This is a genomic window from Acidovorax carolinensis, from assembly GCF_002157145.1.
GTDB classification, from domain to species: Bacteria; Pseudomonadota; Gammaproteobacteria; order Burkholderiales; family Burkholderiaceae_C; genus Acidovorax; species Acidovorax carolinensis.
Window position 1 is genome coordinate 3,415,181 of sequence record NZ_CP021361.1, and the last position, 56,927, is coordinate 3,472,107.

Annotated in this window: 51 protein-coding genes and 3 pseudogenes (2 of these 54 running past the window's edge); 13 read left to right on the top strand and 41 right to left on the bottom strand. The window is 62.3% G+C overall.

What is annotated here, in order from left to right; translation table 11 throughout:
* From CBP34_RS20130 to CBP34_RS16065, 6 genes and pseudogenes are all read left to right on the top strand, one after another.
* Nucleotides 1-687 (top strand): annotated as a pseudogene (locus CBP34_RS20130) (TackOD1 domain-containing metal-binding protein); its annotated part reaches 110 nt to the left of the window's first position; the annotation flags it as partial.
* A 204-nt stretch (nt 688-891) separates the two neighbouring features.
* The gene (locus tag CBP34_RS20135; protein WP_236748593.1) at nt 892-1,242 is read left to right on the top strand and encodes a hypothetical protein; all 351 of its coding nucleotides are present in this window, start codon (nt 892-894) and stop codon (nt 1,240-1,242) included.
* Nucleotides 1,243-1,246: 4 nt separating this feature from the next.
* Entirely contained in the window at nt 1,247-2,572 is a 1,326-nt protein-coding gene (locus tag CBP34_RS16050) for a glycosyltransferase family 2 protein (RefSeq protein ID WP_094098609.1), read from the top strand.
* A 1-nt stretch (nt 2,573) separates the two neighbouring features.
* Nucleotides 2,574-3,914 (top strand): TolC family protein, encoded by a 1,341-nt coding sequence (locus tag CBP34_RS16055; RefSeq protein WP_157896497.1) that lies wholly within the window; start codon nt 2,574-2,576, stop codon nt 3,912-3,914.
* 107 nt (nt 3,915-4,021) lie between these two features.
* A complete protein-coding gene (locus CBP34_RS16060) occupies nt 4,022-4,702 on the top strand; it encodes a hypothetical protein (RefSeq protein ID WP_094098611.1) in 681 nt (226 codons plus the stop codon).
* Nucleotides 4,699-5,766, top strand: coding sequence for an HlyD family secretion protein (locus CBP34_RS16065; RefSeq protein ID WP_094098612.1), 1,068 nt, complete (start codon nt 4,699-4,701; stop codon nt 5,764-5,766). The genes CBP34_RS16060 and CBP34_RS16065 overlap by 4 nt, the downstream gene beginning before the upstream one ends.
* Before the next feature lie 82 nt (nt 5,767-5,848).
* On the opposite strand, the gene CBP34_RS16070 is transcribed toward CBP34_RS16065, so the two are convergent.
* The 27 genes from CBP34_RS16070 to aroB all read right to left on the bottom strand — a co-directional run bounded on the left by CBP34_RS16070 (nt 5,849) and on the right by aroB (nt 33,732).
* Complete coding sequence (locus CBP34_RS16070) at nt 5,849-6,727, bottom strand: D-hexose-6-phosphate mutarotase (protein WP_094098613.1); 879 nt, start codon at nt 6,725-6,727, stop codon at nt 5,849-5,851.
* Nucleotides 6,717-7,463 (bottom strand): 1-(5-phosphoribosyl)-5-[(5-phosphoribosylamino)methylideneamino]imidazole-4-carboxamide isomerase, encoded by a 747-nt coding sequence (gene hisA / locus CBP34_RS16075; protein ID WP_094098614.1) that lies wholly within the window; start codon nt 7,461-7,463, stop codon nt 6,717-6,719. Before hisA ends, CBP34_RS16070 begins: the two co-directional genes overlap by 11 nt.
* Nucleotides 7,464-7,524: 61 nt before the next feature.
* Nucleotides 7,525-8,214, bottom strand: coding sequence for an imidazole glycerol phosphate synthase subunit HisH (gene hisH / locus CBP34_RS16080; RefSeq protein ID WP_094098615.1), 690 nt, complete (start codon nt 8,212-8,214; stop codon nt 7,525-7,527).
* Between the two features lie 52 nt (nt 8,215-8,266).
* Nucleotides 8,267-8,902 (bottom strand): imidazoleglycerol-phosphate dehydratase HisB, encoded by a 636-nt coding sequence (gene hisB / locus CBP34_RS16085; protein WP_094098616.1) that lies wholly within the window; start codon nt 8,900-8,902, stop codon nt 8,267-8,269.
* Nucleotides 8,899-10,035: a pyridoxal phosphate-dependent aminotransferase gene (locus CBP34_RS16090; RefSeq protein WP_094098617.1), complete on the bottom strand. Its 1,137-nt coding sequence runs from the start codon at nt 10,033-10,035 to the stop codon at nt 8,899-8,901. Before CBP34_RS16090 ends, hisB begins: the two co-directional genes overlap by 4 nt.
* 87 nt (nt 10,036-10,122) lie before the next feature.
* On the bottom strand, nt 10,123-11,463 hold the full coding sequence (hisD, locus tag CBP34_RS16095; RefSeq protein ID WP_094098618.1) for a histidinol dehydrogenase: 1,341 nt from the start codon (nt 11,461-11,463) through the stop codon (nt 10,123-10,125).
* Nucleotides 11,464-11,483: 20 nt separating this feature from the next.
* On the bottom strand, nt 11,484-12,131 hold the full coding sequence (gene hisG, locus CBP34_RS16100) for an ATP phosphoribosyltransferase (RefSeq protein ID WP_094099218.1): 648 nt from the start codon (nt 12,129-12,131) through the stop codon (nt 11,484-11,486).
* A gap of 11 nt (nt 12,132-12,142) precedes the next feature.
* Nucleotides 12,143-13,417 (bottom strand): UDP-N-acetylglucosamine 1-carboxyvinyltransferase, encoded by a 1,275-nt coding sequence (gene murA, locus CBP34_RS16105; RefSeq protein WP_094098619.1) that lies wholly within the window; start codon nt 13,415-13,417, stop codon nt 12,143-12,145.
* A gap of 93 nt (nt 13,418-13,510) precedes the next feature.
* Nucleotides 13,511-13,753: a BolA family protein gene (locus tag CBP34_RS16110; protein ID WP_094098620.1), complete on the bottom strand. Its 243-nt coding sequence runs from the start codon at nt 13,751-13,753 to the stop codon at nt 13,511-13,513.
* A 1-nt stretch (nt 13,754) separates the two neighbouring features.
* Nucleotides 13,755-14,510 (bottom strand): ABC transporter permease, encoded by a 756-nt coding sequence (locus tag CBP34_RS16115; protein ID WP_086913289.1) that lies wholly within the window; start codon nt 14,508-14,510, stop codon nt 13,755-13,757.
* A complete protein-coding gene (locus tag CBP34_RS16120) occupies nt 14,507-15,445 on the bottom strand; it encodes an ABC transporter ATP-binding protein (RefSeq protein WP_094099219.1) in 939 nt (312 codons plus the stop codon). Before CBP34_RS16120 ends, CBP34_RS16115 begins: the two co-directional genes overlap by 4 nt.
* 104 nt (nt 15,446-15,549) lie before the next feature.
* The gene (locus CBP34_RS16125; protein ID WP_094099221.1) at nt 15,550-15,822 is read right to left on the bottom strand and encodes an STAS domain-containing protein; all 273 of its coding nucleotides are present in this window, start codon (nt 15,820-15,822) and stop codon (nt 15,550-15,552) included.
* Between the two features lie 16 nt (nt 15,823-15,838).
* Complete coding sequence (locus tag CBP34_RS16130; protein WP_094099220.1) at nt 15,839-16,483, bottom strand: MlaC/ttg2D family ABC transporter substrate-binding protein; 645 nt, start codon at nt 16,481-16,483, stop codon at nt 15,839-15,841.
* Nucleotides 16,484-16,612: 129 nt separating this feature from the next.
* Nucleotides 16,613-17,398 (bottom strand): MlaA family lipoprotein, encoded by a 786-nt coding sequence (locus CBP34_RS16135; RefSeq protein ID WP_094099222.1) that lies wholly within the window; start codon nt 17,396-17,398, stop codon nt 16,613-16,615.
* Between the two features lie 8 nt (nt 17,399-17,406).
* The gene (gene mlaD / locus CBP34_RS16140; RefSeq protein ID WP_086913291.1) at nt 17,407-17,895 is read right to left on the bottom strand and encodes an outer membrane lipid asymmetry maintenance protein MlaD; all 489 of its coding nucleotides are present in this window, start codon (nt 17,893-17,895) and stop codon (nt 17,407-17,409) included.
* Nucleotides 17,896-17,928: 33 nt separating this feature from the next.
* The gene (gene mlaE, locus CBP34_RS16145; protein ID WP_094098621.1) at nt 17,929-18,711 is read right to left on the bottom strand and encodes a lipid asymmetry maintenance ABC transporter permease subunit MlaE; all 783 of its coding nucleotides are present in this window, start codon (nt 18,709-18,711) and stop codon (nt 17,929-17,931) included.
* On the bottom strand, nt 18,708-19,541 hold the full coding sequence (locus tag CBP34_RS16150) for an ABC transporter ATP-binding protein (protein ID WP_094098622.1): 834 nt from the start codon (nt 19,539-19,541) through the stop codon (nt 18,708-18,710). The genes mlaE and CBP34_RS16150 overlap by 4 nt, the downstream gene beginning before the upstream one ends.
* A 322-nt stretch (nt 19,542-19,863) precedes the next feature.
* Nucleotides 19,864-20,616, bottom strand: coding sequence for an amino acid ABC transporter ATP-binding protein (locus CBP34_RS16155; protein ID WP_208616403.1), 753 nt, complete (start codon nt 20,614-20,616; stop codon nt 19,864-19,866).
* Between the two features lie 19 nt (nt 20,617-20,635).
* Entirely contained in the window at nt 20,636-21,289 is a 654-nt protein-coding gene (locus CBP34_RS16160) for an amino acid ABC transporter permease (RefSeq protein ID WP_094098624.1), read from the bottom strand.
* Nucleotides 21,290-21,469: 180 nt separating this feature from the next.
* Nucleotides 21,470-22,264 carry an amino acid ABC transporter substrate-binding protein gene (locus CBP34_RS16165; RefSeq protein ID WP_094098625.1) on the bottom strand — a complete coding sequence of 265 codons (795 nt, stop codon included), beginning with the start codon at nt 22,262-22,264 and terminating at the stop codon, nt 21,470-21,472.
* 278 nt (nt 22,265-22,542) lie between these two features.
* Nucleotides 22,543-24,021: a glutamate synthase subunit beta gene (locus CBP34_RS16170; RefSeq protein ID WP_086928074.1), complete on the bottom strand. Its 1,479-nt coding sequence runs from the start codon at nt 24,019-24,021 to the stop codon at nt 22,543-22,545.
* Nucleotides 24,022-24,069: 48 nt separating this feature from the next.
* Entirely contained in the window at nt 24,070-28,803 is a 4,734-nt protein-coding gene (locus tag CBP34_RS16175) for a glutamate synthase-related protein (RefSeq protein ID WP_094098626.1), read from the bottom strand.
* 176 nt (nt 28,804-28,979) lie between these two features.
* A complete protein-coding gene (locus tag CBP34_RS16180; RefSeq protein WP_094098627.1) occupies nt 28,980-29,684 on the bottom strand; it encodes a transposase in 705 nt (234 codons plus the stop codon).
* 53 nt (nt 29,685-29,737) lie between these two features.
* Nucleotides 29,738-30,673, bottom strand: coding sequence for a class I SAM-dependent methyltransferase (locus CBP34_RS16185; protein WP_094098628.1), 936 nt, complete (start codon nt 30,671-30,673; stop codon nt 29,738-29,740).
* On the bottom strand, nt 30,670-31,299 hold the full coding sequence (locus CBP34_RS16190) for a DUF1415 domain-containing protein (protein WP_094098629.1): 630 nt from the start codon (nt 31,297-31,299) through the stop codon (nt 30,670-30,672). Before CBP34_RS16190 ends, CBP34_RS16185 begins: the two co-directional genes overlap by 4 nt.
* A gap of 81 nt (nt 31,300-31,380) precedes the next feature.
* Nucleotides 31,381-32,550, bottom strand: a complete 1,170-nt coding sequence (locus tag CBP34_RS16195; protein ID WP_094099223.1) for a deoxyguanosinetriphosphate triphosphohydrolase — start codon at nt 32,548-32,550, stop codon at nt 31,381-31,383.
* Nucleotides 32,551-32,637: 87 nt separating this feature from the next.
* Nucleotides 32,638-33,732: a 3-dehydroquinate synthase gene (aroB, locus tag CBP34_RS16200; protein ID WP_236748440.1), complete on the bottom strand. Its 1,095-nt coding sequence runs from the start codon at nt 33,730-33,732 to the stop codon at nt 32,638-32,640.
* A gap of 469 nt (nt 33,733-34,201) precedes the next feature.
* Between aroB and CBP34_RS16205 the strand changes: the two genes are divergently transcribed.
* Entirely contained in the window at nt 34,202-35,467 is a 1,266-nt protein-coding gene (locus CBP34_RS16205) for an IS256 family transposase (RefSeq protein WP_094097898.1), read from the top strand.
* A 91-nt stretch (nt 35,468-35,558) separates the two neighbouring features.
* On the opposite strand, the gene CBP34_RS19520 is transcribed toward CBP34_RS16205, so the two are convergent.
* Genes CBP34_RS19520 through CBP34_RS16235 form a run of 6 tightly spaced genes read right to left on the bottom strand, consistent with a single transcriptional unit; the run spans nt 35,559 to nt 42,214 of the window.
* Nucleotides 35,559-37,121, bottom strand: a complete 1,563-nt coding sequence (locus CBP34_RS19520) for an Ig-like domain-containing protein (RefSeq protein WP_157896498.1) — start codon at nt 37,119-37,121, stop codon at nt 35,559-35,561.
* 50 nt (nt 37,122-37,171) lie between these two features.
* Nucleotides 37,172-39,289, bottom strand: coding sequence for a type IV pilus secretin PilQ (gene pilQ / locus CBP34_RS16215; RefSeq protein ID WP_418134727.1), 2,118 nt, complete (start codon nt 39,287-39,289; stop codon nt 37,172-37,174).
* 17 nt (nt 39,290-39,306) lie between these two features.
* Nucleotides 39,307-39,849 (bottom strand): pilus assembly protein PilP, encoded by a 543-nt coding sequence (locus CBP34_RS16220; RefSeq protein WP_094098633.1) that lies wholly within the window; start codon nt 39,847-39,849, stop codon nt 39,307-39,309.
* Nucleotides 39,846-40,514 (bottom strand): type IV pilus inner membrane component PilO, encoded by a 669-nt coding sequence (locus CBP34_RS16225; protein WP_094098634.1) that lies wholly within the window; start codon nt 40,512-40,514, stop codon nt 39,846-39,848. The genes CBP34_RS16220 and CBP34_RS16225 overlap by 4 nt, the downstream gene beginning before the upstream one ends.
* A 3-nt stretch (nt 40,515-40,517) precedes the next feature.
* Nucleotides 40,518-41,138 carry a PilN domain-containing protein gene (locus CBP34_RS16230; RefSeq protein ID WP_086914189.1) on the bottom strand — a complete coding sequence of 207 codons (621 nt, stop codon included), beginning with the start codon at nt 41,136-41,138 and terminating at the stop codon, nt 40,518-40,520.
* Nucleotides 41,135-42,214, bottom strand: a complete 1,080-nt coding sequence (locus CBP34_RS16235; RefSeq protein ID WP_094098635.1) for a pilus assembly protein PilM — start codon at nt 42,212-42,214, stop codon at nt 41,135-41,137. The genes CBP34_RS16230 and CBP34_RS16235 overlap by 4 nt, the downstream gene beginning before the upstream one ends.
* Before the next feature lie 269 nt (nt 42,215-42,483).
* On the opposite strand from CBP34_RS16235, the gene CBP34_RS16240 reads away from it, so the two are divergent.
* Entirely contained in the window at nt 42,484-44,883 is a 2,400-nt protein-coding gene (locus CBP34_RS16240) for a penicillin-binding protein 1A (protein WP_094098636.1), read from the top strand.
* Between the two features lie 140 nt (nt 44,884-45,023).
* Here CBP34_RS16240 and cyaY read toward each other — a convergent pair whose 3' ends face one another.
* Nucleotides 45,024-45,353 (bottom strand): iron donor protein CyaY, encoded by a 330-nt coding sequence (gene cyaY / locus CBP34_RS16245; protein WP_086913308.1) that lies wholly within the window; start codon nt 45,351-45,353, stop codon nt 45,024-45,026.
* Between the two features lie 12 nt (nt 45,354-45,365).
* Here cyaY and lptM point away from each other — a divergent pair, with 12 nt between their 5' ends.
* Both lptM and CBP34_RS16255 read left to right on the top strand, forming a co-directional pair.
* Nucleotides 45,366-45,572 (top strand): LPS translocon maturation chaperone LptM, encoded by a 207-nt coding sequence (gene lptM / locus CBP34_RS16250; RefSeq protein ID WP_086928082.1) that lies wholly within the window; start codon nt 45,366-45,368, stop codon nt 45,570-45,572.
* A 125-nt stretch (nt 45,573-45,697) separates the two neighbouring features.
* Nucleotides 45,698-46,525 (top strand): oxygen-binding di-iron domain-containing protein, encoded by an 828-nt coding sequence (locus tag CBP34_RS16255; RefSeq protein WP_094098637.1) that lies wholly within the window; start codon nt 45,698-45,700, stop codon nt 46,523-46,525.
* 72 nt (nt 46,526-46,597) lie between these two features.
* Here CBP34_RS16255 and CBP34_RS16260 read toward each other — a convergent pair whose 3' ends face one another.
* From CBP34_RS16260 to CBP34_RS16280, 5 genes and pseudogenes are all read right to left on the bottom strand, one after another.
* Nucleotides 46,598-47,239 (bottom strand): protein-methionine-sulfoxide reductase heme-binding subunit MsrQ, encoded by a 642-nt coding sequence (locus CBP34_RS16260; RefSeq protein WP_094098638.1) that lies wholly within the window; start codon nt 47,237-47,239, stop codon nt 46,598-46,600.
* 50 nt (nt 47,240-47,289) lie between these two features.
* Nucleotides 47,290-48,288 (bottom strand): protein-methionine-sulfoxide reductase catalytic subunit MsrP, encoded by a 999-nt coding sequence (gene msrP / locus CBP34_RS16265; protein WP_094098639.1) that lies wholly within the window; start codon nt 48,286-48,288, stop codon nt 47,290-47,292.
* 144 nt (nt 48,289-48,432) lie between these two features.
* On the bottom strand, nt 48,433-49,770 hold the full coding sequence (ccsB, locus tag CBP34_RS16270; RefSeq protein ID WP_094098640.1) for a c-type cytochrome biogenesis protein CcsB: 1,338 nt from the start codon (nt 49,768-49,770) through the stop codon (nt 48,433-48,435).
* A gap of 8 nt (nt 49,771-49,778) precedes the next feature.
* A pseudogene (locus tag CBP34_RS16275) lies at nt 49,779-51,922 on the bottom strand (cytochrome c biogenesis protein ResB).
* 133 nt (nt 51,923-52,055) lie between these two features.
* Nucleotides 52,056-52,697: a c-type cytochrome gene (locus tag CBP34_RS16280; RefSeq protein WP_086913315.1), complete on the bottom strand. Its 642-nt coding sequence runs from the start codon at nt 52,695-52,697 to the stop codon at nt 52,056-52,058.
* Between the two features lie 72 nt (nt 52,698-52,769).
* Between CBP34_RS16280 and yihA the strand changes: the two genes are divergently transcribed.
* Both yihA and CBP34_RS16290 read left to right on the top strand, forming a co-directional pair.
* Complete coding sequence (gene yihA, locus CBP34_RS16285) at nt 52,770-53,513, top strand: ribosome biogenesis GTP-binding protein YihA/YsxC (protein WP_094098642.1); 744 nt, start codon at nt 52,770-52,772, stop codon at nt 53,511-53,513.
* A 50-nt stretch (nt 53,514-53,563) separates the two neighbouring features.
* Nucleotides 53,564-54,471, top strand: a pseudogene (locus CBP34_RS16290) (alpha/beta fold hydrolase).
* Nucleotides 54,472-54,520: 49 nt separating this feature from the next.
* Here the strand turns inward: CBP34_RS16290 and CBP34_RS16295 are convergent.
* Complete coding sequence (locus CBP34_RS16295) at nt 54,521-55,390, bottom strand: lysophospholipid acyltransferase family protein (protein ID WP_094098643.1); 870 nt, start codon at nt 55,388-55,390, stop codon at nt 54,521-54,523.
* Nucleotides 55,387-56,235 (bottom strand): lysophospholipid acyltransferase family protein, encoded by an 849-nt coding sequence (locus CBP34_RS16300; protein WP_094098644.1) that lies wholly within the window; start codon nt 56,233-56,235, stop codon nt 55,387-55,389. Before CBP34_RS16300 ends, CBP34_RS16295 begins: the two co-directional genes overlap by 4 nt.
* Before the next feature lie 132 nt (nt 56,236-56,367).
* Here CBP34_RS16300 and metK point away from each other — a divergent pair, with 132 nt between their 5' ends.
* Nucleotides 56,368-56,927, top strand: partial view of a methionine adenosyltransferase gene (gene metK, locus CBP34_RS16305; protein WP_094098645.1) — the 5' portion only. The gene runs 631 nt beyond the window's last position; 560 of the gene's 1,191 nt are visible here — the first part of the coding sequence; its start codon is at nt 56,368-56,370; the stop codon falls past the right edge of the window.

Below are 56,927 nucleotides of genomic sequence, written 5' to 3' on the forward strand. Positions count from 1 at the left end.
CCTGGATGGGTGGCCGCCACAGGGACAAGCCGACCTGGCCGAAAAAGTGCGCGCCAGCGCCTGGTGGGACCGCCCCGTCCTAGTGGCCGCCGGTACTAACACCGTGCCCCCGCTGGCCGACGCCACCGGCACCTACAGCCAGGCGCTCAGTTTCAGCGAACGCTCCCTGGCGGTGCGCCGCAGCCTCAGGCGGGATACCGCCAGCCTGTATTTCGATGAGCGCGTACTGTTCTTCCTGTACCTGCGCGACAACGCCGAATTGCAGCCCGTGTGCGACCGAAGCAGCCACCAGCTGTACCGCTATCCGATGGTGGAGGCGCTGGCCCGAGAGGGGGAAGACGCTGCGGATTGCCTGGCCACGCTCACGCGCCGCCGGCTCCTCGAACCTGCATTGCTGGTTGACCGCACCCGCCACTGTCGCTCGTGCGGCGGTGCACACCTGCACTATCTGGATGTGTGCCCGCATTGCTCCAGCATCCACATCGGCAAAGCCGCTTCGCTGCATTGTTTTTCCTGTGGGCAGGTGGGCCCGAAAGGGATTTCCACGACAACGGTGCCCTGGTGTGCCCGAAATGCAGCGCGTCACTGCGGCATATCGGCGTGGACTATGACCGCCCTCTCACACAGTACGCGTGCGGCAGTTGCCACCACGTTTTCATGGAAACCAGTGTCATCGCGCGCTGCCTTGACTGCAACGCCAAAGCCGACCCCGACAAGCTGGATGTGCGCGAAATTGCCACGCTGCGGCTCGCCCCCCAAGGGCGCGCAGCCCTGCGTGCAGGGCAAATTCAGGAGTCTTTTGCGGCGCTGGACACCGCCAACTATGTGGATCCCCCATTCTTTAGACGCCTGCTCGACTGGACACTGGCCACGCATGCGCGCCATCCGGAAATGCGCTTTGCACTGATCCTGGTGGAATTCCAGAACGCGACCGAAGTGATCGAGCAACAAGGCGCAGCACGCGTTTTCCTCATGCTGGATGAGTTTGCGCGCCGCCTGCACGAGTTGCTGAGAACGTCGGACATCACCACGCGCACCCAGGAAGAGCGGCTGTGGCTGCTGCTTCCTTTCTCCTCGCCGGAGGGATTGGCGGCGCGGCTCGAAAAAGCGCTGGCTGCGCAATCTTCAGGGGGCGAGGCTTCACCCCTACGGGCACGCATCCGGCACCTGCAGGTGCCCGATGATCTGCGTGCCGGAGAGGGCGCTGCACAGTGGATGAGCCGCCTGCAAGACGGAGTCTGAGCGCATGTGGGAGCAGGTGGTTTTCTCATTCCAGACGCTGTTTGCCAGCTCAGGCTCGCAAACCTTGGTGGAACTGGCACTGAAATTTTTTCCGTTTGTGGTGCTTCTGGAGGCGCCATTTTTCATTTTGGTCACAGCGGGCATGGCGCGCTACGGTCTGCGCGAAGTTCGGCCTGACCGGCAACGGGAACGCTACCCCAGGGTCTCCTGCCTGATTACCTGCTACTCGGAAGGCGAAGATGTGCGCAAGACCATTGAGTCGCTGGCACAGCAGCTGTATCCGGGACACATCGAAATCATCGCCGTCATCGACGGCGCCATACAGAACCGTCCCACGCTGGAGGCCGCGCGCAATGCGCGCGCGCTGCTGCACAACACGCCCCGGCGCCAACTGCTGGTCCTGCCCAAATGGCAGCGGGGAGGCCGCGTATCGTCGCTGAACGCGGGGCTATCCATTGCCACCGGCGAAATCGTGATGGCCCTGGACGGCGACACCTCTTTCGACAACGACATGGTGCGCAACGCCACGCGCCACTTCGATGACCCTGGAGTCGTCGGTGTCGCGGGCAATTTGCGCGTGCGCAATGCCAAACGATCCCTGGTGACGCGCCTGCAGGCGCTGGAATACCTGGTCTCCATAGCGGCCGGAAAAACGGGCCTGTCCGAGTTCAATCTCGTCAACAACATCTCCGGTGCCTTCGGCGTGTTTCGCACGGCGTTCATACGCAACCTGGGTGGCTGGGATGCCGGCACGGCCGAAGACCTGGACATGACCACGCGCATCAAGCAGTATTTTGGCCGCCACTCCAAGCTGCGCATCGTGTTCGATCCGCATGCGGTGGGGCACACCGATGCACCCGACACCTGGCGTGTTTTCTTCCGCCAGCGACTGCGCTGGGACGGCGATATGTTTTATATCTTCATCCGCAAGTTCCGCTTCAACCTGCGGCCGCGGTTGCTGGGGTGGCGCAACTTTCTTTTCGTGGTCGTCAACGGGCTGCTGATGCAGCTTGTCATGCCGTTCATGATCGTGGGATACACGGGCATGATGCTGTTCACGCTGCCCGTCGGCGCGGTGCTCGGCGTGCTTGCGTTCATCTATCTGGCCTATCTGGCATCGCTGCTTTTCTATTTCATGCTGTATCTCGTGGCGGTGTCGGAACGCCCCGGGGACGACGCGGTTTATCTGGCCTTTTTGCCGCTCTTTCCACTGTTCGCATTTGTCAATCGTGTGCATTGCTCGTTCTCCGTCCTCCAGGAAATCTTCACGCGATCGCACCTTGACTCCTCCATGGCTCCCTGGTGGGTGCTGCGCAAAACCAAGTTCTGAGATGGCGAAACAATCCGTGAGAAACGCGTTCGGGGATTTGGCCCTGCTGCTCTGGCTTGCACTCCTGTGCTCGGGCGCCATGGCGTCCGCTACCCCTGACCTGCCCAATGCCGGCACCTCCCTGGCCGAACTGGAAAACCTGGCGCTTGTGGCAGCCCCGTCGGTCCAGCTGGCCCAAGCTGAACAAGACGTGGCAGCGCACCGCAACAGCACGGCCCGCGCCAGCCAGGGAGCACGGATTTTTGGTGGCACCGGTATCAGCACCGCGCGCGAAGCCGTGACCGACACCCTCAGCCGCGACTACCAGCGCTTCAACGTCCAGCTTGGTGTGCGCTGGCCTCTGCTCGGGAGCCGCGATGCGCAGTTGCGCAGCGTGCGCGAGGCCGAACTCGCGGTGGCGCAAGGGCAGGTGCGACTGCGCCTGGCGCGACAGGAAGCCGTGCAGGCCGTGCGACGGGCCTATGCGCGGCACTTGCGCACCGCACAGCGCGTTGGTATTGCGCAGGCCTTTCTGGGTATGCGTGCCCAGGCACGGGCCCAACTGGAATCCCGCCGGGCGTCCGGCGTGTTGCTGGAGGCAGAAAAACTGAAATTGCTGGGTCTGTTCGACATGGTGCAGGCGAGCAGTGACAACCAGCGCGCACAGCAAACGCTGAACCTCGGTGAACTGGCACGCCTGACCAATCTGCCCCAGCCCACCATCCAGACCCTGCCCATGATCTGGCCTGAATCTTGTCTCAACACGGACACGCTGCGGGCGGGGGCCGACCAGCACCCTCCCCTTGCACTGACCCAGCTGGAACTCCACACATGGGACCAGATCGCCGCAACCCTGCAGCGCACAGGGCTGGAGGCGAGCGTGTCGGTGGCACAAGGCGTTACCCGCGACATCGGCGGACCGAACGGTCGCAACACCTCGGTAGGGGTGGACTTCTCCATGCCCCTGCAATGGCGCGCCCAACGCGATGCCAGTTTGGGCCAGATCCAGAGCGAGCGCACCCGGCTGGAAAGTCTGCTGCATGTTCGCCGCAGCGAATACCACGCCCTGGTCGAACAGGCGCAGATCCAATGGCGCCAGCGCCAAAACGAAATGGCCGCTCTGCAAAACAGGCTGCAGGCGGCCCAGGAGGCCTCGCGCATTGCCTCACTGCGCCTGGAGGCATTTGACGGCGATGGCTATGCCACGCTGCTGAACGCGCGACATGAGCTGTACTTGGCAGCCGTGCAGGTCGTCGATGGAGCAGAACGTCGCGACCTGGCACAACTGGAGCTTGTGGGACTGGTGGCAACTGACTGCGGCCCGCCAGCCCTGCCATCCAGGATGACGCCTCGCTCGCGCTGACCGCCTTGCCCCGCGCGATTGACACTGCCGCACAGGCCACCCCGGCCTCCAGAACTCTTGGCTGGTATGTATGGAATGGCCAAGCCCTGCTGGACCACCCCGCCCGCATGACAGCCTTGCCCAAGGGCAGCGAACGCATCCTGATTTCATTCACTGCGCCCCAGCTACGGGCACTGACGCGACCCGCCGGGCAAAAGCGGCTGGAGCAACTGATTGCGCAAGCGCATGCGCAGGGCTTGCGCGTGGAACTGCTGCTCGGCGAGGCCACCTGGGTTCTCCCGGGGCGCCGCCAAGCCTTGCTCGATCTGCTCGCACCGCTGCGCAACCTGGCCTTTGACGGACTGCACCTTGATCTGGAGCGCAGCCAGTTACCGCCCGCACAACAGCCATCCTGGGACGAGGCCGTGGTGGACACACTGCGTGCCGTACGTGCAGCCATCGACTGGCCTCTGGCCCTGACCACCCATTACCGTGAATTGCAGGCCCCCGACTTCGCCCGCCGCATCCAGGACACAGGTGTCACGGAACTGGTTGCCATGGTGTATGTCAGCAACCCGGTTCGCGCAGCCGAGATTGCCCGACCCCTGCTGCAAGGCCCGCCAGGCCTGCGGCTGGCGGTGGCGCAGAGCATCGAGCGCAGCTTGCCGCCGGATGAAAGCAACTATCTTCTGGGCCAGACCCAGGCCCTGCGCCGCTGGCACCAGTTGTCGCAAGCGCTGGAGACGTTGCCCGGATTCAGCGGCATCGTGGTGCAGTCGTGGGACGAATTCAAAAAGGCACGCCCGTGAAAATCCAGTTTGATAAACCGCCGGGCTCCGCCCAGGAAACCAACGGTCTCTCCGTTCGCTACGCCGCCTCCAAGCGCAAGGTGCCGCGCTGGCGCTGGTATTTGCTGCTGGCCATGGTGCTGACGCCACCAGGTTACCTGCTGACCCGTTTCATGGTGGCGTACTGGTGGGAAACCGCCCCTGCCGTGGTCATCACGGAGCAGGTGGTCGTGCGTGCGCGCGAGGCGGGGCGAGTGACGCAGATCGCCGACATCGGCGCACTGGTGCGCGCCGGGCAGCCAGTGATCGCCCTGGACACCACAACGGGCGCCACGCGGACACCGTCGTCCGCAGCCACACCAAGGCCCGCAAGCGACCCTTCGCAAACCACCCTCGAGACGTTTGCGAGCCGCCAGACCACCCTCGACGAGGCCCTGCGCCTGGCGCACAGCCAGCTGGCATTGCAGCAAGAACGCGTGCGCACCATGCAAGCGCTGCGGGCGGAGGGCGCGGCAACACGCCAGGAGCTGGACAACGCACGTTTTCAGGAACTACAGGCCCGGGCCGACGCCAATCGCGCACAAGCCGATGTCAGCGAAAACAGACACTTGCTCGCACGGGCGCAGTCAAGACCACCTGCGGTGCCGCCAGGCACAGACGGGCAACTGCCGGGCATGGCAGCGGCAACCGACGATGCGGACGTCAAGGCCCCCTTCGATGCCCAGGTGGTGCGCCAGTTCGCGCACCTGGGTGAATGGGTGGAAAGGGGTGCCGATGTGGCGGTGCTGCAGGGGCCAGCGCCCGCAATGGTCCACACCTATCTGCCGCCCGACCAGGCACGCTATGCACAGGTGGGGCGCCTGGCCACGCTGCGCTTCATGGACGGCGGGCGCATCCGCGCCGAGGTCGTGGATGTGGTCGCAGAAGCCGAGCGCACACCTGCCGAGCGCACCTCGCCGCTGACGCCGCGCATGCCCTCCATCGTGGCCCGCCTGCGTCCCGTCGAACCCTTGCCACCGGCCTACCGGATCCACCAGCTGCCGCTGGATGTGCGCTTCGACTGGGTCTGGTCCTGGCCGCTATGAGGCGTACGCGCACCTGCAGCCGCAGCGATGGCCCGGTCGCGCGCATCGCCCAACACCACCACGCCGCCATGCGGCGGTGGCATCACCGCGCCGGCAGCACCCGGAGTTCCTGCCAGCCCTGCCACTGCTGCCCCGGTGCCAGAGTGGTGGGGCGATCGATCTGGGCCGCTTCCACACACAACATGGAGCGGTAGCCGTCGGTCGGGAGGTCTGCCAGTCGGGCGCACAAGGCGCCCCCGGGGTTCCACACCACCGTGTTCGAGAGACTGGCGCTCTGGGTTATCTGCAGGCCGAGGGCACCATCGTGCAGGTGGATGGCCCCAGCAGGCGCACTGAACACGCGGTCGTATTCGCCCAAAAACATGACAGGGCCTTGCTGAACGCCGCGCGCATCGGCCAGCGCATCCCAGCGCGCGCAGCCATCGAGCCCACCGAGCCGGGCGCGCCCGACATCCTCCACGCGCAGGTAGGTATGCAACGCGGTGGTGAAATCCCAGGCACCGTCGTCCGTATTGCCGGTGTTGTGCACCACCAGCTGCACGCGCAGGCTGCCCGCGCCCAGCACCACCGTCAGCTGCGCGGTAAAGCGTGCAGGCCACCACGCGCGTGTGGTGTCGCTGTCGGTCAGCTCCAGGCACACGGATGACTGCCTGTCGCCCTCCTTGCTTGCAGGGGCGGGCCGCCAGCCCAGATTGCGCGCAAAGCCATGTTTAGGCAGGGGCCCGCGCTGGTTGAACTGGGGAAAACACAGCGGAATGCCGCCACGGATGGCCGATCGGCCATCGAACACGGCCTTCGGACTCAGGTACAGGCGCTCACGTCCGCCTGCCACCCAGGACAACACCTGGGCGCCATGCAAGGCCACCAGCGCGCTGTCACCCTGGGCGGTGGTCAGGCGGATGCAGGGCTGGCCCTGCAGGGACTCCAGGCAGCGGGTCGCAACCGCAGGGTCAGGCCGCATGGCCCAGCACGTCGGCCCGTGCCTGGGCAGCAGCAAAATCGAGGTCGCCGCTGTAGATGGCACGGCCGCAGATCACGCCTTCGACGCCTTCGTGCTCCACGGCGCACAGCTGCTCGATGTCGGCCATGTTCGACAGGCCGCCCGAGGCGATGACCGGAATGGAAAGCGCCTGCGCCAGTTTCACCGTGGCGTCGATGTTGATGCCCGAGAGCATGCCGTCGCGGCCGATGTCGGTGTAGATGATGGATTCGACGCCCCAGTCCTCGAACTTCTTGGCCAGGTCCACCACCTCGTGGCCGGTGAGCTTGCTCCAGCCGTCGGTGGCCACCTTGCCGTCCTTGGCGTCCAGGCCCACGATGATGTGGCCGCCAAAGGCGCTGCAGGCATCTTTGAGGAAGCCGGGGTTCTTGACCGCTGCCGTGCCAATGATCACGTAGCGCAGACCGCCGTCGATGTATTTCTCGATGGTGTCAAGGTCACGGATACCGCCGCCCAGCTGCACCGGGATCTCGTCGCCCACCTCTTTGAGGATGGATTTGATGGCGGCGTAGTTCTTGGGCACGCCTGCAAAGGCGCCGTTCAGGTCCACCAGGTGCAGTCGGCGCGCGCCCTGCCCCACCCATTTGCGGGCCATGGCGGCGGGGTCTTCGCCAAAGGTGGTGGATTGGTCCATGTCGCCTTGCTTGAGGCGAACGCAGTGGCCGTCCTTGAGATCGATGGCGGGGATGAGCAGCATGGTGGTGAGGTTCGGGAGAAAAAGGGCGAGTCACAACTCGGCCCGAACGGGGTGAAAAATATCAGGGATTCCAGTGCAGAAAATTGCGGTACAGGGCCAATCCGTGCTCCGCGCTTTTTTCGGGGTGAAACTGCGTGGCAAAAATATTATCGCGCGCAATGGCGGCTGCGAACCAGCCGCCGTAGTCAGCTTGCCCTGCACAGTGGGCCGCATCTTGCGGCACGGCATAAAAACTGTGCACGAAATAAAAGTAGCTGTTGTCGGGCACGCCCGCCCAAACCGGGTGCACGGCACCACCTGCATGGTGGGCGTGCGGCACCTGGCGCACCTGGTTCCAGCCCATCTGGGGCACCTTGAAACGGCTGCCGTCGGGCTGGGTTTTGCCCGCCAGGTCGAACTTGAGCACATCGCCCGGGATGAGGCCCAGACCCGGCACACCCTCGGCAGGGCCCTCGGCGCTGTGGTCCAGCAGCATCTGCATGCCTACGCATACGCCAAACAACGGTTTGGTGGCGGCGGCTTCGAGCACCGACTCCTGCAGGCCCGACTCGCGCAATTCGCGCATGCAGTCGGGCATGGCGCCCTGGCCCGGCAGCACAATGCGCTGCGCAGCGCGCACGTCTTCCGGACGAGAAGTGACCACCACGGTCCAGCCCGTGTCGTGGGCGGCGGCCTGCACAGCCTGCGACACCGAGCGCAGGTTGCCCATGCCGTAATCGACCACCGCAACGGTTTTTGCTTCTATATTCATAGCTGCCAGCGCTTATCCATTAAGGGCTAGAGCCCGATTTGACCTAAAAAACTCACAAAGAACCCTTGGTGGAGGGGATGACACCCGCCGAGCGGGGATCGCGCTCCAGCGCCGCGCGCAGCGTGCGCCCGAACGCCTTGAAGATCGTTTCGCACTGGTGGTGTGCGTTGATGCCCTTGAGGTTGTCGATGTGCAGCGTGACGCCCGCGTGGTTCACAAAGCCCTGGAAGAACTCGTACACCAGCTGCGTATCAAGCTGGCCGATGCTGCCCGCCGTGAACTTTACGTCGATGTGCAGCCCCGGGCGACCCGAAAAATCCACCACCACGCGCGAAAGCGCTTCGTCGAGCGGCACATAGGCGTGGCCATAGCGGCGGATGCCCTTCTTGTCGCCCACCGCCCGCGCAAACGCCTGGCCCAGGGTGATGCCCACGTCTTCCACCGTGTGGTGGCCGTCGATGTGCAGGTCGCCAGCGCAGTCGATCTCCAGGTCGATCAGCCCATGGCGGGCGATCTGGTCGAGCATGTGGTCAAAAAAACCGATTCCCGTGTGCAGCTTGGCCTGGCCGGTGCCGTCGAGGTTGACGCGCACGCTGATGCGGGTTTCCGCGGTGTTGCGGCTGACCTCGGCAATGCGGTCGGCCAGGGAATCAGGGGCGGTAGAGGTGACGAGTGCGGAGGAAGTCATAAGGAAGCCTGGAGTGCAGCGAGCATCTGTGCGTTGTCTTCGGCCGTGCCCACCGTGAGGCGCAGGCAGTTGGCCAGCAATGGGTGCATTGTAGAAACGTTCTTGACCAGCACCTTGCGCGCCTTCATGCCCTCATACGCCCGTGCGGAATCGGCCACGCGCACCAGCACCATGTTGGCCTCGCTGTCCCAGCATTTTTCAATGCCGGGCATCTGGCGCAGCGCGTTCACCAGCACCGTGCGCTGGGCGCGCAATTCGGCCGCCTGCGCGGCAAACACATCAGCATGTTCCAGCGCGAACAGCGCGGCTTCGCCATTGAGCACGCTCACGTTGTAGGGCGGGCGCACCTTGTCGATCTCGGCCACCAGCGCGGCCGTGCCGATCAGGTAACCCAGGCGCACACCGGCCAGACCGAACTTGCTGAGCGTGCGCATCAGCAGCACATGGGCATTGCGCGCGGGCTCGGCACGCATGCGGTCGAGAAAGGTGCGGCTGGCAAAGGGCTGGTAGGCCTCGTCCACCACCACGATGCCGCCCTGGGCACCGGCGGCGTCGATGATGCGCTGCACCGCACCCTCGTCCCACAGCGTGGCCGTGGGGTTGTTGGGGTAGGCGATGTAGGTGATGGCGGGCTGATGCTGCGCAATGGCGGCCAGCATGGCCGGCTCATCGAGCGCGAAATCGGCCGTGAGCGGCACGCCCACAAAGTCCAGGCCCTGCAGCTGTGCGCTCATGGCATACATCACGAAACCCGGCACGGGCGCCAGCGCCACCGGTCGCTTGCCACCGCAGGCCTCGGCCGGCAGCGCGCAGGCCAGCGAGACGAGGCTGATGAGCTCGTCCGAGCCATTGCCCAGCACGATGGCGCAGCCCTCGGGCATGCCAGCGTGGCGCGCCAGCGCGGCCTGCAGTTCGCCCACACGCTCGCCCGGATAGCGGTTTAGCGCCAGCGCGCCCAGGCGCTGTCCCAGCGCGGCCTGCAGATGGGCGGGCAGGCGAAACGGATTTTCCATCGCGTCCATCTTGAGCATGCCGGTGGCGGGCTGCACCACATAGGAATGCATGGCGCGCACATCAGGACGGATGCGGGCCAGGGCCTTCAAAGGGGTGGATGGAGCGGCGGGGGAGTTCATTCGGCAGTGTCCAGTGCGTTGGGGGCCACAAGAAAGGGGCTGGTCATGGGCACGGCATCCATCCGGACATCGTGCATAAAGGCCTCGTCAGCCTTGCGCTTGCTTTGGCGACGGCTTGAGCCGCATCTCCGCCGCCCGCGCGTGGGCTTGCAGGCCTTCGCCATGGGCCAGCACGCTGGCGATCTGGCCCAGCGTCTGCGCACCGGCTTCGCTCACCTCGATCAGGCTGCTGCGCTTTTGAAAGTCATACACGCCCAGTGGCGAACTGAACCGCGCCGTGCCGCTGGTGGGCAGCACATGGTTGGGGCCTGCGCAGTAGTCGCCCAGGCTCTCGGACGTGTAGGCACCCAGAAAAATGGCGCCTGCGTGGCGCAGCAGTGGTTCCCAGCGGTGCGGGTCGTTGCTGCTCACTTCCAGGTGCTCGGGCGCGATGCGGTTGCTGATGGCGCAGGCCTCTTCCATGTCTTTCGTGAGGATCAGTGCGCCACGGCCCGTGAGGCTTTTGGCAATGATCTCGGCGCGCGGCATGGTGGGCAGCAGGCGGTCGATGGCCTCTTGCACGGCATCGATATAGGCGGCATCGGGGCACAGCAGAATGCTTTGCGCCAGCTCGTCGTGTTCGGCCTGACTGAACAGGTCCATGGCCACCCAGTCGGGTGGCGTGCTACCGTCTGCCAGCACCAGGATTTCGCTGGGGCCCGCGATCATGTCGATGCCCACGGTGCCGAACACGCGCTTTTTCGCGCTGGCCACATAGGCGTTGCCGGGGCCGGTGATCTTGTCCACCTTCGGAATCGTGGCCGTGCCGTAGGCCAGCGCGGCCACGGCCTGCGCGCCGCCGATGGTGAAGGCGCGCGTGACGCCCGCCACGTAGGCGGCGGCCAGCACCAGGAGATTTTTGGCGCCTTGCGGTGTGGGCACCACCATGATGATCTCGCCCACACCCGCCACATGGGCGGGGATGGCGTTCATGAGCACGCTGCTCGGGTAGGCGGCCTTGCCGCCGGGCACATAGATGCCCACGCGGTCGAGCGGCGTGACCTTTTGGCCCAGCAGGGTGCCGTCATCGTCGCGGTAGCTCCAGCTCTCGCCCGAAGCCTTTTTCTGCGCCTCGTGGTAGCGGCGCACGCGGGCGGCGGCGGCCTGCAATGCCTCGCGCTGCACGGCGGGAATGGCGTCGAACGCGGCTTTCAACTCGGCCTGCGTCAGCTCCAGCGTCTCCATGCCCAGCGCAGTGAGGCCGTCAAAGCGCTGGGTGGCTTCCAGCACCGCCGCATCGCCGCGCTGGCGCACGTCGGCCAGGATGTCGGCCACGCGCTGCTCGATGGCCGCGTCGGTGTCGGCAGACCAATGCAGGCGGGCTGCAAAATCAGCCTCAAAAGTGGCCGCAGCGGTTGACAGACGGACGGGAGCAGCTACCAAAGTCATAGTGTGATTCGGTGGGGTTTTCAGTTGTTTTCGGGGGGAATGGCAGAGGCAAACGCATCGATGATGCGGCGCAGCGGCGCCTGCTTGAGCTTGAGCGCCGCCTGGTTGACCACCAGATGCGAGCTGATGTCCATGATGCGCTCCACCTCGACGAGGTGGTTGGCCTTCAGCGTGTTGCCGGTGGACACCAGATCGACGATGGCATCGGCCAGACCGGTCAGCGGCGCCAGCTCCATGCTGCCGTAGAGCTTGACCATGTCCACATGCACGCCCTTGGTCGCAAAGAAGTCGCGGGCGATGCTGGTGTATTTGGTGGCCACCTTCAGGCGCGAGCCCTTCTTGACGGCCTGGGCATAGTCGAAATCGTTGCGCACGGCCACGCTCACGCGGCACTTGGCGATTTGCAGATCGAGCGGCTGGTACAGGCCCTGGCCGCCATGCTCGATGAGGGTGTCCTTGCCCGTCACGCCGATGTCGGCGCCGCCATATTCGACATAGGTGGGCACGTCGGTGGCGCGCACCAGCACCACGCGCACATTGGGCTGGTTGGTGGGCAGGATGAGCTTGCGCGACTTCTCGGGGTCTTCCAGCACCTCGATGCCGGCCGCAGCCAGCAGCGGCAGGGTTTCGTCAAAGATGCGTCCCTTGGAAAGCGCCAGGGTGATCATGTTGCTGCTGCTCATGCTTTTACCCGTTCGATGTCAGCGCCGATGCCGCGCAGCTTGGCTTCCATGCAGTCGTAGCCACGGTCGAGATGGTAGAGGCGGTCCACCGCCGTCTCGCCATCGGCCACCAGGCCCGCAATGACCAGGCTGGCCGAGGCGCGCAGATCGGTGGCCATCACGGTGGCGCCCGACAGGCGCGGCACCCCTTCGATCACTGCCACCTTGCCATCGACCTGGATCTTGGCGCCCAGGCGCAGCATCTCGTTGACGTGCATGAAGCGGTTTTCAAAAATCGTCTCGGTTACCGTGGCCGTGCCCTGGGCGATGCAGTTGAGCGCCATGAACTGCGCCTGCATGTCGGTGGGGAAACCGGGGTATTCGGTGGTGCGAAAGCCCTGGGCCTTGAGCGTGGCGCCGCCCGCGCTTTGCACGCGAATGCCGCCGTCCACGACCTGCACGGTGGCACCGGCTTCGCGCAGTTTTTCGATGACCGCGTCCAGGTGGTCGGCGCGGCCATGGCGCAGCAGCACATCGCCGCCCGTGGCCGCCACGGCGCACAAAAAGGTGCCGGCCTCGATGCGGTCGGCCACCACGCGGTGCGTGCAGCCGTGCAGCTTGTCCACGCCCTGAATGCGGATGCGGCTGGTGCCGTGGCCTTCAATCCTTGCGCCCATGGCGATCAGCATCTCGGCCAGGTCGGAAATCTCGGGCTCTTGCGCGGCGTTTTCGAGCACCGTCTCGCCCTCGGCCAGCGCGGCGGCCATGAGGAAGTTCTCGGTGCCCGTCACGGTCACCATGTCGGTGGTGATGCGGGCGCCCTTCAGGCGCGTGCGCCCTGCGGGCAGCTTGGCGATCATGTAACCGTGTTCGACCACGATCTCGGCGCCCATGGCGGCCATGCCCTTGATGTGCTGGTCCACCGGGCGCGAGCCAATGGCGCAGCCACCGGGCAGCGACACCGTGGCCTCGCCAAAGCGGGCCAGCAGCGGGCCCAGCGCCAGCACCGAGGCGCGCATGGTCTTGACCAGTTCGTAGGGGGCCTCGGGCGTATTGAGCGCACCGGCGTCAATGCGCACGGTGCCGTCGTCTGAACGCTCGGCCACCACGCCCATGTTGCGGATGAGCTTGAGCATGGTGCTCACATCCTGCAACTGGGGCACATTGAGCAGCGTCACGGGCTCGGCCGTGAGCAGGGCGGCGCACAACTCCGGCAAGGCGGCGTTCTTGGCGCCGGAAACCAGCACCTCGCCATTCAGGGGGCGTCCACCGCGGATCAGGAGTTTGTCCATCTCGAAAAACCAGAAATATGAATGAAAATGGCCTCTAGCGCTTATTCAACGAGCGCCATAAGCTATCAATAAATGAGCTATCGGGCTGGCGCGTCAGTGCGCCTGCGCCGCCCATTCTGCGGGGGTGAAGGTCTTCATCGACAGCGCATGCACTTCGTCGGTCTGCATTCGGTTGCCCAGGGTGGCGTACACGCTGCGCTGACGTTGCAAGGTGCGCTGGCCCTCGAACTCGGCCGAGACGATGGTGGCATACCAGTGGCGGCCATCGCCTTCGAGCGTGATGTGTTCGCAGGCCAGGCCGGCGCTGATGATGTCTTTGAGTTGGTCTGCAGTCATTTCAGTTTCTGATTTTGTAGCCCGTGCGCAGCAGGTGCACCGCCAGCGCGCTCACGGCCAGCCAGGCAAGGCCCACGATACCCAGGCTGAGCCAGGGAGATGTGTCGCTCTGGCCGAAGAAGCCATAGCGAAAGCCGTCGATCATGTAGAAAAACGGGTTCAGGTGGCTCACGGTCTGCCAGAACGGCGGCAGCGACTGGATCGAATAGAAAACGCCCGAGAGAAAGGTCATGGGCACGATGACAAAGTTCTGGAACGCGGCCATCTGGTCGAACTTGTCAGCCCACAGACCGGCAATCAGCCCCAGCGTGGCCAGCAGCGCCGCGCCCAGCAAGGCAAACACCACAATCCACAGCGGCGCGGCAAACTCAGGCCGCGCAAACGCCAGCGTAACGATGAACACCCCCAGCCCCACCACCAGACCGCGCACCACGGACGAGCCCACATAGGCTACGAACCATGCCCAATGCGACAGCGGCGTGAGCAGCAAAAACACCAGGCTGCCCATGATCTTGCTCTGCACCAGGCTCGATGAGCTGTTGGCAAAGGCGTTCTGCAGCACGCTCATCATCACAAGGCCTGGCACCAAGAAGGCGGTGTAGCTGATGCGGTCATACACCCGCACATGGTCTTCGAGCACATGGCCGAAGATCAGCAGGTAGAGCACGGCGGTAAGCACCGGCGCGGCCACGGTCTGGAAGCTCACTTTCCAAAAGCGCAGCACTTCCTTGTAGAACAGGGTTTGCCAGCCGGTCACAGTGCCACCTCCGACAGAGGAATGTTGGACGCCGAAGTGCCCGACATGACCTGCAAAAACACGTCTTCCAGGTCCGGCCGGCGGATCTCCATGTCCTGCACCTCCACGCCCGCCACGCGCAGGGTGGCCAGGTGGTTTTCGATTTCTGCCGCATCGTTGGCAGGCAACTGCACGATGCGGCCCGTCACCCGCGCCAGATGGGCCAGTGCGGGCGGCAGCAACGTGTCGGTCTTGAACTGCAGCACGCTGCCCGAGGCCGCCTTGAGCAGCTCGGAGGTAGCGTTCAGCGCAACCACCTGCCCCGCCTTGAGCATGGCGATGCGGCCACACAGGGCCTCGGCTTCTTCGAGGTAATGGGTGGTGAGCAGCACGGTGTGGCCCTCCTTGTTCAGGCGGGCGATGAAATGCCACAGCGTCTGGCGCAGCTCCACGTCCACACCGGCCGTGGGCTCGTCGAGCACGATGATGGGCGGCTTGTGCACCAGCGCCTGCGCCACCAGCACGCGGCGCTTCATGCCGCCGGACAGCTGGCGCATGTTGGCGTTCGCCTTGTCGGCCAAGCCCAAGTTCTCCAGCAGCTCGTCGATCCAGGCGTCGTTGTTCTTTACGCCGAAGTAGCCCGACTGAAAGCGCAGCGCCTCGTGCACGTTGAAGAACGGATCAAACACCAGCTCTTGCGGCACCACGCCCAGCTTGCGCCGGGCCTCGGCGTAGTTGAGCTGCACATCGCTGCCCTGCACCAGTACCCGCCCTTGCGTAGCGCGCGCCAGGCCGGCCAGGATGCTGATGAGGGTGGTTTTGCCGGCACCGTTGGGACCCAGGAGCCCGAAGAACTCGCCCTCCTCGATGTCCAGACTGACCTGGTTCAGTGCTTGGAAGGGGCCTTTGGCGGTAGCAAAGGTCTTGGAGATGGCTTGGAAGGAGACTGCGGGCATGAAGCCTTTGATTTTAAGGCCTTGGCCTGCATACCGCACCACGGCGGCAACGACACCCGGCGCCCGATGGTGTCAAAGCGGGCCCGGCCGACCGGCGCACCCGTTCAGTCGGCCACCTGCAGCAAGCCATCCACGCCATACAGACCGGCCATGCCGACCAGCGCTGCGGGCAGGCCCTTCACCACAAACGCTTTGCGGTCCGACAGCACCTCGCGTCGGCATTCGAGCAGCACCGCCAGCGCGGAGCTGTCGAACACGGTCAGCGCGCTGGCATCCACCACCACCTCGGGTCCCTTGAGGACCTTCAGCCCCTGCACCAGCATGCGCAGGCAGGCGCTGGCCTGTTCGTGGGTGAGTTCGGAAGGTAGTACCAGCATGCGCGGGATCTCGCTGTCAGCCCTTGGCGGCATTCGTCTTGTTGCGGGATACCAGCGCTTCAATCAGGCCATCCACGCCGCGCGCATTGATCTCGGTGGCAAACTGGCTGCGGTAGGTTTCGACCAGCCACACACCCATCACGTTCAGGTTGTAGATCTTCCAGCCGACGCCTTGACCGGGGGTTTTTTCGAGCCGGTAGTCGAGCTGGATCGGGTCACCACGGCCCGTGATCTCGGTGCGCACCAGCACATCCTTGTCGTCGGCCGCAGCACGCATGGGCTTGATGGTGATGGTCTGGTCGCTCACCTGGGCGAGAGCGCCCGCATAGGTGCGAACCAGCAGAACCTTGAACTCTTCCTGCAGGCGCTTTTGCTGCTCGGGGCTGGCCTGGCGCCAGCCCGGGCCCACAGCAGCCGCCGTCATGCGCCGGAAATTCACGTTGGGCATGACCACCTTGTCCACCAGGGCGATCACCTTGTTGAGATCGCCCGCCTGGATGGCCTTGTCGCCCCGAACAGTGCCGATCACTTCCGTGGACAGGCGCTTGATCAGCGCGTCGGGCGCCTCGTCGGCAGCCAAGGCGGCCCATGGCACCGCCACGGAGCAGGCCACGGCCAGTGTTGCGGCCAGGCGGCCCAAAGTGCGTCGGTTCATCGTCATGTCAGTTCTTTCCATCGGGCGACTGCGTCGCCTGTCAAATCATTGTGGTTGAGCGGGATGTACGCCATGCATCGGTGTGTTGCGCTTGCGCAAGCAGTTGCAAGCACATGCAACAGCGACCGGCGCCCCTCAATAGTCGGATTCTTGCGGCAGCACACCGCCGTTGTCGTCGCCACCGTTGGCATCCGCGGCACCGGGGCGCCCTGCGCGCTGTGCGCGCACCTGCAGGTACACGTCCCGCGTGAAACTGTATTTGTCCAAGGCGGCGCCTTCCAGCACAGCCCCGGCCCCCAGCAGGCTGGCCCGGGTGTCCACCGCCCGCAAGCCATAAAGCGAATTGCGCACAGCAGTCGAATCAAACTGGCCCACCAGGTTTCCCTGCATGTCCACGGGCAATGCCGCCGTGTCGCGCACCGTGGACGGCCCCAGCAGGGGCAGCACCAGATAAGGCCCCGTGGGCACGCCCCAGCGCCCCAGCGTGAGCCCGAAATCCTGCCGGTTGCGGTCCACCCCCATCTCCGAGGCAATGTCGAGCAGCCCGCCCAGGCCAAATACCGTATTGACGTTGAAGCGCACCAGGCTGGAGAGCGCCTCTTCGGGGCGCAACTGCAGGACGCTATTCACAAACGACCAGACATCGCCCAGGTTGCCGAAAAAGTTGTTCACGCCGGTGCGCACGGTCGACGGCACAACGTCCTTGTAGGCCGTCGCCACAGGCTTGAGCACTGCCTCATCCACGCCGTCGTTGAACCGGGTCATGCTGCGGTTGTAGGGCTCCAGCGGATCGTTGGAATTGGCGCCCGGTCCGCTGGCACAGCCGGCCAGCAGCAAGGCACCCAACACCAGTGCGCACCAGCGCAGCCCCGCGCGAGAGACCCCAGACTGTCCATCAGGGCGGGCAAAACCCGCAGTCATCCATGTCATCATTTTTTTCTACCTGCGTCCGATGGCTTGCCGCCCTCTTCCGCCTTGCTGTAAAGAAACTGCCCGATCAGGTTTTCCAGCACCACGGCGGACTGGGTGGCAGTGAGGGTGTCACCTGCCACCAGATTGTTTTCGTCGGCGCCGGGCTCAATGCCGATGTATTGCTCGCCCAGCAGACCACTGGTCAGGATCTTCAGGGAGCTGTCCTTGGGAAAAGCGTACTGCTTTTCCAGTTCCAGCGTCACGCGCGCCTGAAAGGTCTTGTCGTCAAAGGTGATCGACGCGACACGCCCGACCACCACCCCCGCGCTGCGCACTGCCGCCTTGGGCTTGAGCCCGCCAATGTTGTCAAAACGCGCGGTCACCCGGTAGCCGGTCTGGAAGTTCAGGTGCAGCAGGTTGGCCGACTGCAGCGCCAGAAACACCAGCGCAGCGGCTCCGAGCATGACAAACAGGCCTACCCAGAGATCGTTTTTGGATTGTTGCATCGTGCTTTCCTTGTCACGCCGGCTGTGCCCGCGTCAGATACTGAACATCATGGCCGTGAGGACGAAGTCCAGCGCCAGCACTGCCAGCGAGGCCATCACCACGGTGCGCGTAGTGGCGCGCGAAACCCCTTCCGGCGTCGGCTTGGCTGTGTAGCCCTGCAGCAGCGCCACGAAGGTCACGGTGAAACCAAACACCAGGCTCTTGATGACGCTGTTGCCCAGGTCACTGAAAATATCCACGCCGCCCTGCATCTGGCTCCAGAAGGCCCCGCCATCCAGGCCAATCATGGGCACGGCCACCACCCAGCCGCCAATGACACCTACCGCGTTGAACACCAGCGACAGCACCGGCATGGCAATGACACCGGCCCAGAAACGGGGCACGAGAATGCGGCGCACGGGGTCCACGGCCATCATCTCCATGGCGCTCAGCTGCTCGCCGGCGCGCATCAGACCAATTTCGGCCGTGAGCGAGGTGCCCGCGCGCCCCGCAAACAGCAAGGCGGTGATGACCGGCCCCAGCTCGCGCAACAGGCTCAGCGCCACCAGCTGACCGAGCGCCTCGGTGGAGCCAAAATCCTGCAGCGTGTAGTAGCCCTGCAGCGCCATCACGAAGCCCACAAACAGGCCCGAGACGGCAATGATGGCCAGCGAATAATTGCCCAGGAAATGCACCTGGTCGCGCACCAGCCCGGGGCGCTGCACGGCCGCCGGGAACAGCCGGATCAAGCGCCAGAACAGGCGGGCAGCCTGCCCCGCATCGGCCAGCTGGCTGCGCACGGCCAGGCCTACATCCGAAGGACGCCACCAGCTCATGCAGACCTCCCGTCCAGCGGACCGAAATCACTGGCCACCGTGGGCCCGGGGTAATGGAAGGGTACCGGCCCTGTGGGCAGCGCATTGACAAACTGGTGCACCAGCGGATCGGTGCTGGCGCGCACTTCGTCGGGGGTGCCCTGCGCCGCCACCACGCCGGGGCCCAGGATGATCACATGGTCGGCCAGCGCGAAGGTGGCTTCCAGGTCGTGCGACACCAGGATGGTGGTGAGCCCCATGGCGTCATTGAGCTGGCGGATCAGTTGCGCGGCCGTTCCCAGCGAAATGGGATCGAGCCCGGCAAATGGTTCGTCGTACATGACGAGCTCAGGGTCCAGCACAATGGCCCGCGCCAGGGCCACGCGCCGCGCCATGCCGCCCGAAATCTGGCTGGGCATGAGGTCGCGCGCACCGCGCAGACCCACGGCATGGAGCTTCATGAGCACGATGTCACGCACCAGCGCATCCGACAGATCGGTGTGCTCGCGCAGCGGAAACGCCACGTTTTCAAACACATTCAGATCGGTGAACAGGGCGCCAAACTGGAACAGCATGCCCATGCGCCGGCGCGCCGCATACAGGCCCGCCGCATCCATGCGCCCCACATCCTTGTGGTCGAACAGGACTTCGCCCTGCTGCGCCCGGTATTGACCGCCAATAAGGCGCAGCACCGTGGTTTTGCCCCCACCCGAGGCGCCCATGAGCGCCGTGACCTTGCCGCGCGGGATCTTCAGCGACAGGTCGCGCAGGATCACGCGCTCACCGTACCCGAAGGTAACGTTGCGTAACTCTGCCAGCGCGCTGGCGGGCGATGAATCGTTGGATGGCATGGTGCAGAACAAAAAACGCCGCCAAGGGCAGAGACCCCGACGGCAGGCCCAGCATCATAGGGGAAAGCCCTTGGTCTTGCCGAGGCAGTCGTTAAAACCTGTGGTTGACATACGACGCTTGGCTATGCTTGACGGTTATAAAAAATTCGTCGCACAAACACGCTTTGCCGATGGGGTGCGTCCGGCCTCCCACCGACCGGGGTCTTGGTTGGGTTCCTGGCAAAGCCTCGCCTCAACCTAGGCATTCAGGCCTACAACGCTATTAAATCAATAGCTACTAGCGCCTAATCCACAAGCACAGGGCACCGATTTCATCCAAAAATCAAAGCATGTGCTGCAAAAACGCCCGCGCCCGCTCATGCCCCGGATCGGCAAAAAACTCCGCCGCCGGCCGCGCGGCCACCAGCTCGCCCTGGTCCATGAAGGCCACGGTGTGGGCCACCTCGCGCGCAAAGCCCATCTCGTGGGTCACCACCAGCATGGTCATGCGCTCCTCGGCCAGTTCGCGCATGGTGCGCAACACTTCGCCGGTGAGCTCGGGGTCGAGGGCCGATGTGGGCTCGTCGAACAGCATGATGTCGGGCTCCATGCACAGCGCGCGCGCGATGGCCACCCGCTGCTTTTGCCCACCCGACAGGCGCTCGGGGTAGTTGTCCCGCTTGGCCGACAGGCCCACCTTGGCCAGCAGCGCCTCGGCGCGGGCTACGGCCGCGCCGCGCGCCACGCCCTGCACCACCATGGGCGCCTCGATCAGGTTCTCCAGCACCGTGAGGTGCGGGAACAAATTGAAATGCTGGAACACCATGCCGGTCTTGCGGCAGATGCGGCGCAGCTCGGCCTCGGGGGCGTAGCTGCAGCGGCCCTGGGCGTCGGTGCTGGCCAGCGTTTCGCCCTCGATGGCAATGTGGCCGCTGTCGATGGTTTCCAGGTGGTTCAGGCAGCGCAGAAAGGTGCTCTTGCCCGATCCGGACGGCCCGATCACCGCCACCACCTCGCCCCGGCGCACCTGCAGCGACACGCCACGCAGCACCGGGTTGGCGCCGAAGGCCTTGTGGACGCCCCGCGCCTCGATCATGGAGACGTCACGGGTCGTGTCACTGATCGAATTTGGCATAGCGTTTTTCCAGGCGCTGGAAGCCCCAGGTCAGCAACAGGGTCATAAACAGGTAGAAGGCCGCAGCCACGATGAACGGCGTGGTGGTGAAGTCACGCTGCACGATGCCGCGTGCGGCGCGCAGCAGATCGTTGAGCGCCAGCACGTAAATGAGCGACGTGTCCTTGACCAGCGTGATGGTCTCGTTGCTCATGGGCGGCAAAATGCTGCGCACCATTTGCGGCAGCACGATGCGGCGCATGGTCTGGCCGTAGTTCATGCCCAGCACCTTGGCGGCCTCGTACTGCCCCCGGTCCACCGACTGGATGCCGGCACGAAAGATCTCGGCAAAGTAGGCGGCGTAGTTCAGCGCAAACGCCGCCACGGCGGCCGGAAAGTCGGGCAGGCGCACGCCGATCACTGGCACAAAAGGCAGCGCAAAGTAGATGAACAGCATCTGCAGCATGAGCGGCGTGCCGCGCATGAGCCAGATATAGCCGTTCACGGCCGCCGACAGCGGTGCAAAGCGCGACACGCGCGCCAGCGCCAGCACCAGGCCCAGCGGCACGGCGAGCACCAGCGTGATCGCAAACAGCTTCAGGGTGACGGCGGCGCCCTGCGCCAGCGGCCCCAGGAGGGAGAGTACATAGTCCATGGGGGAGGTCAGGACGGTTCTGTGTCTTGCAACGCAAGCCACCGCTGCAACTGGCGCTCCCCAAGCCAGGGCAGCCGAGCAAGGGCCGCCCCGCAGCGAGGGCTGCGTCCCCCTTCCCGCAACGCGCAGCGTTGCGAGAGAAGGGGGAAGGCGCGCAGCGACACAGGGGGTTGTTCGCAGTTATTTAATGATGTTCTTGCCAAACCACTGCTCGGCAATCTTTGCTGCGGCGCCGTCGGCCTTCATGTCGGCCAGGGCCTTGTCGATCTTGCCATGCAGGTCGGTGTCGTCCTTGCGCAGACCCACGCCATATTCCTCGGTGCCGAAATTGTCGTCGAGCACGGCGTAGTCGCCCGGCTTCTTGGCCACGTAGTAGCGCCCCACCACCTCATCCACCACCACGGCCTCCAGGCGACCGGTGGTCAGGTCCATCAGCGCCGTCACGTTGTCGCCAAAGGTCTTGAGTTCCTTGAACGACTTGAAGACGGCGTCTTCCTTCTTCACGGCATCCACGGCGCTGCTGCCTTCCTGGGCGCCGACCACTTTGCCGGCCAGATCGGCCTTGGTCTTGATGGCAGAGTTGGCGGCCACCACGATGATCTGGTGGTTTTCCATGTAGGGCGCGGTGAACGCAATGTTCTGCTTGCGCTCTTCGGTGATGGTCAGGCCGTTCCACAGCGCATCCACACGCTTGCCCGACAGCTCGGCCTCCTTGGCGCTCCAGTCAATGGGCTTGAATTCCACTTCCACACCGAGGCGCTTGGCAGCTTCCTTGGCCATGTCGATGTCAAAGCCGACCAGCTCATTTTTCTCGTTGCGGAAACCCATGGGCGGGAAGTTGTCGTCCAGGCCGACGACGATCTTGGTCACTGCCGCCGGCGCGGGTGTGGCGGCGGGCGCAGCGGGCTCTTGCTTGGAGCATCCAGCCAGCACGGCGCCCAGGGTCAGCAAAGCAACAGCGGCAATTTTCTTCATGGTGTAGCGATTCTCGAAAAGAAAGAAAAGAACGGACAAAGGGGAAACAGGGCGCGGCCCATGCCCGCACGGTGGCGCGACACGGAGCACCATCCCCGGGGAAAACCCTCGATTGTCCCACCGATATACGTGGCGGTGGGCCGTGGGCCTTCGCCGAACGCTGAATTACAGTGAAATCAACCTGCAGCGCCCCCCCATAAAGCGCGAATAGCTATCAACTCAACAGCATATGAAAACGGCGCCCGAAGGCGCCGTTCATCCATCAGAGCCAAAGCCGGTCAGCGTGGCAGATCGGAGTAGCCCATCAGGAACTCGTCCACGGCACGCGCCGCCTGGCGGCCTTCGCGGATCGCCCAGACCACGAGGCTTTGTCCCCGGCGAATGTCGCCGGCAGCAAACACCTTGGGCACGTTGGTGGCGTAGCCGCCATCAAAGTCGGTAGTGGCGCGGGCATTGCCGCGCGCATCCTTGTCCACACCAAAGGCATCGAGCACGGGAGCCACGGGGCTCACAAAGCCCATGGCCAGCAGCACCAGATCGGCCTGGTAATGCTTTTCGGTGCCGGGCACTTCCACCAGCTTGCCGTCCTTGAACTCGACCTGCACGGTGGTCAGGCTCTTGACCTTGCCCTTTTCGCCCGTGAACTCCTTGGTGGAGATGGCGAACTCCCGCACGCAGCCCTCTTCATGGCTGGAGCTGGTGCGCAGCTTGAGCGGCCAGTAGGGCCAGGTCAGGGGGCGGTTCTCCACCTCGGGGGGCTGGGGCATCACCTCGAACTGGGTCACGCTGGCCGCGCCATGGCGGTTGCTGGTGCCCACGCAGTCGCTGCCGGTGTCGCCGCCACCGATCACGATGACATGCTTGCCCGTGGCGAGGATCTGGCCTTTGAGCTTGTCGCCCGCGTTGACCTTGTTCTGCTGGGGCAAAAACTCCATGGCGAAGTGGATGCCGTCGAGCTCGCGGCCCGGCACGGGCAAGTCGCGCGATTGCTCGGCGCCGCCGGTCAGCAGCACGGCGTCGAACTCCTTGTTCAACTGCTCAGGCGTGACGGTTTCCTTGGCCCAGTTGGTGACCTTGGAGTCCTTGCCCAGACCGTCTTTGGCGGCGCCCACAAACACGCCGGTGCGAAAGACCACGCCTTCGGCTTCCATCTGCTTGACGCGGCGGTCGATGTGCGACTTCTCCATCTTGAAGTCGGGGATGCCGTAGCGCAGCAGACCGCCCACGCGGTCGTTCTTTTCGAACAGCGTGACGCTGTGGCCAGCCCGCGCCAGCTGCTGGGCCGCTGCCATGCCAGCGGGGCCCGAGCCCACCACGGCCACCTTCTTGCCGGTCTGGTGCTTGGCCACGCGCGGCTGCACCCAGCCCTCAGACCAGGCGCGGTCAATGATCGCGTGCTCGATGGACTTGATGCCCACGGGGTCGTCGTTCACATTGAGCACGCAGGCCGCCTCGCAGGGTGCGGGGCAGATGCGGCCGGTGAACTCGGGGAAGTTGTTGGTGCTGTGCAGCACCTCGATCGCGCTCTTCCAGTCCGCGTGGTACACCAGATCATTGAAGTCCGGAATGATGTTGTTCACCGGGCAGCCGTTGTTGCAGAACGGCGTGCCGCAGTCCATGCAGCGCGCGCCCTGCACCTTGGCCTGGCTCTCATCGAGGCCGATGACGAATTCCTTGTAGTGCTTCAGGCGCTCGGGTACGGGCTTGTAGCCCTCTTCGATGCGCTCGTATTCCATGAAGCCGGTAGTTTTTCCCATGACGATGTCCTTGTTTATGAATGCTGTGCGAAGGTCTGCGGTAAAGCCTTACTTGGCGGGAACCGCTTCGTTTTTGGTAGCAGATACCGCTGGTGTAGCGGACTCCTCCAGCACTTTTCGCTCATAAATTTCAGACAATGCACGCTTGTACTCGGTCGGGAAGACCTTGACGAACTTGCTGCGCGATGCGGCCCAGTTGTCCAGCAGCTCGCGTGCACGCTTGCTGCCCGTCCAGCGGTTGTGGTCTTCCAGCAGCTTCTTGAGCTGGGCTTCGTCCGTCTGGCCGTTGTGCCAGATCGAGCGTGGCACCGTGGCCTCCTGCTCGGTGGCGGGCAGGATGCGCTCCAGCGTCACCATGGCCATGTTGCAGCGCGTGTCGAACTGGCCGTCTTCGTCGTACACGTAGGCCACGCCACCGCTCATGCCGGCGGCGAAGTTGCGGCCGGTCTTGCCCAGCACCAGCACGGTGCCGCCGGTCATGTATTCACAACCGTGGTCGCCCGTGCCTTCGACCACCGCCGTGGCACCCGACAGGCGCACGGCAAAACGCTCGCCGGCCACGCCGCTGAAAAAGGCCTCGCCCGTGGTGGCGCCGTACATCACGGTGTTGCCCACGATGGTGTTGCGCACCGCGTCACCCCGGAAGTCGATGCTGGGGCGCACGATGACACGACCACCCGACAGGCCCTTGCCCGTGTAATCGTTGGCGTCGCCAATCAGGTACAGCGTAATGCCGCGCGTGAGGAACGCGCCGAACGACTGGCCGCCCGTGCCTTCGAGCTGGATGCGGATGGTGTCGTCGGGCAGACCTTCAGGGTGCACACGGGTCACCGCGCCTGACAGCATGGCGCCGACCGAGCGGTTCACGTTGCGCGCCACCTCGATGAACTGCACACGCTCGCCCTTTTCAATGGCGGGCTTGCTGCGCTCGATGAGCTTGCGGTCCAGTGTGTGCTCGATGTTGTGGTCTTGCACATCCACATGGAAGCGCGGCACATCGGCGGGCACGTTGGGCTGGGCAAACAGGCGGCTGAAATCCAGGCCACGTGCCTTCCAGTGCGAGAGGCCAGCGCGCATGTCGAGCAGATCGGTGCGGCCGATCAGGTCGTCAAATTTGCGAATACCCAGCTGGGCCATGATCTGGCGCACTTCTTCCGCGATGAAGAAGAAGTAGTTCACCACATGCTCTGGCTTGCCCGAGAACTTCTTGCGCAGCTCGGGGTCTTGCGTGGCCACGCCCACGGGGCAGGTGTTCAGATGGCACTTGCGCATCATGATGCAGCCTTCCACCACCAGCGGTGCCGTGGCAAAGCCGAACTCGTCAGCACCCAGCAGTGCGCCAATGGCGACGTCACGGCCGGTCTTCATCTGGCCGTCGGCCTGCACACGGATGCGGCCACGCAGGCGGTTGAGCACCAGGGTCTGCTGGGTTTCTGCCAGGCCGATTTCCCAGGGGCCACCCGCGTGCTTGATGGAAGACCAGGGCGATGCGCCCGTGCCGCCGTCATGCCCGGCGATCACCACATGGTCGCTCTTGCACTTGGCCACCCCCGCAGCGATGGTGCCAACACCCACTTCGGACACCAGCTTGACGCTGATGCCGGCGTGCGGTGCCACGTTCTTCAGATCGTGGATCAGCTGGGCCAGGTCTTCAATCGAATAGATGTCGTGGTGCGGCGGCGGCGAGATCAAGCCCACACCCGGCACGCTGTGGCGCAGCTTGCCGATGTAGTTGGACACCTTGCCGCCAGGCAGCTGACCGCCCTCGCCGGGCTTGGCCCCCTGGGCCATCTTGATCTGGATCTGATCGGCCGACGACAGGTATTCGGCCGTCACACCGAAGCGGCCCGAGGCCACCTGCTTGATGCGGCTGCGCAGCGAATCGCCGTCCTGCAAGGGCAGGTCCACCTCGACGTTCTCGGCGCCGATCACGCTCTTGAGCGTGTCACCCTTCTTGATCGGGATGCCCTTGAGTTCGTTGCGGTAGCGTGCCGCGTCCTCGCCACCTTCACCGGTGTTGCTCTTGCCGCCAATGCGGTTCATGGCCACGGCGAGCGTGGCATGCGCCTCGGTGCTGATGGAGCCCAGCGACATGGCGCCGGTGGCAAAGCGCTTGACGATTTCCTTGGCGGGCTCGACTTCGTCGATCGAAATGGCCTTGGCGGGGTCGATCTTGAACTCGAACAGACCGCGCAGCGTCATGTGGCGCTTGCTCTGATCGTTGATGATCTGGGCGTATTCCTTGTACGTGTTCCAGTTGTTGGCGCGCGTGCTGTGCTGCAGCTTGGCAATCGCGTCGGGCGTCCACATGTGGTCTTCGCCCCGGGCGCGCCAGGCGTATTCACCACCGGCGTCCAGCATGGTTTCGAGCACGGGGTCGTCACCAAAGGCGGCCTTGTGCATGCGGATGGCTTCTTCGGCGATCTCGAACACGCCAATGCCTTCCACGCGGCTGGCGGTGCCGGTGAAATATTTGCCCACGGTTTCCGTGTTCAGGCCGATGGCCTCGAACAGCTGGGCGCCGCAATAGCTCATGTAGGTGCTCACGCCCATCTTGGACATGATCTTGGACAGGCCCTTGCCGATGGCCTTGACGTAGTTGTAGATGGCCTTGTCGCTTGAGAGGTCGCCGCCCAGGTCCTTGTGCATCTCGGCCAGGGTTTCCATGGCCAGGTAGGGGTGCACGGCCTCGGCGCCGTAGCCCGCCAGCACGGCAAAGTGGTGCACTTCGCGGGCGGTACCCGTTTCGACCACCAGGCCGGCCGTGGTGCGCAGGCCAGCGCCCACCAGATGCTGGTGGATGGCCGACAGCGCCAGCAGCGCGGGTATGGCCACTTGCGTGGCGCTTACGGCGCGGTCGCTGATGATGAGGATGTTGGCGCCGCCCTTGATGGCATCCACCGCCTGCGCGCACAGCGAGGCCAGCTTGGCTTCCACACCCTCACGGCCCCAGCTCAGCGGGTAGGTGATGTCGATCGTTGCGCTTTTGAACTTGCCGTGGGTGTGGCGCTCGATGTCGCGCAGCTTGGCGATGTCGGCAAAGTCGAGCACGGGCTGGCTCACTTCGAGCCGCATCGGCGGGTTGACCTGGTTGATGTCCAGCAGGTTGGGCTTGGGGCCGATGAAGCTGTTCAGCGACATCACGATGGCTTCGCGGATCGGGTCGATCGGCGGGTTCGTCACCTGCGCAAACAGCTGCTTGAAGTAGTTGTACAGCGGCTTGTTCTTGCCCGACAGCACGGCCAGCGGGCTGTCGTTGCCCATGGAGCCGATGCCTTCTTCGCCGTTTTTGGCCATGGGCGCCATCAGGAACTTGATGTCTTCCTGGGTGTAGCCAAAGGCCTGCTGGCGGTCCAGCAGCGGCAGCGTGGCAGCAGCGGGGGCTGCAGCGGCTTCACCCGTCTCGATGCTGTCGAGCTTGATGCGCAGGTTTTCGATCCACTGCTTGTAGGGCTTGGTGTTGACGATGTTGGCCTTGAGCTCGTCGTCATCGATCATCCGGCCCTGCTCCAGGTCGATCAGGAACATCTTGCCGGGCTGCAGGCGCCACTTGCGCACGATCTTGTTCTCGGGCACGGGCAGCACGCCCGACTCGGAGCCCATGATGACCAGGTCGTCGTCGGTGATGCAGTAGCGCGAGGGACGCAGGCCGTTGCGGTCGAGTGTGGCGCCAATCTGGCGGCCGTCGGTGAACACGATGGAGGCGGGGCCATCCCAGGGCTCCAGCATGGCGGCGTGGTATTCATAGAAGGCGCGGCGGCGCTCGTCCATGGTGGTGTGCTGCTCCCAGGGCTCTGGGATCATCATCATCACGGCCTGGCTGATGGGGTAGCCGGCCATGGTCAGCAGTTCCAGGCAGTTGTCGAACGTCGCGGTGTCGGACTGGTCGGCAAAGCTGATGGGGTAGAGCTTTTGCAGGTCGGCCGCGAGCACGGGAGAAGCCATCACGCCTTCGCGGGCCTTCATCCAGTTGTAGTTGCCCTTGACGGTGTTGATTTCACCGTTGTGCGCCACATAGCGGTACGGGTGGGCCAGCGGCCACTCGGGGAAGGTGTTGGTGGAGAAACGCTGGTGCACCAAGCCGATGGCCGAGACGCAGCGCTCGTCGGACAGGTCCTTGTAGTACACGCCCACCTGGTCGGCCAGCAGCAGGCCCTTGTAGACAACGGTGCGGCTTGACATGCTGGGCACGTAATACTCTTTGCTGTGCTTGAGCTTGAGGGCCTGGATGTTGGCGCTGGCCGTCTTGCGGATCACGTACAGCTTGCGCTCCAGCGCGTCCTGCACGATCACGTCGTTGCCGCGGCCGATGAACACCTGGCGCAGGATGGGTTCCTTCTTGCGCACCGTGGGCGACATGGGCATGTCCACATTCACCGGCACATCGCGCCAGCCCAGCAGCACCTGGCCTTCGGCCTTGATGGCGCGCTCCATCTCCTGCTCACAGGCCAGGCGCGAGGCATGCTCCTTGGGCAGGAAGATCATGCCCACGCCGTACTCGCCCGCCGCTGGCAAGGTCACCCCTTGCTTGGCCATCTCTTCGCGGTACAGCGCGTCGGGGATCTGGATCAGGATGCCGGCGCCGTCGCCCATCAGCGGGTCGGCACCCACCGCGCCGCGGTGGTCGATGTTTTCCAGGATCTTCAGGGCCTGCGTCACGATGTCGTGGCGCTTGATGCCCTTGATGTGGGCCACAAACCCGAGGCCGCAGGCGTCGTGTTCGTTACCCGATGAATACAAACCGTGTTGTTGCAGATGCTGGATCTCGGCAGCCGTGGTCATGGCGCACTCCTCATGTTTTTCGCAGGGACTGCAAGATTAGTGCAATGCAACATATCTACGCAAGCACAATAATTGGGGTCAGATTCTAATTAATCGCATGATGATTCAAAGAAAATTAAATAAGGGACATATCTTATTTAATAGCACTTAGTGTAGGAAAATAAAGCGCTTGACGGCTATTTTGTGGGTGATTTTTTGTGGAGCGCAGGGCGGCCCGGTCTGGCTTTCGCAACCCGGCGTGTCGATTTTTTTTGTAGCTCCGCCACAAAATCCGCATCGCCCAGCGCCCAGCCACGCAATGCCGCGTCGGTCAGAGCCGCCTGCTCACCACTGCCGACGCCTGTCTGCACCAGTGCGGCGTAGGCTGCCTCGCGCGCAAAAGGGGTGTTGCCCAGCGCCCAATACAACGCATGCGGCGTGACCAGTTTGTCGACGCGCTGGCCCAGGTAATGGGCGTGACTGGACCAGGGCCAGGCAGCCGGCAGCGCAACCATGCCAGCGCGCACCGGGTTCAGGTCGATGTAAACCATGCACGCCAGCAAATAGCGCTCGGTCTCGATCAGCGTGGAGCGGTAACGCCCCTCCCACAACGTGCCACTGCGGCCATGGCGCTGGTTGAAATAGCGCACATAACTGCGCCCCACCGCCTGCATCATCAGCGGCAGCGCCTCGGCCGTGGCAGGCGTGGCCAGCAGGTGAAAGTGGTTGTCCATCAGAACATAGGCATGGATGGCAACGGCAAATTTCAGTGCGTTCTCGGCCATCAGCGCCAGCATGGTCTCGAAATCCTGCCGGTCCACAAAGATCACCTGGCGGTTGTTGCCGCGCTGGATGATGTGGTGCGGGTAACCGGCAAGCGTGAGGCGGGGCAGGCGGGCCATGGCAAGCTCCAGGAAGAAGAATGGCCTCCATTTTAAATGGGGTCAGACTCCAATTAGACGCGCCTCGGCTTAGCCCACCGGCAAGGCAATGTCGTCCGCCGGCACTGGCAGCCCGAACCGCGCCCCAGCGCCTGCTCCAGCCCGAACTCACGCAGGATGGCACGCAGCCTCTCCCGGGCGCTGCGCTTTTTCTGCCCGGTATAACGGGCAATGATCAACTCGTTCTTCATGCTGTGCTCCCAGCCCACCAGCTCGGTCACCGTAACCTGGTAGCCACTGGCCTCCAGGTGCAGGCAGCGCAGCACGTTCGTCACCTGGCTGCCCAGTTCGCGCGTGTGCAGCGGATGGCGCCACAGCTCGGCCAGCGGCGTACGCGCCAGTTGCAGCGCCTTCCCCTGACGCAGGCAGGCCGCAACTTCGGCCTGGCAGCAGGGCACGATGACCATGGCGCGCGCCTGCTTTTGCAGTCCGAAGGCAATGGCATCGTCGGTGGCGGTGTCGCAGGCGTGCAGCGCGGTCACCATGTCGATGCGCTCGGGCAGCCCGGCCGCCTCGGTCGATTCCGCCACCGACAGGTTCAGGAACGACATGCGACCAAACCCCAGCTGCTGCGCCAAGGCGCGCGATTTTTCGACCAGCTCGGCGCGCCACTCAATGCCATAAATATGGCCGCGCCCCAGCGCCTTGAAGTACAGGTCGTAGAGAATGAAGCCCAGGTACGACTTGCCCGCGCCATGGTCGGCCAGCGTAGGGCTGTGTCCGGCTGCCGACAGTTCTTGCAGCAAAGGCTCGATGAAATTGAACAGGTGGTACACCTGCTTGAGCTTGCGGCGCGAATCCTGGTTCAACCGCCCTTCGCGCGTGAGGATGTGCAGCTCTTTCAACAGCTCGATGGACTGGCCCGGGCGCAGTTCGGACAGTTCTGCGCTGATTACCGGCGCACTCTTGCCAGACGGCTTGGCGACCGCCTTGTGGTGCGCGGCCTTCATGCCCGGCCCTTCGTCGTTTCAGATTTTGGCGCCGCGGCGCCCCCCCCTGCCCCCACATCCAGCGCCTGCCAGCCCGGCATGCCCAGCTGCTCCAGCACCTCCATGTTGCGCTCGTAGATGGCTTCCGCTTCGGGGTAGGCCTGCACAGCCCGGTCGATGCTGTCTTCGCGCAGCAGGTGCAAGGTGGGATACGGGGCGCGGTTGGTGCAGTTGGTCACATCGTCCGCAGCGGTGCCGGCAAACTGGAACTGCGGATGAAAGCTGGCAATCTGCAGGGTGCCGTCCAGACCCAGCTCTTCCAGCACGGCATCCGCCACCGCCAGGAAATCGTTGAACTCGAGAAATTCGTGCAGGCAGTCCGGTGCCACCAGCAAGGTGGTGTCGCGCACCTGCGCAGCGGTTGCCGCCAGATCGACCAGCTCGCGCCGCAGATCCTGCACCAGCGCAGCGCCGTCGGTGGCTGCGCTCACCACATAGTGAATCTGCCCCCTGGCGTGCACGCCCTTGGCAAAAGGGCACAGGTTCAACCCGATCACGGCCCGCTCGAGCCAGCGCACCATGTCCTTCGTAACCAGGCCCGCCCGTTCAGAAGGTGCAGGGGGCGAGACAGGGGCAGCAAGGTTCATGGCAGATCGATTCACAAGACAACAATGGGGCCGTGAATTTTACCGGCCGGCCGCCACCGCGACGGTTCCGGTCACTGCGCCTCAGCCCAGCAGACACAGGCCGGTGAGGCGCTCGTGCTCGCGTACCGCAAATCGGTCGGTCATCCCGGCAATGAAATCCGCCACCGCACGGGCGCGGGCAGACGCCTCGCCCTCCAGCGCCCGGCGGGTAAATCGCGCCTTCATTTCGCGCGGCTCGGCCTCATACGCGGCAAACAATTCGGTCACCACGCGCTGGGCGCGCCCGGTGGTCTCCACCACTTGCGGATGGCGGTAAAGATTCTTGAAAAGAAACCGCTTCAACTCCGATGACTGGGCCCGCATGGGCGCGCTGAAGTTCACCAGCGCTTCTGCCGCGCGCACTTCCTCCACACTGCGCGGTGCGGCGCTGGCAAGCGCCGCGCTGGTGGCATCGATCACGTCATAAACCTGCGCGCTGAGCATGCGCCGGATGGTTTCATACAGCAGGCGCCGCTCCATCGCCGCGCCTGCGAGATGCGGATGCTCTGCCTGCGCCACGCGGCGGTACTGCTCGAACAGCGGAACATCAGCCAACTGCGCCAGCGTGACCAGGCCCGAGCGCACGCCATCGTCGATGTCGTGCGCGTTGTAGGCAATTTCGTCGGCCAGATTGCACAGTTGCGCCTCCAGACTGGGTTGCTCCTTGCGCAGGAATCGCGCTCCCACGCCGCCCGGCTCTTGGGCCTCGAGTCGCTGCGCATTCGCCTGCGAGCAATGCTTGAGCACACCTTCGCGCGTTTCGAAGGTGAGGTTGATGCCATCGTAGTCGGGGTAGCGCTCTTCCAAATGGTCCACCACCCGCAGGCTCTGCAGGTTGTGCTCGAACCCGCCATGCGCCTGCATGCACCCGTTCAGCGCGTCCTGCCCGGCGTGCCCGAACGGGGTGTGACCGAGGTCATGGGCCAGCGAGATGGCCTCTACCAGATCTTCGTTGATGCGCAGCGACCGGGCAATCGAACGACCCAGCTGTGCCACCTCCAGTGAATGCGTGAGCCGCGTGCGAAACAGATCACCCTCGTGATTCAGAAAGACCTGGGTTTTGTAAACCAGCCGACGGAACGCCGACGAGTGCACGATGCGATCACGGTCGCGCTGGTAATCCGTGCGTGTGGGCGCTGCAGGTTCGGGGTAGCGGCGCCCGCGCGACAGCGCCGGATCGCAGGCATAGCAAGCCAGGAAAGGATTTTGAATCAAATTGGCCTCTAGCGCCTAATCAACAGGCGCTTACAGCTACATATTTAATAGCAACTGATGCAAAACGCACCTGGTGATTGCCCATCACCCGGAGCAGCAGGCCGCAATCACCTCGCGCACCAGTGCGTCAGGTGCGGCGCGCACGCAGGCCCTGCCCGGCCCGTCAATCAACACAAAGCGGATTTCACCCGCCTCCGCCTTCTTGTCCACGCGCATCAGTTCCAGGTAGCGACCGGCATTGTCGGCTGCGTCCAGCACCGGCCCGCGCAGGGGCAGGCCGGCACGCTGCACCAGCGCTCTCAGGCGGGCGGCAAATGCATCGTCCACCAGACCCAGCCGGCGCGACAGCTCGGCTGCCATCACCATGCCCGCGCCCACGCCCTCGCCGTGCAGCCAGGCGCCATAGCCCATGCCGGCCTCGATGGCGTGACCGAAGGTGTGACCAAAATTCAAAATGGCGCGCAGACCGGCCTCGCGCTCGTCCTGCCCCACCACCCAGGCCTTGATTTCGCAGCTGCGCCGCACCGCATGCGCCAGCGCCGTGCGGTCGCGGGCCAGCAAGGCATCCATATGCTCTTCCAGCCAGCCCATGAAATCCATGTCGGCAATCGGCCCGTATTTGATGACCTCGGCCAGCCCGGCGCTGAGCTCGCGTGCCGGCAGGGTATCGAGCGTGGCCAGGTCGCACACCACCAGCTGTGGCTGGTAGAAAGCGCCGATCATGTTCTTGCCCAGCGGGTGGTTGATGGCCGTCTTGCCGCCCACCGAAGAATCGACTTGCGCCAGTAGCGTGGTGGGCACCTGCACAAACGGCACACCGCGCATGTAGCTGGCAGCGGCAAAGCCCGTCATGTCACCCACCACACCACCACCCAGTGCAAACAGCACCGACTTGCGATCGCAGCCATGCTGCAGCAAGGCATCAAAGATCAGGTTGAGGGTCTGCCAGTTCTTGTGCTCTTCGCCATCGGGCAGCACCACCAGGTGCACCTGTGCGTACTTGGGCGCTAGTGCGGTGCGCAGGGCATCGGCATAGAGCGGGGCTACCGTGGTGTTGGTGACGATGAGGGCGGTGGCCGCCTGGGGTAGCGCGGCATAGATGGCATGCGCACCCATCAGGCCTGCACCAATCACGATGGGGTAGCTGCGGTCGGCGAGATCAATGGCAACGGTTTGCACGGCATTAGCGGGCGATGAAATCGACGACGAAGTAAAGGACGCAGTTCCAGCACCGTCGGGCTGTAACGCTGAATTCGGTAAGGTGATGGCAGTGGACATGGTGTGCCTAGTTTAGAGGAGGCGCACCAAGAGCTTGCTTACTGGCGCCTCAACCAAAGCATATCTAATGCTTTTGCAGCTGTAGGCCAAAATCAACCCAACGGGCAGATCAATGGCGCCTGCCCTCCCCCCTAATTACTCTCATTACTCTCGTCAGTGTCGTCAGACAGTTCCAAGATCGGCGCTAGCCCACGGGTAGCCGTCGATCAACAGGTCAGTCTCAAGAAACGCCACCATCTGACCAACGCTCAACGTACCGCCAGATGGCGAAAACATCGCTGCCTGGTAGGCCGATGGTGGCAACAACGGTCGTATTTGAGCCTGTCAGAAACTTTGTGTGTGAGGCATAGCATGTCAACAAGGAGCATGAATGCCACGCAAGACGAAGACAACCGCTGCGGCGGACAAGGCGGCGCAGCCGCAATTCTCAGCCGAGCTGCTGGAGCAACTCATCCCCGGGCCGGTAACGCCGGCCGAGCTCGAAGGCATCTTCCAGCAGTTCAAGAAGTCGGTTCTTGAGCGCGCCCTGGGCGCCGAGATGAGCCATCATCTGGGCTACACGCCCGGCCAGGCCAAGCCCGAAGGGGCTGGCGCCAATCACCGCAACGGCAAGAGCGCCAAGACGGTGCTGACCGATGCGGGAGCGCTGCGCATCGACGTTCCCCGCGACCGCGAGGGCACTTTCGAGCCACAACTCATCGGCAAGCACGAACGGCGCTTCACCGGCTTCGATGACAAGATCATCGCCATGTACGCCCGGGGCATGACGGTGCGCGAGATCCAGGGCTTCCTGGCCGAGATGTACTCGGTGGACGTCTCGCCCGACCTCATCAGCAGTGTCACCGACGCCGTGATGAGCGAGGTCACGGCCTGGCAGACGCGCCCGCTGGAGGCGATGTACCCGGTGGTGTTCTTTGACGCGCTGCGGGTCAAGATCCGCGAGGATGGCGTGGTGCGCGCCAAGGCCGTGTACCTGGCGCTGGGTGTGCTGCCCGATGGCAGCCGCGACATCCTGGGCATCTGGATCGAGAACACCGAGGGTGCCAAGTTCTGGATGAAGGTGTTCAACGATCTGAGGACACGCGGCGTCCATGACATCCTGATCGCCGTCACCGACGGGCTCAAGGGTATGCCAGAGGCGCTGGGCGCGGTGTTCCCGGCCACGACGCTGCAGACCTGCATCGTGCACCTGATCCGCAATAGCCTGGACTTCGCAAGCTGGAAGGACCGCAAGAGCCTGGCGGCGGCCATCAAACCCATCTACACAGCAGTGAGCGCCGAAGCGGCCCAGACTGAGCTCGATGCGTTTGAAAAGGGGCCCTGGGGCCAGAAATTTCCCACGGTCGTGGGCGCCTGGCGCAGGGCCTGGGACAAGGTGATCCCATTCTTCGCCTTCCCGCCCGAGGTGCGACGCGTGATCTACACGACCAATGCGATTGAAAGCGTGAATGCGCGGCTGCGCAAGATCATCAAGACCAGAGGACACTTCCCCAGCGACGATGCGGCCACCAAGCTGATCTGGCTGGCCCTGCGCAACATCACCGAGGACTGGGGGCGAGCAGCCAACCATTGGAAATCAGCGATGAACCAGTTTGCAATCCTCTACGAAGAACGATTCATGAAACCGAGCACGTAAGATATCCAACCAGCTTCACGAAATCGGTGAAGGTTCAATGAGCCTCACACACGGAAATTCGGACACGCCCTCGTATTTTTAACCGGAAAAATTAACCGCTCGTACGGCAGTTGTTCACGCCATAAGGAGGCGTCAAGAACGAACCATTCTTGTCATCACCTTCAATAAAGTCCGTCCTGTAGAGCTTCTCAACAACTCCTTCAGACCCTGCCACGCTGGTGGTGACTTTAACTGCATAGAAAAGCCAAGTTGCTACGTTCATGGGGTACTCGACCTGAATGGTTGCACGACCGTTCGTACCGGTTGTTTTGGCCCCTACATAAGAGAGGATCACATCGGCCTTTCGAGGGGAGAGCACTCCATTACTATCGCTATCTTCCCCCGCATCCAGGAAACCGTTACGATTTGCGTCTTCATTCAAGCACAAGGTGCGTGTTCCCTCATACAAGCCCTTGCCATAGACTCGCAGATCTACGCTCGCAGAGATCTGCGCATTAGGTACTGCATTGCCTGCAGCATCAGCAACTGCAATATCAAATTTTTTGATATAGGTGAGGTTGTCCGCACCTCGGGCCAGTTCATTGTTATCACCCAAAGTAATCGAAAGCGGTTGGCTGGCGACTGTCATGGTTGCAGTCCTGGAATTAGGACAGGCACCATTAGCGATCTCTACATCGGTCAGACCATAGCAAACGCGAATCTGAACACCATCAGTTGGGCTGGATCGCGTACCGGCGATATAGTCAGCCAGCGCTTGACCATTGGCATCGCTATAAACTGTTGCAGTACCGGTAGAAATCGCCTCGCCACTTCCGAGCCCTGGAGCAACGATCTCGAATCGGGCACGCACATTCTGAATTGCTTGGTTAGACGCATTTTGGAAAACTGCCCGTAAACCAGCACGACTCGTGGTAGAGCCCGACACATTGGGAGCAATGGTGTTAGGCGTAATGGCCAAACTGGCGGCGCTGATCACTCCCGTTGCATTGGGAATCCCGGTTCCACCAGGCTGCAAAACCTGAACGTCTTTGCGCTCAGTTACGCCCGAAGCTGCTGCCTCAACTGTATAAACCCCAGGGGTACCCGGAACTGCTTGTAATTGAACGGAGGCGTTGCCACTGCTATCGGCATTCACAGCCTGCGTGAATCCAAGTGTGCCGCCCAACTTAATGGATGCTTGTGCGATACCATTCCCATTGACATCAGTCACTTTCACAGCCAACGTCGCCGTACCACCTGGAGCTGGAGTTGCAGGAACCAAAGACAAAACAACCTTGCTGCCAGTCACAGGAATAACCGCTGTCGCAGCCTGACCGCCCATTTTCATTACTGCGGTAATTTCTCGATTGGCCTTGCTGCCTCCAATCGAAATCTTCCCAGAAGCTTTGCCAGTAGCATCGGAAATAGCTACCATTGGCGTATAAACCCCAGAATTCACTGACACTGTTAAAGGAGAATCTGCCACTGGATTATTATTTGCATCCAGAGCAGTAACAACTAAAGTTGCCTCATCAGCACCCGAGTTAGTCAATGCATTCTTATCGAGTTGATACACAATGCTGGCAACGCTTGCCGCAACCGGATTACTTCCAGGCTTAGAACCCGGATTACCCCCACCGCCACCGCAGGCCACCAATACAGCAATCAATGGCACCGTCAAGATTCTGAAAAATTTCCTCATTTTTCCCCCAATAATTAATTTATTTATCGCACTGGTCCGCGGTCAGTAATAACTTTAGGCGTAATAAAAACCAACATTTCACGCTTGGAGGACTCTTTCGTCCTGCTCTTGAACAAGTTTCCAACGACTGGAACATCGCCTAGCAATGGAATCTTGTTCTCTTGATTGGCGTCTTCCATCTCGAAAATGCCACCAATCACGACAGTTCCGCCATTTTCAATCAGGATTTGTGTCTTGATGTGCTTGGTATCGATGGCTACACCCTGCGTAGTGGTCTCACCCCGGCTGTCCTTATTGATATCCAGGTCGAGAATAATGCTGCCTTCTGGCGTGATTTGGGGAGTTACCTCGAGTTTCAGCACTGCCTTCTTAAATGCCAAAGTGGTGGCACCGTTCGGCGCGGTCACCGAATAGGGGTATTCCGTACCCTGTTCGATCAAAGCCTTGGTCTGGTCGGCCGTGATAATGCGTGGGCTCGATACGATCTTGCCTTTGCCATCGGCCTCCATGGCCGAGAGTTCCAGCGTCAGGAACCTGTTAGCAGCAGAGTTAAAGATGGAAAGGGCAAAACTCCCCACACTGCTGACATTGGACAGGCTGGCAGGCAAGTTGACAAAATTACCATCGGTGTTGGTGGTGCCACCAGCGCCGCTGGATGCCACCGCATTGCTGTAACTGGTGCCAAACGCCACCCGGTTGTTTCCGCCAACGCTGTAGCCACCATCGCCACCACGATTGGCACGCAGGTCGGTTCCGCCCAAGCGCACACCCAGGGACCGACCAAACGTGTCCCGAGCTTCAACAATACGCGCTTCAATCAAAACCTGACGCACTGCGATATCTAGCGTCGAGAGCAATTGACGCACTTCTTCGAGTTTGGTGGGAGTGTCGGTCACAAACAACTGGTTTGTACGAGGCTCCGAAATGGCACTACCGCGTTCCGTCAAAAATCTTGTAGAAGAACCAGTCCCGCCACTTGAACTGGACGTTAGCTGCGTCACCATGTCTGCCGCTTTGGCATAATTAAGCTGAAAGGCTTGAGTTTTCAGTGGCTCCAGTTTCTGGATGGCCAACGCAGCTTCAAAATCTTTCTTGGTGCGCGCATCGATTTCGTCCTTCGGGGCAATCCACAACACGGTCCCTGATTTGCGCATGCCCAAGCCCTTGGCATCCATGATAATCTGAAGCGCCTGGTCCCATGGAACGTCCTTCAAACGCAGCGTCAAGGCACCGGTTACGGTGTCGGACGTCACAATATTAAAGTTGGTGAAATCCGCAATCACCTGCAACAAAGATCTGACTTCAATATTCTGAAAATTCAGTGAAAGCTTTTCTCCACTGTATCCAGGGCCTTGAGTCAATTTCGTCAAATCCACCTTCTTTTGACGAATTTCCACGACAAACTGGTTATTGCTTTGGTAAGCACTGTGCTCCCAGTCTCCAACCGGCTCGACCACCATGCGCACGCGATCACCCTGTTGGGATGTCGTCACCATTTGAACGGGTGTTCCGAAATCGGTCACATCCAGGCGCCGACGCAAGCCTTCTGGCAAGGAGGAACGGAGAAAATCGACGGTCAGCCCCTTGCCCTGGCGCTGGAGGTCCACACCGACCTGGCTGTTGGCAAGCCCCACGATGATGCGGCCAGAACCATCAGTGCCCCTGCGAAAGTCCACATCTTTCAAAGGAAGCGTGTCGCTGCTACCGCTTTCTGCAAATATCGTGGCAGAGGACTGCTGCGATGCTGCTACTGAAGTAGTAACAGGCACCAGAGAAATAAGAAGGGTCTTGCCTTGCAGTTCCGCCTGGTAAGAAGTGGCCTGCTTGAGATTCAGAACCAGGCGGGACCGATCGCCCGCTTGCACGACGTTGATGGACTTTAAATTTCCCTGATTCACATCGACAACGGACCGCCCCATTGCATTGGTGGTGCCAGGAAAATCCAGCGCAATGCGCGCGGGCGACTGAATTGCAAAGCCCGTAGGAACAGCGGACAGTGGCTGAGACAGTTCAACACGAACCACTTCTGCGCCACCTTGCATCGTGCCAGTAACCGCCTCGATCGCACTTTGTGCCATGGCAGCCGTTGCGGCCAGCGTGGTCACTACCGCAAATATGGCGCTTTTGTAGCGATTCATCATCCAGATATTTTTCGTTGTCATTTCTTTCCCTCTTGCAGGTCAAGCGATGCGGTACGCTCTATCCAATCCCCCGTGGCGTCTTGCACTATTTCGCGCAAACTAATTGCCGTTTCCGATATTTTGGTAATTTTTCCATAATTTTGACCAAGGTAATTTCCCACCCGAACCTGGTACAGCAAATTATCGACTTTGAGTAGAGCTGTAGGCGTTCCGGTCTTATTCAGACTACCGACCATTGCCATCGCATCCAATGGAAACGCCTCCAAAGGCTCTTTTCTACGCGCCATCTCGGGAGCAATCAGCATAGCATTGGAGGCGATCTGAACTGAATCTCGCCGCAATGCCTGCGTGAGCTTGAGTTGATTGAACGGTTCGATACCATTTTCTACCGTATAAGCCTGCGGCTGAAAATTTTTGGGCTCGGAAAGGGGTGTAATGCGCGGCTTGGTCGTGGCACGCTGATCGGCCATCCATTGGCGCAATTCATCCTCGCCCGTCGGACCGCAACCGCCCAGAACCCCTGCACATAAAATCAAAACAAAACGACCGGCCCACATCATTTCTTTCCTCCGGCATTTTTTTGCGCCTGAACCTCTTCAGGATCCAGGTAGCGGAAAGTTCTCGCCGTGGCATCCATGGACAACATGCCTGCATCCTTGCCTGCAGGAGCAATCGAGATGTTGTTCAAAGTCACAATACGAGACAAGTGCGCAACATCGGACGCGAATGACCCCATATCATGGTATTTGCCCGTCACCCTGACGGCGATGGGAAGCTCGGCGTAATAATCCCTGACAACGATTTGCCCCGGGCGAAACAAATCAAACTGCAGGCTACGACCCAAACCCGCCTGGTTGATGTCTGAAAGCAATGCAGCCATTTCCGCCTTGCTTGGCAATTGTTTTTCAAGCTGAATCACATACTGCTGTATCTGTTCGCGCTGCTTCTTGAGCGCCTCCAGACTTACGGCCTTTACAAGCTTCTTCGTGTAGTCTTCACGAAGAACAATTTCCTTGCCACGCTCCAGTTCAAGCTCTGCTTGGTAATCAGTCAGCTTGACAAACCAGAGCACGACTGCAACACCGATGGCGATGAATGCACAGAGCAAGAATTTCGGCAAAACCGGCCAAAGTGATGGGTCCTTGGTATCCAGATTTTTAAACTGCCGCTGCAAATTGCTCTGCAGCGCAGCGAAATCAATTTTTGGAGGTTGTGTTTTCGCCATACGTTACTTTCCAGCCGAGGCAGCAACAGCCGAACTAGCGGCATCCATGGCTTTTTGAGCTTCACTGGATCGCACGAGCTGGAATCTCAAATTGAAAGCACCAACGCGACGCTGGTCCCGTGGCGTCAATGCCACGTTGCTGGCGACAATTTCCACCAGTTCGGGCTTCGAAAACCAGGGGGTGTTGTTGGTAAGGTTGCGCAGCATCTCCGAAACGCGTTCATTGGACTGCGCCATGCCTTGCATGGAAATGGTCTGGCCATCTTGCTTCATGCTGGTGATGTAGACGCCATCGGGCAACTGCCTGACGAGCTCATTCAGCAGATGTACCGGCAAATTCCGGTCCGATTGCAGATCCTCCACAGCCTTCTGCCGTGCGCGCAAAGAAGCAATTTCTTCTTCGATGGACGCAATTTCCTTGATTTGCCCCTCAAGGACCTTGATTTCAGTTTGCAGAAAAGCATTCTTTTCTTGCTGGTCCGTAATCATTACCTGGAACCACCAATAGATAGCCCCTGCGATGGCAAGACCCAGCAGAAACGATGCAAACATCGTTGCCTGAAAAGCCTCGCGCCTGCGTTTACGCGCAGCCTCCCGGTGCGGGAGCAGATTGATCAAAATCACTGCAGAAACCTCCGCATAGCCAAACCACATGAAGTGAGATAGGAAGGGGCTTCACGCACCATCTTTTTCAATCGGACGGAACTTCCAATCTCCATTCCGTCAAACGGATTGACTGCACTGCAAGCAAAGCCGGTTTGCTGGGTTACGGCTTCCGTCAAGCCTGGAAGTGGCGCCGATCCGCCGGCAAGCATGATGTGGTCTACCCGGTTGTGCGGGGTACTAGTGAAGAAGAATTGCAGCGCTCGACCAATTTCCTGTGCCATGCTTTCCACAAATGGTCGAAGTACCGCGGCCTGGTAGTCTTCTGGCAGATCTCCATTGCGCTTCTTGCCTTCGGCCTCTTCGACGGAAAAACCATATTGCCGCACGATAAGTTGCGTCAGTTGCGCCCCGCCAAAAGCTTGGTCGCGGTCATACAAGACCTCTTCATTGCGGATGACCTGCATGCTCGTGGTGAGCGCACCGACTTCAAACAAGGCCACAAGAGCATCCACCCCCTTGTTGGGCAGCGCCTCGATCAAGCGGCCGGCAGCAAGCCTTGATGCATGCGATTCGATGTCAACAACCACCGGCTTGAGTCCCGCAGCCTCGGCAAGACCCTGCCTGTCTTGCACCTTTTCACGTCGTGAGGCTGCAATCAGCACATCCACGTCGCCGGGCGCATTCTTGCTGGGCCCAATCACGCAGAAGTCCAGACTGACCTCATCCAGGGAAAAAGGAATGTACTGGTTCGCCTCCGACTCGACCTGGACCTCGAGCTCCTGCTCCGTCATTCCACCGGGCAGCGTGATTCTCTTGGTGATCACCGCAGATGGAGGCAACGCCAAGGCGACATTTTTGGTGCGGGTGCCGCTCTTTTTGACAAGCCGGCGCAAAGCGTCGGCCACTTCATCGAATTTTTCGATGTTACCGTCTGTGATCCAACCACGCTCCAACGGCTCGATAGCGCAACGCTCAAGCACCAGCCCTCCCACCTTGTCATGCCCTAACTCCACCAGCTTGACGCTGGAGGAACTGATGTCGATACCCAGTAGCGGCGCGGACTGGCGGCTAAAAAAAGACCCCGTAGAGATCAAGATTGGTCTCCTGTAACTTGCCAAAATGACGCAACAAAACTTAACATTTCACATGAATGCTATCAGCAAGGTAGTTCACCAGCAAAGCGTTTTAGCCACTTGCGTTCTTTCGAACGTTGTCAAAAGCAGACGATTCTTGGGTGTGCATCTATGTCCTTGATGAACTCGCTATCCGCCGTTGTTTGCCGGTGAGATCACGATCCGACCCAAATTACAGAATCGGATGTTGCCGTTTTTTATAATGGCGGCTCCTTTCCACCCGGAGCGATATGACGCCGCCCACCCCCCCTAAAGCATCTCCAAAGCCAGCAGCAACTTCGACCGGCCGGCGCCCTGGCTGGCTACGCTGGATTTTTCGCGTCTTCCTTTGGATCGGGGGGCTCGGGTTGGCGGGCGGTCTGGCTTTGCTGTTGGTCATTGGTGTGGCGCTCGCCATGGCCTACCCCAATCTTCCAGACGTCTCTGATCTTGCGGACTACCGGCCCAAGCTGCCGTTGCGGGTCTACTCGTCCGAGGGTGCTCTGCTGGGTGAGTTCGGTGATGAACGGCGCAACCTGACCCCCATCAACGAGATCCCCACCGTGGTCAAAGATGCGGTGCTGGCCATTGAAGACACCCGGTTTTTCCAGCATGGCGGCGTCGATTACAAAGGAATGCTGCGCGCAGTCCTTGCCAATCTGGGGCGTGTCAAAAGCCAGGGCGCTTCGACTATCACCATGCAGGTGGCACGTAATGTTTATCTGTCATCGGAAAAAACATTTACGCGGAAAATTTACGAAATCTTACTAACATTCAAACTCGAACATTTGCTCACAAAAGACCAAATTCTCGAGATTTACATGAACCAGATTTACTTGGGTAACCGCGCCTATGGATTTGCAGCGGCAACCGAGGCCTATTTTGGCAAACCGCTGAAATCGGTTTCCATCGCCGAAGCAGCCATGTTGGCGGGGCTGCCCAAGGCGCCCTCTGCGTACAACCCGATCAGCAATCCCAAACGCGCCCGCGCACGCCAGCTCTACATCATTGAACGGATGCAAGAAAACGGCTTCATCACGGCCCAAGAGGCAGCGGCCGCAAAGGTGGAAGAAATCAAAATTCGCTCAGGGCAGGACAACACCCGCGTCCATGCCGAATATGTGGCCGAGATGGTTCGGCAACTGATCTTCAGCCAGTATGGCAATGAGGCATACACCCGCGGCTTGAACGTGTACACGACGCTGAACGCAGCCAACCAGGATGCCGCCTACGCGGCCCTGCGACGCGGCATCATGGACTACGAACGACGCCAGCAGTATCGCGGCCCTGAACAATTCGTGGACCTGCCCAAGGCTCCGGAAGAGGTAGAAGACGCCATCGACGAAGCGCTGGCCAGCCATCCTGACAACGGGGATGTCATGGCAGCGGTGGTGCTGGAGGCGACCGCGCGCAAGATCGTGGCGGCGCGCGCCAACGGCGACACTCTTGAAATCACCGGCGACGGACTCAAACCCGCGCAGTCCGGCCTGAGCGACAAGGCCGCTCCCAACATCAAGATTCGCCGGGGTGCCGTGATTCGCGTGGTCAAGACGCCCAAGAACACCTGGGAAATCACACAGTTGCCGGAGGTAGAGGGCGCCCTGGTGGCCCTTGACCCCCGCACGGGTGCCATCAAGGCGCTGGTGGGCGGCTTTGATTTTGACAAGAACAAGTTCAACCATGCGGCGCAGGCTTGGCGCCAGCCAGGGTCGAGCTTCAAGCCCTTTATTTACTCTGCCGCACTGGAGAAGGGCTTCACTCCGGCCACGGTCGTCAATGACGCTCCCCTCTTCTTTGATGGGGGCGTAACCGGCGGCCAACCCTGGGAACCCAAGAACTACGACGGAAAGTACGACGGTCCCATGACCATGCGGACCGGTCTGGCCAAATCCAAAAACATGGTTTCCATCCGCATCCTGCAGGCAGTCGGCCCCAAGACGGCGCAGGAATGGGTGAGCCGCTTCGGCTTCGACGCTGAAAAGCACCCCGCTTACCTGACCATGGCATTGGGAGCGGGTTCGGTCACACCATTGCAGATGGCGTCGGGGTTCTCGGTATTTGCCAATGGCGGCTATCGCGTCAACCCGTGGCTGATTGCACGGGTGACCGACCACAAAGGCCGCGTGATTTCCGAAAACCCACCTCCTGCAGTCAGCGACCTGCCCCGCGCCATTGATGCACGAAATGCCTTCATCATGGACAACCTGCTGCAGGAAGTCACACGCACAGGGACTGCCGCACGGGCTCAGGCCACCCTCAAGCGGCCGGACCTGCACGGCAAGACAGGCACAACCAACGACTCCGTGGACGCATGGTTTGCCGGTTACCAGCCCACCCTGGCCGCAGTGACCTGGATTGGCTACGACAAGCCCCGCAATCTGGGCAGCCGGGAAACCGGGGGCGGGCTGAGCCTGCCGGTGTGGATCAATTTCATGGAGCGTGCACTCAAGGGAGTGCCCGTCATGGAAACCACTGTGCCGCCTGGCGTGGTGAATGTGGGTGGTGAGTGGTTCTATGAGGAATATGCGCGAAATGCGGGGGTTGCCAACTTGGGCCTGGAAAACCGGGGCACGGCTTCATCACCCGTGGCGCCGCAAGCGCCGCCACCGACCGAAGAGCGCAATCGCATCCTCGATCTCTTCCGCAACTGAATCTCCGCCTCCAGAAGTCGGGGGGGCGCCCTCAACGGGGTCAACCCCATATAACCATCGTTTCCTGCCCCTCCCCCGGCAAGGCCGGGGTGCCTCCCCGACAGATACGGTGATTTCGAGAGCGAGACCGATGCGCCTTTTCAAGCTTTGAATCGAAGCGGTGTACCAGACTGCTGCGCCGCATCCTGGCTCAGGCGGTCAAAGAATTCACCGGCACCTTTGGTGTCTTGCCAGACTGCCCCGTCAAACCGGTAGTGGTAGCCACCCGATTTGGCCGCCATCCAGACCTCATGCAGAGGTTTTTGCAGATTGATGATGATCTGGCTGCGGTTCGGAAATGTCAGGGTCACCATGCCGCCGGTGCGCTGGCTATCCACATCTGCATCGCCCGTGTCATTGATGCGATCGCAGTTGCGCTCCACCGCGAGCAACAGTTTTTCAGCCTGGTCCAGAAATTCAAGGTCGGTCATTACAATTTACGCATGTTGAGAGCTCCCCAAATTCTAGTCAGGACCATTGCCCTTGCTGCGAGCACGGCGGCATTGGTAGGCTGCGGCCAGCGCGGCCCTCTGTATCTCCCCGGGGCGCCCGAGGCCAGGCAACGGGCAACACTGCCTGAAACCCTTTCCCCCGTGCTGATGACTACGCCGGCATCCACCCCCACTTCTCCCGCGTCGGTGCCGCGCTGATGGTGTTCGGCCTGCGGCCATTGCGCAAAAATCAACGATGGGAAGGACGGTAGGCTTGATTTTTATCAAGCACAAATTGCAGGGGTAATCGTACAGTCTGCGCTTTATTGCACCACAGCACCGACATGCCCCTGGAACTCTATCGCGACAAGAATCACGCCTGCCTCATGTTCACCGACCTCATCGAGGAGGACGGGCAAGCGGTTCAAGCCAACCAGTTCCTGATCGTTGACGACGACACCGGCGCCATCATCGACCCGGGTGGCAACCTTGCCTTCAATGAACTGTTCATGGGCATGTCCAAACATTTCGCGCCCGGCAAGCTGTCGTATGTCATCGCGTCGCACGCCGATCCAGACATCATCGCCTCGCTCGACCGCTGGATGACCAGCACCAAGGCGTCGCTGGTGATTTCTCGAGTGTGGGAGCGGTTTGCCCCCCACTTCACCAAGGTGGGCAAGACCGAAAACCGGGTGATCGGCGTGCCGGACAGTGGCGGACATCTGCCACTGGGGCGCCACGAACTGGTGCTGTTGCCAGCGCACTTCATGCACTCCGAGGGCAACTTCCATTTCTACGACCCGGTCAGCCGCATCCTGTTCACCGGCGATCTGGGGGTGTCGATGATGTCGGGGGCCGAGGCGCGCATTCCGGTCACCGATCTGGCGCCGCATATCCCGCGCATGGAGGCTTTTCACCGCCGCTACATGGTGTCCAACAAGATCCTGCGGCTGTGGGTGCGCATGGCGCGCCAGCTGGACATCGCCATGCTGGTGCCTCAACATGGCGCACCCATCATGGGCAAGAAGGCCATCAATGACTTTCTGGACTGGATCGAAAACCTCATGTGCGGCATCGACTTGTTTGATGACCGCGCCTACCAGATTCCGACCGCCCACATCGACCCGGTGAGCCGGCAACTGCGGCCGGCGCTGCGGGCGGTCAACGCCTAGCAACCAAATTTGACCCAAAACCGGTGCTATCGCTCACCAGCAAAGCGCAAGATGCTATATTTAATATAGCAATCAGGAAGGTGTGGCGGTTTTACCGCGCCCCACCGGCGGGGCGGTCCTGAAGGCCATGCGCCGCCACAGGCGCCATCCCAGCAGGGCCGTGAGGATGGCGCCATACACTGCGACTTCCGCAAAGTCGTTCTTGCCGGAGCGCATCCAGAAAAAATGCAGGATAGCCAGTCCGGCCACCCCATACACCGCCCGGTGCAGTGCCTGCCAGAGGCGCCCTCCCAATGCCCGGATGGCACGGTTACACGAGGTTGCCGCCAGCAATACAAGCAGGCAAAACGCCAGGAAGCCCACCAGGATGAAGGGCCGCTTGGCAATGTCGCGGGCGATCTCGCCAAGGTCAAAGCCCATGTCGAACCCGCTGTAGCTCATCAGGTGCAGCAGCGCATAGAAAAACACAAACAGACCCAGCATGCGCCGAAAGCGCGCCAGTTGCGGGCTGGCGGTCATCACGCGCAGCGGTGTCACGGCCAGCACCACACACAGGGCCCGCAAGGTCCAGTCGCCGGTGGCGCGGATCAGTGCTTCGTCGGGGTTCGCGCCCAGGCGGTCGGTGGCGGCCGCATAGGTCAGCCACGCCAGGGGCAGCAGACACAGCACGAACAGCAGGGGTTTCGCCGCCGGATGAAGCAGGTGTTTTCTCATGGCACAGCAGACCGGTCGCCTCGCCGGAAGGTCAGTAGCGGGCGCGTGGGTCAGTAGAACTTCTTGAGATCCATGCCGGCGTAAAGTTGCCCCACCTGGGCCTCGTAGCCGTTGAATATCAGTGTCTTACGCTTCTTGGCAAACAGGCCGTCTTCACCAATACGGCGCTCGGTGGCCTGGCTCCAGCGCGGATGATCCACGTCGGGGTTCACGTTGGAATAGAACCCATATTCCTGTTTGGCCGCCTTGTTCCAGGCCGTGCCCGGCTCTTTCTCCACAAAACGGATCTTGACGATGCTCTTGGCGCTCTTGAAACCGTATTTCCATGGCACCACCAAGCGCACCGGCGCACCGTTCTGGTTGGGCAGCACTTCCCCATACATTCCAAACGCCAGCAAGGTGAGCGGGTGCATGGCCTCGTCCATGCGCAGGCCTTCCACATAGGGCCAGTCGAGCACGCGCGAACCCACGTAGGGCATGGTTGTCTTGTCGGCCAGGGTGACGAATTCCACATATCTGGCGCCACCCTGCGGTTCCACACGCCTGATCAGCTCCGCCAGCGAGTAGCCCACCCAGGGGATGACCATGGACCAGCCCTCCACGCAGCGCAGGCGGTAGATGCGCTCTTCCTGCGCGCTGAGCTTGAGCAGGTCTTCGATGCCGTACTTGCCGGGCTTCTTGACGAGGCCTTCCACCTCCACCGTCCAGGGCGTGGTCTTCAGGGTGTGCGCATTGCGGGCGGGGTCGGCCTTGTCGGTGCCGAATTCGTAGAAGTTGTTGTAGGTGCTCGCATCCTTGTAGTCGGTGAGCTTTTCCATTGAGACAGCCCCCGGCACTGCCGACCTCGCGCCCGCGAGGGGGGCCAGTTTGCCGGGACGCGGAGCCTGTTGTGCGAGCGCTTCACGACCGGCCCAGGATGCCAACGCGGCCCCCGCAGCGCCGCCCGCCATGAGCTTGAGCATCTGGCGACGGTCTTCGTAGACCGAGCGCGGGGTGATTTCGGAGGAATGGGGGTGGTTGAAACCCGAATCGCGCGATGGAATCAGCATGGGTGGCTCCGGTCATTCTCTGGTGGAAACAGCTGTACGGTAGAGCAGGACAACGACTAGTTCGTTCCCTGGACCGCCCAGGTTACACCCAAGACGCAATGGTCACAGGCTTGCTGCCGCAAGCCCGGCACCTCCAGCACGCCATCAAAGCGTGCCGTAGCTGTGCAGGCCGCTCAGAAACATGTTCACGCCCAGAAACGCGAACGTGGTGACCACCAGCCCGACCAGCGCCCACCAGGCGGACACGGTGCCGCGCAGGCCCTTCATGAGGCGCATGTGCAGCCAGGCCGCGTAATTGAGCCAGACGATCAGCGCCCAGGTTTCCTTGGGGTCCCAGCTCCAGTAGCCGCCCCAGGCCTCGGCGGCCCACAGGGCGCCCAGCACGGTGGCAATGGTGAAGAACGCAAAGCCCACGGCGATGGACTTGTACATCACATCGTCTAGGATCTCGAACGACGGCAGGCGCGCCGCAATGCGCTTGCGGCCAAGCAGAATGCCCGCCACGATGAGGGCGGAGACACCGAAATACACCATCCAGTAGCTGCTGCCCGCCTCGCCACCAGCCTGGCGAAAGACCACGGGCTCAAAGCACAGCACCACGCCCAGCAGCCACAGGGGCGCCAGCTTGTACCAGCGGGTCTCGCTGGCCTGTTGCTTGATCAGGTAGGCAAAAGCCACCATGGCCGCCAGCGCGAAGGTGCCATAGCCGATGAAGTTGGCGGGCACATGCAGCTTCATCCACCAGCTCTTGAGGGCAGGCACCAGGGGCTGGATTTCGTGCGCCTCGCGCACCACGGTGTACCAGAGCAAAAAGCCTACGGCGGCACTGACCACCAGCATGACGAAGCCGCCCAGAGCGCGCGTGCCGTACTGCTGTTCGTAATACAGGTAGAACGCCGCCGTCATCCAGCAGAACATCACGAACACTTCGTAGAGATTGCTCACCGGGATGTGGCCGACATCGCTGCCGATGAGATAGCTTTCGTACCAGCGCACCAGGGTGCCAATCAGCGCCATACCCACAGCCACCCACGCAATGCGTGAACCAATCAGGCTCATGGTGTGGCCTTCGCCACGCGCAAACATGCCCATCCAGTAAAACGCCGTGCTCATGAAAAAGAGCATGCTCATCCACAAGATGGCCGACTGGCTGGACAGGAAGTATTTGAGGCCGAAAACGCTTTCGGCCCGCGCAAGGCTGCCCGCGCCATCCTGCTGGTACAGACCGATGGCCACCAGGGCCAGCGCCACCACCACCAGCATCAAGACCCGCAGCGGGCGCCAGAACCAACCCAGCCAGATGGTGCACGGAATGGCTGCCAGCAAAATGCCTTTCTCGTACACGTCCATGTAGCTGCCATAGCGTTGCAAGGCATACAGCCCCCCCGCGGCCACGATGGCGGCGAACAGCCAGTCGAACCAGTTGCGACGGGAGAAGAACCCCTCGTTCAAAGAGATGGTGGTGGTAGTGGCGGTATTCATGCGTTGCCTCAGTGGGGACGAGCCCCGATCAGTTTGTCAGCGAGCTGGACGAACTCACGGTCGCCGTCCATGGTCTTGCGATTGGTGGACAGCGCCATCAGGGCGTGCGACTGCTCCCCCTGCGGTGCGATCCACACCCACACGCGGCGCTCGCGCACGTAGAGCATGGCAAAAACACCCAGAATCAGCAAGGCACAGCCCAGATAGACAATGTTCTTGCCAGGGGCTCGCGCCACCTGAAAGACACTGGCCTGCACCTGGGTGAAGTCCTTGAGTTCAAAAACCAGCGGCGCCGGGTAGATCTGCGCATCACTGAGCGAGAGCACCGCCTGCGTCATGAACGTCTGTGTCTGGTCACTCTGTTCCAGGGGTTTGAGGCCAGCACGCTCGCGCGTGAGCTGCGCCAGCTCGAACAGGGCGCCGTTGAGAATGCGCACCAGCACCTCGCCAGCACGCGAGCGTTCTGCCTCGGGCACGTTGGCTTCCATGAAGTCGGAAATGGCCGGCAAGCCGCCAATCTTCTTGCCCTCGGGCCCATTGCTTCCGGCAAACAGCGCCAGTGCGCGCGACGCGGATTGCGACAGCTGCTCGGCCAGTTCGGGGCGGGACGCCTCCACCGCCTGCGATACATACCGGCGCACGGCCTGCTCACGCGCCGCCGGGTCACCCAGCGCGGCATGAAGGCGCATGAACCCGTCCATGGAGCTCTGGTCGTCGGCAGGAACACGCAGGTAACGGAACGGATCGGCGGGGTTCTCGCGCACCCCCAGCAGGAACACGGGCATTCCATCGCCGGTGTCCACCGGCAGCATGTAGTTGTGGAACTCGCGCGCCTGGCCGGCCGCATCGCGCAGCTTGTAGCTCACGCTGGGGCCCACATTGCGCAGTTCCTTCTTGCTCACGGTCTTGTTGGCGGCACCCAGGCGCGACTCCACCGACTCACGCAGATCGACCTTGCGCACATCGACGCCCGATCCTGTCGCCGTTCCAGCACCGCCCAGGTTCTCGACATTGATGATGCGCAGGGCCGTGAATTCGAGCGTGAGTTTCTCGCCACCCGTCGCACCGCCGCTGCCGACCAGTTCGGTGGATCCGCCCACCGTGCCTTCGATGTCAAATGCCTTGGCCCCCGCCACCATGGGCATGGCGCGCAGCTTCAGGTGCGAGCCGCCATCGTCAAAACTCGACTGGTAGATCTCGACCCCCTTATAGCTGGCGGGGTGGTTCACCTCGATGCGGGCGGGCGTTTTCGCGCCAGTCTCCTTGTCGTGGATGATGATCTCGCTGGCGAACAGCTTGGGCATGCCGGTGGAGTAATGCTCCACGATGAACTTCTTGAGTTCGATGGCAAAGGGCAATTCCTGCAACAGCACGCCGTCGGACTGGCTCAGGATGGCGGTGCTCGACTGCGTACCCTCGGCCACCACCAGGTTGCCGCGGAACGTGGGGTTGCGCTCGGACAGGCGGTGTTCAGGCTTCACCTCGGAAATGAGGCCACTGCCGGCATAGGGCGTCTTGCCGCCCAGCAGCATCTGGGCCCGCACGATCAGGTCGCCGTCGAACAAACCGCCCAGGCAGATGAGCACGATGGCGCTGTGCGCGGCGATATAACCAATCTTGTTGGCAGCTCCCGCCTTGGCCGCCACCATCCAGCCAGAACCAGAGCCCTTGACCGAATCGCGCTGCTGCAGCCGCACCTTCCAGCCGCCACTGGCCAGGGTGCTGCCGATGCGCCGCGCTGCGGCCTCGGCAGATTCGGTCAATGGCGCCTCGGCCTTGTGGTGAAAGGCCTTGAGGCTTTGCTCGCGGATGTTTTCCTTGTAAACCTTGAGATCCACCAGAATTTTGGGGGTGTTGCGGGCAATGCACAAAGAGGTGCTGACCACCAGAAAGGCGAGAATCAGCAAGAACCACCATGCGCTGTACACCGCATTGAGCTGGATGGCTGCAAACAATTCCGCCCAGAACGGGCCGAACTGGTTCACGTAGTTCACCGCAGGCTCGTGCTGCTTGAGCACCGTGCCAATGACCGACGCAATGCAGATCACCGTCAGCAGCGAAATCGCAAACCGCATGGAAGACAGCAGCTCGATGCCTGCACGCAGGGCCTGGGGCCAGACCGGACTTGAACGCCTTGGGTTGTGTCAGACATGAGAGGGGGTGAACGCAGGCACTAAAGAAAAAGGGCGGGGCCATCTGAACGATGGGCCCGCCCGTTTTGGGGTTTGTTATTGGCGGTTGGTTCCAGCCTTCCCGCCTGGCGGGGCCGGAAAGATCAAAAAACCTCAGCGCAGGCCGGCAATATAGTCGGCCACTGCCTTGATTTCCCGGTCGTTGAGCTTGGCAGCGACCTGGGTCATCTGGTTGCTGTTGCCGCGCGAGCCGTCGCGGAACATCTTCAGTTGCGACGCCGTGTAGTCGGCATGCTGGCCCGACAGGCGCGGGTATTGGGCCGGAATGCCAGCGCCGTTGGGGCTGTGGCAGCCCGCGCAGGCGGCAATCTGGCGGTCCGCAATGCCACCGCGGTAGATGCGCTCGCCCAGGGCCACCAGGGCCTTGTCCGAAGCAGCACCTGCCTTGGCGGGCTTGGAGGCCGCCCAGTAGGCGATGTTCTTCATATCCTCGTCGGTCAGCATCGACGCAAAGCCCGTCATGATGGCGTTGTTGCGCTTGCCGGACTTGAATTCCTGCAACTGCTTGACCAGATATTCAGGGTGCTGCTGCGCCAGCTTCGGGTTGGCCGCAATGGCGGAATTGCCATCCGCACCGTGGCATGCAGCGCACACCGCGGTGAAGCTGGCCTCGCCCTTGACCAGGTCGGGCTTGGCCGCCTTGGTCGGCGCCGCAGGAGTTTCGCCCGCAGAAAAGGCCGGGAAAGCGGGCGCTGCCAGTGCGGCAGCCATCAGCATAGAGGCGAGCAACTTCATATCGAGGGTCTGTATTTAGGTCCGCAAAACCACGCGATTCTACAATGAGGCTCCAACGCATCCGAACTTTCCATGACGACACCCTCCTCCGCGCCAGTTGCTGGCTCCCTTCCGCCCGCACCTGACGCCAAGATCGCCATGGGCTGGATGCACACCGCCAAGTTTCTGACCACGGCTGCGCAACTGCACCATCTGCCCCCGATCGATGTGCCCGAGATCGCCTTCGTGGGCCGCTCCAACGCGGGCAAATCCACCTGCATCAACACGCTCACGCAGCAAAAACAGCTGGCCTTTGCCTCCAAGAAACCCGGCCGAACGCAGCACATCAATTTGTTCTCGCTGGGCAAGCAGGGCGTGACCGACGCGGTGCTGGCCGACCTGCCCGGTTACGGCTATGCCGCCGTGTCGCGCTCGGACAAGGTGCGCTGGCAACAGGTGATGGTGAACTACTTGGTCAGCCGCCCCGGCCTCACCGGCATCGTGCTGCTGTGTGACCCGCGCCTGGGCCTGACCGAGCTGGACGAGGCCCTCCTTGAAGTGGTGCGCCCGCGCGTCGAGGAAGGCCTGAAATTCCTGATCGTGCTGACCAAGGCCGACAAGCTCACGCGCGCCGAGCAGGCCAAGGTGCTGTCGATTACGCGACTACAGGCTGGCGGCGGCGAGGTGAAGATGTTCTCGGCCCTCAAGAAGCAGGGCGTGGACGAAGTAGCGCAACTGCTGTGGCAATGGGCACACCCGGTGTTGCCGGCGACTGTGGCCTCAGAAGCAGCGCCCGAGCCCACCCCCGAAACCCCAGAGGATTCCCAGCCAAACTAGGCGCTGGCGCTTATGCATCAAGCGGCAGAAGCTACTGAATGCATAGCACCATGATTTCTACACAAGACTTGGCTCTGCCGCATGGCATCACCCTGCAGTGCCGCGTGAGCGGCGTGGCGGGCCGGCCCACCCTGATTTTTCTGCACGGCTTTCCGGAAGGCGCTTTCATCTGGGACGCGTTGCTGCTGCATTTTTCGCGCCCTGAAAACGGCGGCTACCGCTGCGTGGCGCCCAACCTGCGCGGCTTTGGCGCATCCAGCAGCCCCAACGACGTGGCGGCCTACCGCGCCAAATACCTCGTGCAGGATCTTGTCGCGCTGATCGCCGCCGAATGCCCGGCGGCGCTTTGGAATGCCTGGTGGCACATGACTGGGGCGGCGCGGTGGCCTGGAACCTAGCCAACCAGCAGCCGCAGTTGCTCAAGCGGCTGGCCATCTTCAATTCGCCGCACCCGGGCGCCTTTTTGCGCGAGCTGCAGCACAACCCCGCGCAGCAGGTGGCCAGCCAGTACATGCACTTTCTGTGCAGGCCCGATGCCGAGGCGCTGCTGGCCGAAGACGACTTTCGCCGCCTGTTCGCCTTTTTCAACACCCGTGATGGCAAAGCACCCGACTGGCTCACCCCCGCCGTGCGCGCGCAATACCGCGCCCTGTGGCAGCGCGGCCTGACGGGCGCCTGCAACTATTACCGCGCCAGCCCGCTGCGCCCGCCGCGCGCGGGCGACCCGGCCGCACAGGCCATCACCCTGCCCGAATCGATGCTGACGGTGGATGTGCCCACGCTGGTGCTGTGGGGCATGGACGACCCCGCCCTGCTGCCGGGTCTGCTCGACGGCCTGCCCGGCTGGGTGCCGCAGCTGCAATTGCACCGCATGGCAGGCGCATCGCACTGGATCGTGCACGAGCACCCCGAGCGCGTGGCCATGGAATTGCAGCGGTTTTTGCAATCAAAACAATAGCTGCTGGCGCTTATTAGATAAGCGCTTGCCGCCAATTTGATTCAAATTTTCAGGAATACACTGAAGGCTCGCCTTCGGGCCGCGTCTTGAAGCGCTTGTGCACCCAGTAGTACTGCCCGGGCGACACATCGATGTAGCGCTGCAGGTTGGCGTTCATGAGGGCCGTGTCGGCCGCGACATCGTCGCTGGGATAGCCGGGCCAGGCGGGCGAAATCTCGGCGCAATAGCCCGTGGGCGTGAGGCGGGTGACCATGGCGATCACCTTGGCGCGCCCCAACCGCGCAAACCGGGGCAGCGATGGCACGGTGGCGGCCTGCACGCCATAGAACGGCACGAACAACGAGTCGTTGCGGCCAAAGTCCATGTCGGGCAGCAGGTACAGCAGCCCGCCCTTGCGCAGGTTGGAAATGATGGGCTTGACGCCATCGGCCCGGTTGAGCATGCGCACATCGCCAAAGCGCTGGCGCCCCGCCATGAACCAGGCATCCACGGCCGGATCGGGATGCGTGGAGAAGATGGACGTGAACGCGCGCGGCGTGTGCAGCGTGAGCGCCGTGCCCCCGGCATCCATGCCATAGAAATGCGGGGCAAAGATGATGGTGGGGGTGTCGCCCTCCAGTTCAGCCAGCGCGCCCTGCAAGCGCACGCGCCGCTGCACCACCTCGCGCGGGGCAAACCACAGCCAGCTGCGATCCAGCCAGGTCTGGCTGAACACCACAAAGGTTTCACGCGCCCAGCGGCGCCGTTGCGCAGCGGACACATCGGGGAAACACAGCGCCAGATTGCGCAGGGCCACCTTGCGGCGCGGCGCGGCCAGCAGGTACGCCAACTGGCCCAGGCACCAGCCCAGCGCCCGCAGCGCGGGCAAGGGCACATGCGCCAGCACCCGCATGAACCACACACCCAGGCGCCCCGTCATGCGGCGCCCCCGGCAGCGGCTTCAGCTCGCGGCTGCTTGTAGCGGGCATAGCCCCACAGGTATTGCTCGGGACATTGGCGGATGAGATGTTCCATGGCCTGGTTGATTTGCAAGACAGCAGCCTCCAGCCGCTCATCGAGCGGCGCGGGCAAGGTTTCGAAGTGGGTGACAAAACCACGGCCCCAGGACAGGCGCTCGCAGCGCGCCAGCACCACGGCCGCACCGGTCTGCTGGGCCAGGCGCACGGCCAGCGTCATGGTGTAGGCATCGCGGCCAAAAAAAGGCGACCAAACTCCCTGCCCCTCGGGCGGCACCTGGTCGGGCAGCAGGCCCACGGCCTCGCCGCGGCGCAGCGCCTTGATCATCTGGCGCACGCCCGACAGCGTGGTGGGCACCGCCAGCATGCCGGGGCGATTGCGTGCGGTCGCCATCACGGTGGCCAGCCAGGGCTGGCGCGCCGGACGGTAGAGCACCGTGATGGGCCCATGCACCGCGCTCCAATGCCGCGCCGCCATCTGCGCGGACAGCTCGAAACAACCCAGGTGGGGCGTGAGAAACACAATGCCGCGCCCGGCAGCGTAGGCCTGCTCCACACAGGCCTCGTTCGACATACCGCAGGGCAAGGGCGCACCCAGCCACAGCCGCGGCAACTCGGCCACCATGCGGCCCGCATGGGCCACTGCAGCGCGCACCGCGCCAAACGAATAACCCGCCAGCGCCGAATTCGCCAGGAACCGGCGCCGGTAGGCAGGGGATGCGCAAAACGCCACCCAGCCCATCGCCGAACCCATGACATGCAGCAACCACAGTGGAAATACGGAAAAGAATCGAAAGACAACTGGCATTAAAATGGGCAGGTCGCTGAGTTAAATGAGCAACTTGCAGGGCGACGTTAAAAAAATCTGCTAAAGCGTTCGCCAAAGCTCCTTCGGGGTGAGGGCAACGCCCCAGATGCCGGAACACAGGAGTTTATTCAAATGGCGAACGACTTTCTTTTTACCTCGGAATCCGTCTCCGAAGGCCACCCCGACAAGGTGGCTGACCAGATCTCGGATGCGATCCTCGATGCAATCCTCAAGGCAGACCCGCGCGCCAGGGTTGCGGCAGAAACCCTGACCAATACCGGCCTCGTGGTGCTGGCAGGCGAAATCAGCATCCGCTCCGATGCCCAGACGCCCGATTACATTCAAATAGCGCGCGACACCATCAAGCGCATCGGCTATGACAACACCGATTACGGCATCGACTACAAGGGCTGCGCCGTGCTCGTGGCCTATGACAAGCAATCGAACGACATCGCCCAGGGCGTGGACCACGCGAGCGACGACCACCTGAACACCGGTGCCGGCGACCAGGGCCTGATGTTTGGCTACGCCTGCGATGAAACCCCTGAGCTGATGCCTGCGCCCATTTACTATGCGCACCGCTTGGTCGAGCGCCAGGCCCAGTTGCGCAAGGACGGCCGCCTGCCCTTCCTGCGCCCAGACGCCAAGTCGCAAGTGACGATGCGCTACGTGGACGGCAAGCCCCACAGCAT

Excerpts from the sequence above, each read along its gene's own strand:
- hisA (WP_094098614.1), bottom strand. The coding sequence starts at position 7,463 with ATGCTGCTCATCCCCGCCATCGATCTCAAGGACGGCCACTGCGTTCGC.
- CBP34_RS16130 (WP_094099220.1), bottom strand. The coding sequence starts at position 16,483 with ATGACGATGAACCGACGCACTTTGGGCCGCCTGGCCGCAACACTGGCC.
- CBP34_RS16125 (WP_094099221.1), bottom strand. The coding sequence starts at position 15,822 with ATGCTGGTACTACCTTCCGAACTCACCCACGAACAGGCCAGCGCCTGC.
- pilQ (WP_418134727.1), bottom strand. The coding sequence starts at position 39,289 with ATGATGAATCGCTACAAAAGCGCCATATTTGCGGTAGTGACCACGCTG.
- lptM (WP_086928082.1), top strand. The coding sequence starts at position 45,366 with ATGTTGAGAGCTCCCCAAATTCTAGTCAGGACCATTGCCCTTGCTGCG.
- CBP34_RS16280 (WP_086913315.1), bottom strand. The coding sequence starts at position 52,697 with ATGAAGTTGCTCGCCTCTATGCTGATGGCTGCCGCACTGGCAGCGCCC.
- hisG (WP_094099218.1), bottom strand. The coding sequence starts at position 12,131 with ATGATCACCCTGGCGCTTTCCAAGGGACGCATCTTTGACGAAACCCTG.
- hisD (WP_094098618.1), bottom strand. The coding sequence starts at position 11,463 with ATGACTTTGGTAGCTGCTCCCGTCCGTCTGTCAACCGCTGCGGCCACT.
- cyaY (WP_086913308.1), bottom strand. The coding sequence starts at position 45,353 with ATGACCGACCTTGAATTTCTGGACCAGGCTGAAAAACTGTTGCTCGCG.
- CBP34_RS16055 (WP_157896497.1), top strand. The coding sequence starts at position 2,574 with ATGGCGAAACAATCCGTGAGAAACGCGTTCGGGGATTTGGCCCTGCTG.
- CBP34_RS16225 (WP_094098634.1), bottom strand. The coding sequence starts at position 40,514 with ATGGCGAAAACACAACCTCCAAAAATTGATTTCGCTGCGCTGCAGAGC.
- CBP34_RS16120 (WP_094099219.1), bottom strand. The coding sequence starts at position 15,445 with ATGCCCGCAGTCTCCTTCCAAGCCATCTCCAAGACCTTTGCTACCGCC.
- mlaE (WP_094098621.1), bottom strand. The coding sequence starts at position 18,711 with ATGAGCTGGTGGCGTCCTTCGGATGTAGGCCTGGCCGTGCGCAGCCAG.
- CBP34_RS16175 (WP_094098626.1), bottom strand. The coding sequence starts at position 28,803 with ATGACCACGGCTGCCGAGATCCAGCATCTGCAACAACACGGTTTGTAT.
- CBP34_RS16160 (WP_094098624.1), bottom strand. The coding sequence starts at position 21,289 with ATGGACTATGTACTCTCCCTCCTGGGGCCGCTGGCGCAGGGCGCCGCC.
- CBP34_RS16190 (WP_094098629.1), bottom strand. The coding sequence starts at position 31,299 with ATGAACCTTGCTGCCCCTGTCTCGCCCCCTGCACCTTCTGAACGGGCG.
- murA (WP_094098619.1), bottom strand. The coding sequence starts at position 13,417 with ATGGACAAACTCCTGATCCGCGGTGGACGCCCCCTGAATGGCGAGGTG.
- CBP34_RS16150 (WP_094098622.1), bottom strand. The coding sequence starts at position 19,541 with ATGCCATCCAACGATTCATCGCCCGCCAGCGCGCTGGCAGAGTTACGC.
- CBP34_RS16255 (WP_094098637.1), top strand. The coding sequence starts at position 45,698 with ATGCCCCTGGAACTCTATCGCGACAAGAATCACGCCTGCCTCATGTTC.
- CBP34_RS16185 (WP_094098628.1), bottom strand. The coding sequence starts at position 30,673 with ATGAAGGCCGCGCACCACAAGGCGGTCGCCAAGCCGTCTGGCAAGAGT.
- msrP (WP_094098639.1), bottom strand. The coding sequence starts at position 48,288 with ATGCTGATTCCATCGCGCGATTCGGGTTTCAACCACCCCCATTCCTCC.
- CBP34_RS16170 (WP_086928074.1), bottom strand. The coding sequence starts at position 24,021 with ATGGGAAAAACTACCGGCTTCATGGAATACGAGCGCATCGAAGAGGGC.
- CBP34_RS16300 (WP_094098644.1), bottom strand. The coding sequence starts at position 56,235 with ATGCCAGTTGTCTTTCGATTCTTTTCCGTATTTCCACTGTGGTTGCTG.
- CBP34_RS16155 (WP_208616403.1), bottom strand. The coding sequence starts at position 20,616 with ATGATCGAGGCGCGGGGCGTCCACAAGGCCTTCGGCGCCAACCCGGTG.
- CBP34_RS16205 (WP_094097898.1), top strand. The coding sequence starts at position 34,202 with ATGCCACGCAAGACGAAGACAACCGCTGCGGCGGACAAGGCGGCGCAG.
- CBP34_RS16260 (WP_094098638.1), bottom strand. The coding sequence starts at position 47,239 with ATGAGAAAACACCTGCTTCATCCGGCGGCGAAACCCCTGCTGTTCGTG.
- CBP34_RS16110 (WP_094098620.1), bottom strand. The coding sequence starts at position 13,753 with ATGACTGCAGACCAACTCAAAGACATCATCAGCGCCGGCCTGGCCTGC.
- CBP34_RS16070 (WP_094098613.1), bottom strand. The coding sequence starts at position 6,727 with ATGCGGCCTGACCCTGCGGTTGCGACCCGCTGCCTGGAGTCCCTGCAG.
- hisB (WP_094098616.1), bottom strand. The coding sequence starts at position 8,902 with ATGACTTCCTCCGCACTCGTCACCTCTACCGCCCCTGATTCCCTGGCC.
- CBP34_RS16060 (WP_094098611.1), top strand. The coding sequence starts at position 4,022 with ATGACAGCCTTGCCCAAGGGCAGCGAACGCATCCTGATTTCATTCACT.
- CBP34_RS16180 (WP_094098627.1), bottom strand. The coding sequence starts at position 29,684 with ATGGCCCGCCTGCCCCGCCTCACGCTTGCCGGTTACCCGCACCACATC.
- CBP34_RS16240 (WP_094098636.1), top strand. The coding sequence starts at position 42,484 with ATGACGCCGCCCACCCCCCCTAAAGCATCTCCAAAGCCAGCAGCAACT.
- mlaD (WP_086913291.1), bottom strand. The coding sequence starts at position 17,895 with ATGCAACAATCCAAAAACGATCTCTGGGTAGGCCTGTTTGTCATGCTC.
- hisH (WP_094098615.1), bottom strand. The coding sequence starts at position 8,214 with ATGAATATAGAAGCAAAAACCGTTGCGGTGGTCGATTACGGCATGGGC.
- CBP34_RS16090 (WP_094098617.1), bottom strand. The coding sequence starts at position 10,035 with ATGAACTCCCCCGCCGCTCCATCCACCCCTTTGAAGGCCCTGGCCCGC.
- CBP34_RS16165 (WP_094098625.1), bottom strand. The coding sequence starts at position 22,264 with ATGAAGAAAATTGCCGCTGTTGCTTTGCTGACCCTGGGCGCCGTGCTG.
- ccsB (WP_094098640.1), bottom strand. The coding sequence starts at position 49,770 with ATGAATACCGCCACTACCACCACCATCTCTTTGAACGAGGGGTTCTTC.
- CBP34_RS16135 (WP_094099222.1), bottom strand. The coding sequence starts at position 17,398 with ATGACTGCGGGTTTTGCCCGCCCTGATGGACAGTCTGGGGTCTCTCGC.
- CBP34_RS16295 (WP_094098643.1), bottom strand. The coding sequence starts at position 55,390 with ATGACGGGGCGCCTGGGTGTGTGGTTCATGCGGGTGCTGGCGCATGTG.
- CBP34_RS16220 (WP_094098633.1), bottom strand. The coding sequence starts at position 39,849 with ATGATGTGGGCCGGTCGTTTTGTTTTGATTTTATGTGCAGGGGTTCTG.
- CBP34_RS16050 (WP_094098609.1), top strand. The coding sequence starts at position 1,247 with ATGTGGGAGCAGGTGGTTTTCTCATTCCAGACGCTGTTTGCCAGCTCA.
- CBP34_RS20135 (WP_236748593.1), top strand. The coding sequence starts at position 892 with ATGCGCTTTGCACTGATCCTGGTGGAATTCCAGAACGCGACCGAAGTG.
- yihA (WP_094098642.1), top strand. The coding sequence starts at position 52,770 with ATGACGACACCCTCCTCCGCGCCAGTTGCTGGCTCCCTTCCGCCCGCA.